The following is a 50,299-nucleotide window of genomic DNA, read 5'->3' as shown; positions in this document are numbered from 1 at the left end:
TTAAGGCTAACTGGCAAGATTTACCCGACAGCGTACCCGAAGTGAAGGGGTACACCGGCTGGGATCATATGCGCTGTGATATGGATGCGGGGCGATAACTGATGAAAGGATTATGTACCGTTCTCGCAGCGACGTCCGTTGTGCTGGCGACCGGATGCCAGGCTAAAGAACCGCCCACACAGGTTGTTTACCGGTTCGATGATCACCGTTTTCTCGAATTGAAAGGCTGGGGCTGCGAAGGTGAACTCTGGTATACGGATACTCTTCGGGGTATTCATACCAGGCCCGTCAGTCAATTTTATCGGATTTTCACCAAAAAATTTGTTCATCCTTCTGAACGATATATTGCCATACCCACCTGGGATGACCCAGGAACAATGATTTCAAAAGATTATGGTAAAACATGGTCTCCCCAGTTTTTTTCGGTAGGGCCTAATGAGCCCGATGGTACTAACCAACCATCCTATGAGGATATTATTTCTTTCACCGTCGTCAACGATCAGGGCTTTTTACTAACCAAACACCGGCTGTATATGTCATCAAAGCCATTTGAAGATCCGCGCATTCTGCCCGGCGGGCCGGGGATTGCCTATACCGTGGATGACGGAATGGGAAATAAAGTAAGCGATACGCTGGACCCCCGTTTCCCTGGCTGGGCCTGGGGAATGGTCTATATGACTAAGCAGGGGCTTAAGCACAGCACACAGCAATTTAAGGCTAACTGGCAAGATTTACCCGACAGCGTACCCGAAGTGAAGGGGTACACCGGCTGGGATCATATGCGCTGTGATATGGATGCGGGGCGATAACTGATGAAAGGATTATGTACCGTTCTCGCAGCGACGTCCGTTGTGCTGGTAACCGGATGCCTGGCAAAAGAACCGCCGACGCAGGTAGTTTATCGGTTTGATGATCATCGCTACCTTGAGTTGAAAGGCTGGGGCTGTGAAGGTGAACTCTGGTATACGGATACGAAGCGAGGCATTCACGCCGAACCCGTTAGTCAGTTTTATCGACTCTTTACCCGTAAATTTATTCACCCATCAGAGCGATATATTGCTCTGACGGGATGGGGAGTGAGTGGATTCATAGTATCTAAGGACTATGGGAAAACGTGGCACTCCGTAGCGTTCTCACCAAATCATAATGAACCCAATGGTGATGACTACGCGCCGTATGAGGATATTATTTCTTTCACCGTCGTCAACGATCAGGGCTTTTTACTAACCAAACACCGGCTGTATATGTCGTCAAAACCGTTTGAAGACCCGCGCATTCTGCCCGGCGGGCCGGGGATTGCCTATACCGTGGATGACGGAATGGGAAATAAAGTAAGCGGGAAGCTGGACCCCCGTTCCCCTGGCTGGGCGTGGGGAATGGTCTACATGACTAAGCAGGGGCTCGAGGGCAGCACGCAGCAACTTAAGGCTAACTGGCAAGATTTACCCGACAGCGTACCCGACGTGAAAGGCTATACCGGCTGGGAGCACATGCAATGCAACATGGATGCGGGAAAATAGGGAGATAAAGCGATGAAAGGCGTCATTAGGTTAAACGATCCGCTGATAAGCGGAGGAAAAGTCACTAAGGCCTCTGGGGCAGACTTTATGGGGCAGCCCGTGGCCTTAAAAGATGATCTTGCGCAGTGTCCGCTCCATAAAGGGACGTTCGCAATCACTGAATGTCACCCAACCTGGACCATGCATGGCCGTGGGGTTGTGGTAGATGGCTGTCGCGCGGCGTGTGGATGTGAAATCAAAAGTACCTTACCTGTGGCGGGAGCTTCGTAATGCGCGCGTGGTGGTTATACAAACAACAGCCAGACCCGGATTCCACTGTGCCAGTCGTCATGATTGTTTTCCTCTATGTGATAGCCGTCGCAATGGGCCTCGCGATCCGGGCTCTCACCTGGCCTGAACAGGAACACGTTACGGCTCTCTTTTTTGTGCCTTCAGTTATTCTGCCCATCTGTGTTGTATCGTTGCTAGTTTTTACAAGTTTCATATTTCATGACGCCAACATTCATTATGCTGAAACCCGAAAATTCATAGCAAAAGAGCAGGAGATTAATTTAAAGGCGTATGCGCGAAAAAATATCGCTATCGCAGCATGGTCTGCAATCACCCCCCTGGAGGAACCCGCGCTGAATATGTTGAAACTGGAAGGCGAATTTCCGCTGGCACCGAAAACGCCGGTTAATATTCAGCTGGAAGATCGCTTCGACCAGACCAGGAATGAACAGATGTTTTACCGCTTACTGGACCCGATGGCAGAAAAATTGAAGGACTATAACTACCATATTTTTGAAACCGTTGTCTGGGTTCACGGAGGGAGTGGATCCTGCATTGATGAACTGAGGCGCACTCTGGAGCGGTTGGGTATTGAAACGGCAAGCACGTGTAAAATTGAGTACAGCACAGAATGTCCTGACTACGCGATCGTTAGCCAATGGATGAACTTATCTGATTACAGAGTTGAAAACCGGTTGATTGTTATCGTTGATTTACATGAAGAAAGCGGCGAATCAAAGAGCATGGAAAATGCATGTGCATTCCTGCTGACCAGTCATTATGTCCGGGAGGAGGGCGAAAAACCGGTATATTTATATCAGCCTATGTCTGACGTGACCGATGTAGAGGACAAAATGGCGGTCTTCCTTGAGACGGGTTCGGTACTTACGCCGAAAAATCTCTGGTATACCGGGCTGTCCCGTATTGAAAAATATCCATTAATGCAGGCACTGGATAAAAAAGCGCTCACGGTGGAACGGCTGGATATCGATGCCTCTCTGGGCGCAAAGAGTGCCGGGTATCGGTGGCTGGCTCTGGCATTTGCGGCGGATGCGGTCAAATATGCCCAGGGGGAGCAACTGGCAGCTTATTCAGACAAAAACAAATTTTGTATTACTTCGCTTTCCTCCATGAAGACAGCTATCCCAAAAAAACTTACCTGGTGTAACTGGAGTAATCCCCTTTATCCTGCGGGGATGGCGGCTTTATTCTGCGTGTTATCCCTCATTGCCTATCGTATCAGTTTCCTGGCGCAAAACGATCCGCCAGCAATCTGGGAACTGATTGCGAGCATCATCATTCCCTTCGTTATTTTTATTGGCCTCGGTATTTTTGTTTTCATCTCGAAAACGAATGAAGCCTACGAGGACATGGAATACGAATGGAAGCGATAGAAACGGAACAATGTTAATCATGTAATGTGGCTGGTCGCTTAGTTGACCAGCCTTTAGTTATTTACCCTGTCACTTTTACCGCAGTGGCCGCTATTTTCGCTCTCGCGACGGCTTCGTCCACGTTTTCCCCGGTTGCTAATGCCACGCCCAGACGACGGCTTCCGTCGATCTCCGGTTTGCCGAACAGTCTGACCTGTAAGCCTGCACCAACCGCACCTTCGACGTTATCAAAGGTGACATTCTGGCTGGTCAGCTGCGGCAGGATCACCGCGGAGGCTGCCGGGCCGTATTGACGGATGCCGCCAACCGGCAGGCCGAGGAAAGCGCGCACGTGCAGCGCGAACTCGGAGAGATCCTGTGAAATCAGCGTAACCATCCCGGTATCGTGCGGGCGAGGGGAGACTTCGCTGAAGATCACCTCGTCGCCGCAAACAAACAATTCCACGCCGAACAGGCCGTAGCCGCCCAGCGCCAGCACCGTCTTGCGGGCGATCTCCTGCGCGCGTGCCAGCGCCAGCGCGCTCATCTGCTGCGGCTGCCAGGATTCTCGATAATCGCCGTCTTCCTGACGATGACCAATCGGGTCGCAGAAATAAACGCCGTCCACGGCACTGACGGTAAGCAGGGTAATTTCGAAATCAAACTTCACCACGCCTTCCACGATGACGCGCCCGGCACCGGCACGACCGCCCTGCTGGGCATAGTCCCAGGCCTGGTCCAGCGTGCTGCTGTCGCGGATAAAGCTCTGCCCTTTGCCGGAGGAGCTCATTACCGGCTTAATGATGCACGGGTAGCCAATCTCTTCGACGGCCTGGAGAAACGCAGCTTTATCCCCGGCAAAACGGTAGCTGGAGGTCGGGAGCTGTAATTCTTCTGCCGCCAGGCGACGAATGCCTTCCCGGTTCATGGTCAGTTTTGCCGCAGTGGCGCAAGGCACTACGCGCTGGCCTTCCTGCTCAAGGGCAACCAGCATCTCAGTGGCAATGGCCTCAATTTCAGGCACCACGAAATCCGGTTTTTCCTCGGCAATTAACGCCCGCAGGGCATTGCCGTCAAGCATATCGATGACGTACGAGCGATGCGCAACGTGCATGGCAGGGGCGTTCGCGTAACGGTCCACTGCAATCACCTCCACGCCCAAACGCTGGCATTCAATGGCCACTTCTTTACCCAGTTCACCCGATCCCAACAGCATGACGCGCGTCGCGGCAGGGCGCAGCGCGGTTCCTAAACGAGTCATAAAAATCCCCCTGAAAAAGATGCGGGCAGTATAAACGAAAACGTTTGCGTCTGTCTTGTATGGGGATAACCGGACAAGGGGGAAATTTGCGCTTCTTTAGCACTGACAGACATTTCCTGACACCTGCTCGCTTAGGCTGTGAAGATTACGCACTGTTACGTGAGGAAAAATATGTCAGGCTGGATGAATCAACTGCAATCCCTGTTGGGACAAAAAGGCTCGTCGTCGGGCGAGCAGGGTCTAAGCAAGCTGCTGGTGCCGGGTGCGCTTGGCGGGCTGGCCGGTTTGCTGGTTGCCAATAAATCATCGCGGAAACTGCTTACCAAATACGGTACCGGCGCGCTGCTGGCGGGTGGAGGGGCTATTGCAGGCTCCGTCTTATGGAACAAATACAAAGACAAGGTGCGCAGCGCGCATCAGGATGAACCGCAGTACGGGAAGCAGGTATCGCCGTTAGATTTACGCACCGAGCGCCTGATCCTCGCCCTGGTCTTTGCAGCCAAGAGCGACGGGCATATTGATGCCAGTGAACGTGCCGCAATTGAACAGCAGATGCGGGAAGCGGGCGTTGAGGAGCAGGGCAGGGCGCTGGTGGCGCAGGCCATCGAACAGCCGCTCGATCCGCAGCGTCTGGCGCAAGGCGTGAAAAACGAAGAAGAGGCGCTGGAGCTCTATTTTCTGAGCTGTGCCGCCATCGATATCGATCACTTTATGGAGCGCAGCTACCTGAACGCCCTGGGCGATGCGCTGAAGATCCCCCAGGACGTTCGCGAGGGAATTGAGCAGGATATTCAGCAGCAGAAGCAGACTCTCGCGGGCTAGAAGGCCATGTTTCGCTTGCATCATACGCGTGTTTTGCCAACCTTATAGGATGTAAAACGAAAAAGTAAGAATGCCATGCCTCCAAAAGCCCGACGTACTCCTTATGCGATCACCACGCATGGCGATACGCGTATCGATAACTACTACTGGCTGCGGGACGATTCACGTTCCCGGCCAGAGGTGCTCGACTATCTGCACGAGGAAAACGACTATGGCCGCCAGGTCATGGCCAGCCAGCAGGCGCTTCAGGATCAGCTCCTGAATGAAATGGTGCAGCGTATCCCCCAGCGTGATGTCTCTGCCCCGTGGTGCAAAAACGGTTATCGCTATCGCCATATTTATGAGCCGGGAAACGAATATCCCATTTACCAGCGCCAGTCTGTGCTGAGCGCCGAGTGGGACGAATGGGAGATCCTGCTGGATGCCAACAAACGTGCTGCCCACAGTGAGTTTTATACGCTGGGCGGCATGTCCATTTCCCCCGATAACGCCATTATGGCGCTGGCTGAGGATTATCTCTCCCGCCGCCAGTACGGTTTGCGTTTCCGCAATCTTGAAACGGGAAACTGGTATCCCGAAATGCTGGATAATGTCTCCCCCGATTTCGTCTGGGGTAACGATTCAGAAACGGTCTACTACGTTAAAAAGCATGCCTCAACGCTGCTGCCTTATCAGGTCTGGCGTCATACGGTGGGGACCGATTCCGCCGACGATGAATTAGTCTACGAGGAAAAAGACGAGACGTTCTATGTCAGCCTGCACAAAACGTCGTCTCGCCACTACGTGATCATTTTCCTCTCCAGCGCCACCACCTCAGAAGTGCTGCTGCTGGATGCAGAGCTGCCGGATGCGCAGCCGCTGTGCTTCCTGCCGCGCCGTAAAGATCATGAGTACAGCCTGGATCACTTCCAGCACAGCTTTTACCTGCGTTCGAACCGCGAGGGCAAAAACTTTGGCCTTTATAAAACCAAAGTGCGCGATGAACGCAAATGGGAAGTGTTAATTCCCGCGCGCGATCAGGTGATGCTGGAGGGGTTCACCCTGTTTACCGACTGGCTGGTGGTGGAAGAGCGTCAGCGCGGACTGACCAGTATCCGCCAAATCAACCGCAAAACCCGCGAAGTGGTGGGCATTGCGTTCGATGACCCGGCTTACGTAACGTGGATCGGCTTTAACCCGGAACCGGAATCGTCCCGCCTGCGGTACGGCTATTCGTCGATGACCACCCCGGATACGTTGTTTGAACTGGATATGGACACCGGGCAGCGTCAGGTGATTAAACAGGCTGAGGTCCGGGGTTTTGAGTCGGAAAATTATCGCAGTGAGCACCTGTGGGTGACCGCACGCGACGGCGTTGAAGTCCCTGTATCGCTCGTCTATCACAAGGCGCACTTCAACAAAGGTAAAAACCCCATCCTCGTCTATGGCTATGGCTCCTATGGATCAAGCATGGACGCCGATTTCAGCAGCAGCAGGCTGAGCCTGCTCGACCGCGGTTTTGTTTATGCGATTGCCCATATTCGCGGGGGCGGCGAACTGGGTCAACACTGGTATGAAGACGGAAAATTTCTCAAAAAGAAAAATACCTTTAACGACTACCTTGATGTCTGCGATGCGCTGATCGCGCAGGGTTATGGCGATCCGCAGCTCTGCTTTGGCATGGGGGGCAGCGCCGGGGGCATGCTAATGGGTGCCGTGATCAACCAGCGGCCTGAACTGTTTAAAGGCGTTATCGCCCAGGTGCCGTTTGTGGACGTGGTGACGACCATGCTGGATGAGTCCATTCCACTGACCACCGGGGAGTTTGAAGAGTGGGGGAATCCGCAGGATGAAACCTATTATCGCTACATGAAAGAGTACAGCCCGTACGATAACGTTGAGGCGAAAGCCTATCCGCATATGCTGGTGACCACCGGCCTGCACGATTCCCAGGTGCAGTACTGGGAGCCCGCGAAATGGGTGGCGAAGCTGCGTGAGCTGAAAACTGACGATAATCTGCTGCTGCTGTGTACCGATATGGACTCAGGGCACGGAGGGAAATCAGGGCGATTTAAATCCTATGAAGGGGTGGCGCTGGAGTACGCCTTTTTGATTGGCCTGGCGCAGGATACGCTGCCAGGCCGGGCGGGGACTCAGGCTTCGCCTAAATAATGCTTCAGCGTCAGGCGCAGTTCCGGGCTCATTCTGTCGAGGTTGTTGTACAGCCAGCGCAGATAGCCCGGATCTTTGTCCGCCACTTCCGATACTGGCTTCCCGCGATATTTACCGAACGTAAAGGTAGTCAGTAGCGCGGGGCGCCCGGTAATGGTCGCCATATCGTCTGGCGTCCAGCCGGAAGTATTCATGATATCAATCAGGAGCGCTGCGGTGATGTAGCAGTCATAAAGGGCACGGTGATGATGCAGCCCTTCCGGCGTCCGCACGCTGAGTTTGCGCGACTTATACAGCGCCATATTGCTGTATTTGATCCCAGGCCACAGACGGCGCGCCAGCTTCATGGTGCAAATCCATTCGCCGGGCATCTCCGGCAGCACGCGGCGGTCAAAGCTGGCGTTATGGGCGACATACCACTGGCTACCGTGGTAAAGAGGGATGATCTCTTCAATCCACGGCTTATCCGCCACCATCGATTCCGTAATGCGATGTATAGCCATCGCCTGCGCACTGATGGGACGATCCGGGCGCACCAGATGGCTCATTGGGTTGACTATCTTTCCGTCAATCACGTCGACAGAAGCGACTTCCACAATTCCACCCTGCAAATCACAGGTTTCGGTATCGATAACGCGCAGCATTGATCGCTCCTGATCCTAAAATGCCTAGCCTAATGGAATGATATCGCCTTGCCAACCCTGTTGGCCTAAAGAACCGGTTAGCAGCAGTTCTCCCTTATCGGCACGTACAATCAGCTGACCTTTTTCATCCCATAACGCGCTACCGCCGCGCGCGTTCGCCATTAATACCGCGATGGCGTACTTGTGCGCGAAGCGTTGTAACGAACCGATCGATTGTCGCCAGCGGTGCTCGCCCACGGCCAGGCTGCTGGTGAACAGCGTTGCCTCCGGGTCCAGTTCCGGGGCGTCAGCCTGGTTATCCACGATGGTTAACCTTTTATCGCCAGGAATAACACCCGCACCGTTGCCCTGCGGATAACGCCGGATGGTCGACAGGTTAGGGGTGAAAAGCGCGAGTCCTTTCTGGCGCTGGCCGTGTTGCTGGAGCGTAATACCAGCAATCACCGTGATGAAACGTGACTGGGCGGCGTGAAGGAGGGGGGCAAGCTGCAAATCGTCAGGAGGTGGGGGTAAGGATGTTCCGCCTGGACCGGTAAGCGAAAGCTCCGGAAAGACGATCAAATCGCACCCATGCCAGGCAGCTTCGGCAATAAAGTGCAGGTGATGTTTTACGTGCTCATCAACACAGTTGTGCCGCGGGGCATACTGAGCCGCGGCAATATTCCATCGTGACATCGTGACTTCCTTATACACTAAGTCGCTGGGATTTTAAGATTACACCTAAATTTATCAGGGTTTTCTTATCCTGCCACATAACGCGTAAGGAAGTGTAACGAGACGTTAAGCTTATTTAACTTTAGGTTCGTACGGCAGGCGCGAGAGATTGACGGAGGCGAGGCGATGCGCAATGAGACGTTCGCGAAACCAGTCGCGCAGATGTGCGGGTTGTTCACGCTCTACCACTTCAGCTACGACGGGCATGTTGTAACGCTCTTTGAATGCGACACCCGCGGCGGCGAGATCGACATTCACTTTGTCCATCTCGTCCTGAGGAAGGGCGGCCAGGTTAACGTTCATTTCCTTCTCCTTTTTCTGCGGCGGCAACGTTACCGCGATTGTTCAACGATGACAAGGGAGCAAAGGATGTTCCTCGACTCGTTAATTATACAGAGTTATTCTTTAGCATTCAGGCATAACGAAAAGGAATGATTGTGATGCACTTTACCCCTTCCCGCGTCGCGTGCGCGCTGGCATTTCTGCTCTCTTCAGCAACCGCGACCTCAGCTCTGGCCCATGCGCATCTTAAGCAGCAATCCCCGCAGGAAAATACCGTTGCGGTGGCACCAGAGGTCATTACCCTGAACTTCTCGGAAGGCATTGAGCCTGCCTTCAGCGGCGTGGTGGTGACGGACGCGCAGCAGCACAAGATCCAGACCGGCGCGGTGAAGCGTGACGAGAAGGATAACGCAAAGCTGATTGTTCCTCTTGAGAAACCGTTGCCGACCGGCACCTACACGGTGGACTGGCACGTGGTCTCCGTGGACGGCCACAAAACCAAGGGCAGCTATCACTTTAGTGTGAAATAGTATGCTGGCCCTGAGCTACGTCGCGTTACGCTTTATCCATTTTGCTGCGCTGATGCTGCTTTTCGGCAACGCGCTTTACAGCGTCTGGTTTGCACCGTCTTCGTTGCAGCGCCTCATGACCCGGCGTTTCCAGCGGCAGCAGAAACTCGCGGCCTTAATCAGCCTGATGGCGGCTCTGCTGATGTTTGGCCTGCAAAGTGGGTTGATGGGCAACGGCTGGGGCGATGTCATTCGTCCGGCGGTCTGGCGCAGCGTGCTGGGAACGCAATTTGGCGGCGTCTGGTTGTGGCAAATGGTGCTGGCCGCTGTGACGGCGGGCGCTGCATGGCTTACCCCGCAAAAAGGCTCACGGCTGTTACTGCTCGTGATGGGGCAGCTGGTGCTGTTGGCGGGCGTGGGACATGCCGCGATGAACGGTGGCGCACCGGGAGCATTGCATCGTCTCAACCATGCGCTTCATCTGCTCTGCGCCGCGACCTGGGTGGGTGGTTTACTGCCGCTGCTGTTTTGTATGCGTCTGGCGAAAGGCCGCTGGCAGCCAGCCGCTATCTTTACCATGATGCGCTTCTCCCGCGTGGGGCATTACGCCGTGGCAGGCGTGCTGCTGACCGGGATAATCAATACGCTCTTTATTGTTGGCATAAACGTGCCGTGGCATGCGCCTTATGTCCAGCTGTTGTTGTTCAAATGTGCGCTGGTCATGATGATGGTGGCAATTGCGCTGGCGAATCGGTATTTTCTTGTGCCACGCTTTCGCCCGGAGGCCGGGCGGGAACAACAGATTTTTATCAGGATGACACAGGCAGAGGTGGTGCTGGGCGCGCTGGTACTGGCGGCCGTCAGCCTGTTCGCGACCTGGGAACCCTTCTGACAAGGTTAAATAACATATGAAAAAGACACTGCTTTCTCTTTTACTTCTCACCTGTGCCAGCAGTGCGCTGGCCGCGCCGCAGGTCATCACCGTCAGCCGGTTTGAAGTGGGCAAGGACAACTGGGCATTTAATCGTGAAGAGGTCATGCTCACCTGCCGTCCCGGTAACGCGCTGTATGTCATCAATCCCAGTACGCTCGTGCAGTATCCGTTAAATGACGTAGCGGAGCAGCAGGTGGCCAGCGGGAAAAGTAACGGACAGCCTGTCAGCGTGATCCAGGTGGATGACCCGGCAAACCCCGGGCAGAAGAAAAGTCTGGCACCGTTTATTGAGCGCGCTGAAAAGCTCTGCTAGCCGTCAGGTTTCCAGTAAAAAAAAACCGCAGGTGCTTGTAAAAGCTCTGCGGTTTTTCACATTTAGTGATGTTCTGACGCTTTTTTTCAGACCACTTTTACTGTGGACTGGAAAACCTGACGTCGTCATCTATTCTTAAAGGGCAAGGCGATTGAGCCTGCATTAATGCCAACTTTTAGCGCACGGCTCTCTCCCAAGAGCCATTTCCCTGGACCGAATACAGGAATCGTATTCGGTCTCTTTTTATCTATTTGTTTTTAAAGGGTTTTTTCGGTATTAACACGAAATCCCTCGAAAATTACTCGAATATTCCATATCCTGTCTAAACCATAACATACTCTGCACCACGTGCGTCCAGGTATTTTTTGGTCATTGTTAAATTTTTGTGGCCGAGTAAGCGCTGAGCAAATTCCTCCCCGCGCTCCTTTTCATAGAGCCTGCTCGCCAGACTTCTGATCTCATGGAAAGGAGGTGGATTAGGTCCGAATTTTAACCCGGTAGAATCCCTTATCTCTGCAAAGGCCTGGGTGAGTCCGTCAGGAGTTAGCGGCCCCGGCTTTCTTCCCCCGCGGCGGACCGGAGAGTAAAGCATGAAGTCGGAAGGGTTGTTCACCCGGCATCGATCAATGACATCCTGCAACACAAGCCCGGCGACGTCCAGCCTCAAATCAAGGGGAAGTGCCAGTTTGTGACCTGTTTTCTCCTGCGTAACGAAAAGCCTCCCATCTTTAATGTCACTGAACCTGAACAGTGAGATATCTTCCCGCCGCTGGCCGGTGACCAGTGCCAGATCACATGCGTTTGGCGCCCATTCAGAATGAGTTAACGCTGCCTGGCGGATGACCGTGAATTGTTCGAGCAGCAAGCGTTCTCGCTTAACTTTCGGTGTCGGCGTTCGCGTCGGTTCTGTCGGGTTCCTGTCGACATGTCCTTCCACAATCGCCTCCCTGAAGATGTCCATCAGCACAGACCTGAGCCCGGAAGCCATGCTCTTTTTATCGCAGAGAATGTACGCTTCAAGGAATGAGGCGATGTCCTTTGTCGTGACAGAAGCGAGGGGAATTTTGCCGAACTCTTCCTTAATGGTGGCGATCTGGTTTCGCCTGACCTTCATCGTGTTTGGTTTCAGCTCACGCCGTTCGAGAATTACCTCGTAACGCTCCAGCCATGCGGCCACTGTGAAAGTGGGCACGTCTTTTATGCGATCCAGGAGAGAAGAGGGAAGGTAATTCTGGTCAATGTAGTTGTTGGCCTCAATGGCCTGGGCAACAGCATCCTTGCGATCAATCCGGCCAAGAGAAATCTCCTGCCCGGTCACCGGATTGCGCCAGCTGTAAAGTCTGTCTCTTTTACGATAGGTCAGGTTACGGGGCAGGTTAGCGTCGTAACGTACTGGCCTTTTCGCCATGAGTCAGTCTCTCCAGTAAGGTGCCGCCGGACGGCAGTTTGGTGTGTTTTGGTTTAGCGCGCAGATTCTTCTTGCGCGGATCCACGTAGATAGCGTCAGGCTGGACCTTATATTCTTTTCCGTGCAGTTCCGGCGCGGGATAAATTCGCCCCTCTCGCGTCCATCGACGCAGAGTAGAAAGGGAGGGTGGAGTCGTGTAGACCTCAGCAGCCCATTCCTGCAAGTTGAGAAGCTTAGCCATTAGAACTCCTTAGCCACCAGGCATTATAAGCGAGGCCGCGTTGACGTGTTGATTAATCGAAATCAATAGATATGTGACGGATGTTTTTGAATACTGGAAAAATGTAGGTAAATTGGTTCAGTCGTTTCTCGAACTAAGCACGGTATTTTTCATGCCTTTCAATAACGATCGCTAAATGGAGCAGTTTGATGGGGATGCTATCGTTTGATATAACTTGTCCGCACTGTAAAAAAGAAAATGCTGTCTTGGAAGCATTCGGTGAACATCATCGTCATGCTAACTATATTTATGATGTAGCTTTCTTTTGCCGGAGTTGCGCCCAGGCGGGGATAGCGGTTGTGATGTCACCTCGTATGGATTTGGGTCCATACAAGCAGTCTAGGCAACACTCTGAGGTGGATCTTGTAATTCCTCGCTCAGAAAGCCCTTACGAATTGATGGCTGTTTATCCAGAGCCTTCAGTGCTTCTTGCGCCTGATGCGACTCCAGTTAGAGCGGCCGATTCTTTCATTGAGTCAAAAGATAATCTTCAGAGAGGCAAGTTTGATACTGCCGTTATGTTATGCAGAAAAACCATTGATATAGCTACCAGAACTCTATTAGGTGAGGATTCAAAAAAAGAGACGTTGGTACAAAGAATTTCAATTCTACACCCTAAGGGACTAATTACTGAGCAGATGAAAGACTGGGCGCACATTGTGCGTGTAGATTCCAACGGAGCTGTGCACTCAGATGAAGAGTTCTCCAAAGCAGAGGCTGAAGAACTGATAGGTTTTACTGAAGTCTTCCTAATTTATGCTTTTCAGCTGCCAGCAATGGTATCTTCCAGAAAACAAGAGCACTAGTACTCAGGCCAGTTATTTACTGGCCTTTCAGCTCGTTTCTAATGTGTCTACATTTCAACTCAAGAATTCCCTGGCACTCCGCGCATGTCTGGCAGCCGGGAACGGCAGCGCGTCGCGGCTCAGGAATTGGTTCGTCGCACTCTTCACAACGCTCAGCTGATACGGCGTTGCGGTTCAGACGGTGAGCGGAAAGGGCAGCGTTACGCTGAAGCTCTTCAATCTCTGCTGCGGTATCGATGATGTCAGCCATGGTCAATGCTCCCGGAACTGTCGGTTAATTCGGTTGAATGTGAACGCCAGCAATAAAAAAGGCCGCTTTAGCGACATGGTGATTTGCGATTTCATGGCTGTATCCACCCTTTACCTTTGACGTGCTGAATAACGCCAAGCTTCCTGAGCGACTGGAGCCGGCGATCAAGGATGCGGAAGACGTCCATCGGGTGCTTTCCTTCTGCTTCAGCAATGACGAGGCACTCCTGCCTGACGGAAGGGCTAAATAGCTTCGAAAAAGAGGTTGGCTGAGCGCCGATAGCGCTTAATACTTCGCTATCCAGTTTCGCGTATTTGGTCATGCTGCACCGCCTTCAGGAAAGTCACCGAAGTCAGCAAGGTCAGTTTCGCGATCGAACTTAAATTCGCCTATATCGACAACCTCAACTTCGTGTTCGTAAATATCCCCTCCGCCACTTTCAAGAATCTCGATGGCTTCTTCCAGGCTTTCATCATCCACTCTGAAGGTCTGCGAACCTTCTGCTAGCTTGACCTCAGTGGTAAAAAGAAATCTTTTCACGATTCAACTCCGAAGCGGCGATTAAGCCGCCCTGTGTATACGACGAACTCCAGGAGACTAACTCCCAGAGCTTCAATTTTCTTGTGATGCTTGTTGATGATGGGAGGCACCGTTTCGTTCCAGTTAGGCTTTGGCTTCTTGCGCATGGCCTGCTGGATTTCCTCGGTGCAGCGGCGGCAGGCGGCGCGGATGGCGTTGTCATTTTCTGGCGTCATGCGGCCTCCGTCTTAACAACATCGATGGCGCAGCCGGGCAGCAATTCAACCGCGGCGGTGGCGCACTGATTTCCCCAGTGGTGCCAGCCTGGAGCCGCGCTGCGGCTGAACAGCTCAATGCGCGGCACATTACCGTAAAGCAGTTCCAGCCGATGACGCACTTCCCACGGCTTTTCGCTGTGCGCTCCGAGCGGGCTATATACCACCTGCTTAATCCCGGCGTGCTTACGTTCCAGCCCGGCGCCGCGGGTGGCAATCAACAGGTCTTCGGTGTTGGCCCGGGTGTGATTGCCGCCGTTCATGCGCGTCTCTGAGTTAAGCAGATCGAGGAAGTCGTAAAAGTCGGCAACTTCACCCTCGGCCAGGGCTTTATTGATGCGTAGCTCGGCGTTCTGATTCAGCTTCACCCAGGTGAAGCCCTTCATCGTGCGAACGGTAAAACCCCAGGCCTCAGCCAGTTCGATGGCCTCCTGGTTATGCGTACCGGTGTACCACATCGCCAGCACTGCGTTTTCGGCGGCAAGTTCCCACACTGGCAGACGCTTGATGTCGATTAACTTCATGGTGGAGTAGTGATCGGCAGCGGCGCCGTTACTGATTGTGTTGCCGTAAGACCAGGGCGGATCTGCGTAGATAAGAGAGTATTTTCCGGTCATGGAATTACACCTCGAAAGCAAGTTGTGGTGTGAACCGATCGCGTTCTGCGTCGTAATTCAGCGAACTTGCAGAGTTAAAGGCCTCTATGCGTTCTACCAGCACAGCGGCTCTGGTTTCTTTGCTGGCTGGCGCATAGGCTGATTTATCCCATGCCTTATCAATACCGATATTGCGCGCAACGTTTGTGCTGTCAGCTGATGAAAGGGGTATGTGAGTAAAAATGTCTTTATTCAGCATGCGAAGGCCATGGAGCTTGGTAATCGGATAGCCATTTGAATCGACTACGTGCCGGATAAGGTCTCGCAATTTTGCCCTACAGGCGCGTGGTCGCTTTGCATCGTATTCACCCATTGAACCTATGCAAACACGAGGAAACTCATGGCAAAGACGAATGAAACGCTCGTCGGGTTCGCTCATATGCCAGACAGGCGCACCGACGAATTTACCGTGTGGCCATTCAGCTATAAGCGCATCGTTCTCTTCGCTGGTTCCACCGATAACATCAGGGATAACTGCAAATGCGAAACGAGGGTGATTCATCCACTCCTTAACTAATTCGTAATAGTCGTACCAGTTAACAGGCTGGCCCTTATCCCAGAAGCTGAAGGCTCCGTTATCAAGTGCGAAAGATTGAGTTACCTCACTGGCAAGCTTAAGTTGCCCAGGGTTAGCGAAGCTGATAAATGCATGACGGCCTTTCCATGCCTTCAGTGCGCATGTATCAGGGGTTATTGGTCCGCCGTGAAAATGAATCATGCACCCTCCCGCTCCGGATCGTTAACATCCCAGCCATTGCGCTCAATATTGGTTTGCAGCCGCTTATCTCCTACCTCTTCAATGCAGCGGCCGGTAATCTCAGCGACTTCAGCGTTTGAGTGTCGCCACAGCAGCGCCAGCTCTTCGAGAGACCACGCTTTCATAGCACTGACTCCATTTCGTCGATGTAGATGCCCTGAGCAATCAGGCGGCTACGGCGGGCGGCACGTTCAATGCACTCCTGCCGTCTACCTTCCTGTGATTGCTCTATAGCGCGCCGGGTGAACAGGCGCGATTTACCTTGTGGTGTTACGACCTTCGGCTTGCTGGCCAGGCTAAATTTCCGGTCGCAGATGCCGTCCTCGTTGATCCATTTTTCCGACTCAACGATCTGAGCTATCTGTCCGGAGCCGCGGGTAATGCCGTTGGCAACCCGGTTAAACTCGATGAGCGTTACGCCGAACTTCTCGGCGATTTCGCTGCCGGTTACCGGGCGACCACGCGTCTGAATCATCCAGATAACCCGCTCACGGAGGCCGGAAAATTGCCCTGTGCGCCCGGGCCTGCGGTAGAAAGGTGTGCGTTTCATTCGAGCTCCAGAATGCGGCGCTTCGTGTCCGCAACAAGTTCGAGGAAGTCTTTTCTGCGCGCGCGAAGCCGGGCTATTTCTGATTCACATTCAGCAGCTGTAAGGCGATAGACGATGAGCTGCTTACCGTCCGGGAAGTCTGAGCAGTAGCTGATGAAGTCCACCCAATCCCTGCCGGAGCAATCAAGGTGCCCGACCAGTTGCCATCTGTATGCCGGATCGAAGGAGCCGCGGGTGAGGGTGGAGTAGTGAGTGGCGGCAATGACCGACTTAATCTCAACGAGCCCGTCCTGGCCAACGAGGCCGTCGGGGCTGTCGCCATACGTTTCGTGATCAAAGAACCCGCCGTTATTCACATCGACAAAGTTCATCTCTTCATACAGCATGCGGGCAATTGGCTCCTGTTCGTGCCCGCGCTCCATGTGGTCGTTTGAGAAGCCAAACTCAGACTTGCAACCCTTAATCTGCTCAAGAGCCAACTGAAGTGCGTAACGCTTGGCTGGTTCGCCAAACGCCTTTCCATCGTTAGCCATAATGAGGCCGAAGTTTGACGCGGTGGCCTTACCTAGGCGAAGAGCATCCCACTCTTCACCGTTTTGCTCGACGTCGTGCCAGATCATGATGAACACTCCTGCTCAAGCTGGCGGCGATGCTCCGGAGAAATGTCCATTCTCGCCAGCACTGCATCAAGGTTCCCATCGCGTTTGAAGGCGGCCTTAGCGTTATTCCATGCCTGCGTTTTTTCCGGCGAAAGCACCGGCTTTGTAACGCGCGCCGGGCTTAAGCGGAGGCCTTCAACCGACTCCTTTCCGAACCGGACATTTTTATCGACGTAAACAGTGACCTTCACGCCTACCCAATCCTCAAGGAAAGGTGATCCGGTGATGCTTTTCAGCATCTTGCTGTTGGTGGCATTCAATATCATCGGCTTAAGCTTTTCGCCAGGTCGCAGCTCGCGCTCTTCGAAATAAGCGGTATTAAAAACGTCTTTTGATTTTTTTGTTTTGTCGTTTTCTAACGTTGCCCGTGCGATCGTCAGCACCGTTGGCTCAACGATGTCGGCGCTGCTCAGGTATGGAGAGTCAAAAGCTTTTCGGTAGTGGGTTTTAGATTCAGACATTTCATGCATCCTTAAAACGGGCAGCCGGTACGGTGTTCCCAGTCGTATTCCGCCTGGGCGTAAGCAACTGCCGAAATGAAATCGTTGTAGGCCTCGCCAGCTTTATCGCTGCGAAGTCCTTCGTATGGGCTGGAGTCAATCGGTACGGAGAAGTGGAAGAGGCCGGACGGCTCTTTTGGCATCATGTCGATGATTTGCTGTGCCCGGTCGTCGATCCACTTCTCTTTTTCGTCGGTGAGCTGCTGCTCAACCCAGCACCGATCTTCGATTCGGTCGTAAGTGAGGAATGCGTTCATGGTTGCCTCAGTAATGAATTTTCGCGCAGGGGATCAGGTCATCTTTCAGGGCGGTGAGCACTTCGATAGCCTGTTCGCGGGTTAAACTGGTGTGGCTGGTGAGCGCGTTAACGATGTTGGTGCCGACCGTCTTGCGGTGTTTCACGTCAGCTTCGCGCTTGGCTTGCTCGTCGGCTTTGCGCTTCTCTTCGGCCAGGCGAGCATCTTCGGCCTGTTTTGCCTTCAGGCGCTCGGCTTCAACCGCCGCGGCTTTTTCGCGTTCCGCCCGGACTTCTGCTTCCTGCTTCTCGCGTGCCGCACGCTGTTCCGCTTCAATGCGCTGGCGTTCCGCTAGTTCAGCGCGGGCTTTCTCTTCTGCTTCACGGCGCGCTGCGGCTTCAATCTCCGCTTTGTGCTTCGCTTTGGCATCGCGGCGGGCTTGTTCTGCCGCTTCGTGCTTCAGCCGCTCATCACGTTCACGCTGAGCCTGTTCCGCCTGGCGGCGCTGCTCTTCGCGGTCACGGTCAAACTTGTCATTCATCAGCAGAGCCATTTCGTGGTCTGCTTCGAACTGAATAGCCCGCTGTAGATCGATGCTCTCGTTCATGACCAGCGCTTCGGCGTGTAGCGCGTTCATGGCTTCTTCAGCCTTGATGCGTTCCTGCTCGGCTTCCCATTCGGTTAGAGGGCGGCGGGTGGCATCTCGCAACTCGTCGCAGACATCAACGAATCGCTTAATTTCAGCCTCAGCCGGACGCACAGCCTCTTTCAGTCGCTTCAGGTACTCACGGCCTGGCTTTTCGATTGCCGTCTTACTGCGGGACACCTGCGCCGCCAGAGAGGCGACACGATCACGACCTTTCTTCGTGGACAGGTCCGGCACTTCGTTTACTGCCTGGCGGATTTGCTCGAGATAAGCATCAAGGCCGCCAGCTACGTAAAGCACTGGCGCCTGTTCCGGCTTTATTTCGATGACAGTTAAGTCCGTTACTTCGCTCATGGTTTCTCCTGAAATTTGGATGTGCAGATCCCGCCCGCATTGAGCCAGGCCGATCGGTTGAATAGGGTGGTTGGTATCAGTGAACCATCGGCTCGCCGCGCTCATTCAGCAGCACAACGACGGAATCACTTTTGATGATGGTTTTTTCGAAGATGTTGAAGGCGTACAGGCCTTTCTCAACGTTCGCAGAGGCGCGATAAGTTTTGCCGTGGTGTTGCAGCATTGTGCCCGGTAAAACCTCGCTACGTGGCACTGATGCGGTGCCATAGTGCATTCCAATCATACTTTCACCTCAACCTGTTTCAGGAGGCCAGCGATATGCATCTGCCAGCGGTTAAGAGTCAGCTTGTCGCGCGGTGCCGATACCGACGTCAGCTGCCACTCGTTATCGTTGAGCTTTTTGGCGGTGTACTGCTTTCCGTTGTGGGTGACTGTCATGATGCCTCCCGGGCGCGGAGCATTGCGTCAGCTATCTGGTATGCTTCGGTTGCCGTGCGGTCATCGCTACACAACCAGTCAGGGTTCGCTAATCGACCCTGCATAGCCTTGGCCGCGAAGTAGTCGCGCAACGTCATTCCCTGATTGCAATCCCTCCAAGCTGTGGCATCTGTCGCCTCCATAGGGAAGGCGTAGCCACCGTCGTTTTCCTTACTCATAAATCCTCTTGGCCTTATCGCGGCGAACGGAACGGTTAATACAAGACTTCAACGCATTTATTGCATTTATTCCGATTTTCAATTGGCGGTGGATTGCCGCCGGTTGTCATAACTAAGCCGCCTCCGTGAAGCGACTGAGGTATGGCTGTTAAAAAACCCCGTCGAGCGGGGTTTTTCCTGAGCTTATGTGGTACCGATTATTTGTGAGCGATATAGCTTTGCCGTCGCATAGAAGCTCCTTTGTTGCGTGGGTTGATGAATCGAAATGCTTTGGTCATTGGATGGCCGGCACTGATCTCCGGCTTACTGGTTAGAGCGCCCGCACTACCAGTGACGCTGTCTTGAGGCGCAGATTGGTTACTGCTTGCCATGAGCGCTGTGAATACATCGGTCGAGCATCAGCCTGCTCATTCATCCAATCCCGAAACATTCCCTGTTTTGGTCAGCGCCAACTCCCTGCCAGTGTTGCCCGTTCTCACGCCGTTCTCGCTCTCGCGCGGGGATACTCTCTCACCGACCGGATCGCACCCGGTGATACTGCACGTTTACGTGTAGGGGTCTTAACAGGTCATTGACGCTGTAAATCTGCATGTTGTTAAAAAGCAGGCGACTTGCTGTCCGCCGCTGGCTAACTTCGCTCAGCTGTCGATGTTTCGTTTCGATGGGGTAAATTTAGCGTGATGCTAAATTATGCGCAATAGCAAAATGCTAAATTATTAAGTGGTTTTATTTAGCGTATTGATTAATAAGAGATTAAAAATTTACAGAGCAGGAATTCAGGACGTAAAAAAGCCCGCACGATGGCGGGCTTGAGGGGTTTTGCGTGAGGTTATGGGATGTTTAGTATTTTGGCATCAACCACAACGCCGATAATTTTGCAGTTTCCATTAACCTCTAGCATTGGATATGCGGGGTTAAGTGGCTTAAGGAAGCGTCTGCCGGCATCGATTACAAGCTTCTTAAAGGTCGCTTCGTTATCGCCTTCCAGCTTTGCTACAACCAGCTTCCCGTTGCGCGGTTCGACTTCAGGGTCAACAAGTATCGCTGCTCCCTCTGGTATGCTCAGGCCGGCCGGGGAGGTCATAGAATCCCCTTTAACGTCCAGCCAGAATGAATCTTCTGAGCAGTCAACAGTCGTGTCATACCAGCGATCTATCGCTCTTCGGTGATAAGGTTCTACAGCTTCCATCCATTGCCCCGCGCTTACCCAGCTGATTACAGGATAACTTCCTTTTGTCTCGTTCAGTCCTCGAAATGCAACGTTCGAAGGTTCTTCACTGGCGTGTAAAACATCCATCCAGCCAAAAGGCAGATCAAGCGCAGTTTCGATTTTGCGAGCCATCTTATCGCCGATATTGCGATGAGGGTTTGGTCCCAGTAGCTGGCTAAGCGCAGCCGGACTTGTCTCGATGAGTTCGGCGAACTGCGCCTTTGTCATTCCAGACTCGTGCTGGCGCTTCTCGTACAGCGCTTCCAGGTTGGCTTTTCTGATTTCTTTATTTTCCATACCTGCATTGTTACTGCTTTTAGCAAAATGATAAATGTGCAAATTGCTAAATGATGCTTGCGTAGTATTTAGCATAACGCTAAACTCCAAATCAAACGACTCACCCGGAGACAACAATGAGCACTGAACTACACCGCTGGCGCAAGGCCGCCACTACCGACGAATGGGCGCAGCTCGCAAAGTTGGCTAACACGACGCCAGGTTACCTGGACCAGATCGCCTACGGAAATCGCCGGGCATCTCCAGAAATGGCATCTGCTATCGAGAAAGGCACGAAGAATTTTCACCGCCAGGCCCCGGTCCTCAAAGAAAGCCTGGTATTCGCATCGCCGCGTGATACTGCGGCCTAACCACGAAAGGGAAAGCAATGCATTCACTTGCGTATCAACAAGGTAACAAATTTTCGCCAACGGCGATGATTTACCAGAATCGCCGGGAACCTGATTCCTGGGCGTTAAACATCGATGGGATCCGCGCAGCTGTTCGCGCCTGGGCAGCTGACTGCCGCAGCCGTGAATTTGTCGCAGCGCTGATTGTTGAAGAGTGGCGGTCAACCGGCGGAACCGGTCTGGATATCCCGACTGACTCGCACCGCCAGATGCAGAAAGTGTTCCGCTGGATCGACGGCGACACCGAATACGCCGCCAACAACATTCGCCAGCTGGCCCCGGCAATCATGTCCGTCCTGCCGCTGGAGTACCGCCACCGCCTGGCGCCGCAGAACGACACGATGTCGCTGATCGCCTCTGCGATGAAAGAGTGTGCCGAGGCTAAACAGGCCGTGCTGCTGGACGCTCCAGAGCATCAGAAGCTGAAAGAGGTAAGCGAGGGTATAGCTTCGCTGTTCCGCCTCATGCCGGAGCAGGTAGGCCCACTCATGACGATGGTCACGTCGATGCTGGGGGTCATGTGAGAACTACAGAAATGGCGAAAGCCGGTCTGCGCGAACAGAACCGACTTTCTGGTGCAAAAACGAGAGTAGTTGCAGGAGGAATAATGGCAAAAAATCCACGCTATTACCATACCGCTGTACATAAAAACATAACCCGCGACCGCTTCATCCGCTCGGTTAACCCGATTGTGGCAGAGAAGATGCGCGCCATCCTGGAAGAACTGAAACGTAAGGAGAGTGGCCGTGGGTAACGTATCCAATTTAGCCGAAGCCAGAGAGGCCAGAAGGCTCCAGAAACCGCGCACGAATGACGGTAAGGGGTTTGCCTTGCTGCACCGTAAAATTATGGATGTGCCGTTCTATAAGGACGCTGAGGCGGCTCATTTATGGGTTCACCTGCTCCTGCGCGCTAATCACGAACAGACACTGGTATCTACTGATGTTGGCGATGTGATCTGCGAGCGCGGAGAGTTCATTACCGGCCGAAACACACTGGCAATGGAAACGGGTTTGACCGCTGATCGCGTTAAATCACTTCTCCGTAAATTCCAGAATCTGGGCATGATCACCACCAAATCGAACAACCGTTTTACTGTTCTAAAAGTGGTCAAATATGACGAATATCAGTCAAATTTTTGTCCAGCCGATGTCCAGCCAGTGTCCAGCCCAAGCGCAGTCGTACCAATGCCTGCGGAGGTGGAGTGTCCAGCCGATGTCCAGCCAGTGTCCACAGATAAAAATATATTAAATAACTTACTACCTAACGGTAGTAAGTATGTCGCAAATGACCAGAAACCCGCTGAAGAGAAAAAGTCCCGTTTGTCATGCGATGAAGTATGGCAATGCCTGAAAGACGAACTGCCTGAAGCACGGGGATGGAGATGCCTCACTGATGAGCGACGCAATCTGATCCGCACCTTCTGGGGTAAGGCTAACAAAATTGCCCGCAACCTGGACGGCAAGCCGATGGATATGGACGGTTTCAGAAGCTATCTGCGCTACATCGCTCAGAACTGCCGCTGGATGCTTGAAGACCGACCAGACCAGAAATCCGGGAAAACCTGGCGCCGCATGAAATTCGATAAGTTCCTAACCGAAAAGCTCTACATCGAAGTGCGCGAGGGGGATCGTGATGACCGCTGAATTCATGGCTGTACCACAAAACCTCGAAGCAGAGCAGAGCGTTATCGGTGGCCTGCTGCTGGATGATGACAACAGCGAGCGAGTCCAGAAGGTTCTGGCGATGCTCAAGCCTGAGTCGTTCTACAGCCGACCTCACCAGCTGATCTTTGCCGAGATGCGCCAGATGTTCCGCGACAACAAGCCAGTCGATGGTCTGACATTGTTCGACGCGCTCGAAGGCAAAGGGCTCGCGGAGCAGGTAGGTGGCTTTGCTTACCTTGCGGAGATCGCCAAGAACACTCCCAGCGCTGCAAACATCGTGGCTTACGCAGCATCAGTCCGGGAAGCCGCAATGGAGCGCTACGGTATCAACCGCCTGACCGAAGCTACTGAACTGCTGTATTCCCGCAACGGCATGAGCGCTACGCAGAAGTACGAGGCCATTCAGGGTATTTTCACCCAGCTCGCAGACCATTCAAAAACCGGCAGTCGTCGGGGGTTGCGGTCTTTCGGCGAGGTTATGGATGACTGGGTAGCGGATCTGGAGAAACGGTTTGACCCTTCAGGCGAACAGCGCGGCATGAGTACCGGTATCCCGTCACTCGACCGGCTGCTGGCGCCGAAAGGTCTGGTTAAAGGCTCTCTGTTCGTGATTGGCGCAAGGCCAAAGATGGGCAAGACAACCCTGTACGGGCAGATGGCGATCAACTGCGCGGTTCGTGAGAAAAAGCCAGCGCTGATGTTCAGCCTCGAAATGCCTGGCGACCAGATCCTTGAAAAGCTGGTTGGTCAGAAGTCGGGCATTAACCCGAGCATTTTTTACATGCCCGCTACGGATGACGCCGATGACCAGTACCAGGGCGACTACGACGGCGACTTTAAGAAGGCGATCGCCACAGCCGGGAGACTGAGTGAAATCGACATGCTGTACATCGACGACACCCCGGGCCTTTCACTGGCGCACATCGTTAGCGAAAGCCGCCGAATTAAGCGCGAGAAAGGCTGCGTAGGCATGATTCTGGTTGATTACCTGACGCTGATGACCGCCGAAAAAGCAGACCGTAATGACCTGGCCTACGGGATGATCACCAAAGGGTTGAAGAACCTCGCCAAAGAGCTTGGCTGCGTCGTCGTGCTGCTGACTCAGCTCAACCGCGAACTGGAGAAGCGAGTGAATAAACGCCCGTTGCCGAGCGATTCTCGCGACACAGGACAGATTGAGCAGGACTGCGACTACTGGGTTGGTATCCACCGGGAAGGTGCTTTCGATGACAGCGTTCCGCCTGGCGAAACCGAGTTAATCCTGCGACTCAACCGCCACGGCAGTACCGGTACGGTTTATTGCAATCAGATCAACGGTGCAATTTACGACACAGACCAGCAGGCCGCAGCCGCAGAACGCCGCGGGCGCGAGCAGCAGCCGAAAAAGAAAGGGGGGTTCTGATGACCATAACAATTCGTGGGCAGATTCTTGCAGCCCTGCGTAATAACCCGGGCCTGAATAGTGCTCGCATTGCCACCATGATCGGCATGACCACCAAAAAGATTTCCGGCCCGTTAAGTACGTTGTTTGCAGACGGCCTGATCGAGTTCGAAGGAAAGCACGGCCAGCGGCTTTATCGGCTGACAAGCTACGGCATGAAATACGCACCGGAAACCATACCGGCCATGCCGAAGGGAAATTCGAAGCTGGTGCAGCGCACAGAGGCAAACGTGATCTGCCAGGAGTGCCGCAACAGTCCGGCGATGAGAAGGGTATTGATGGTTTGGGGGAGGGTAGGGGTATGACACGCATCCGTAACTTTGGCTGGAATCGCCTCAAGCTGGCAACTCTTTCATACGACGAGATAAGCGCTCTCGAAGAGCAGGTTAAGAAGGAGCACGCCTGTAGCGATGGCATCCACATGTACGACAAAGCAGGCCGTGACAAGCTCGATGCTCTGAGCTTGGCCGTATACAACAAGAAGAAAAAAGGAGTGCAGTCATGAGCATTCTGGACATTCTTAACACTGGTTTAGCCCTGATGGGGTGGTTATTCATCATGTTCAAAACGGGACAGTGGTTTATCTCTCTTGCGCTAAAGCAGTGGGAGAAGCGCAGAAAACTATCTCGTAGACAGAAGGCAGTAAACGAATTTTACGATGCGTTTGACTTGTCCAGCATAGAACCAGGAACAACGGTGCGCCTGGCGACTAAGGGCGATCTGACAATCATGATGTATCGCACAGAAGGAGCAGCCCAATGAGCAACATCTAAGATTAATCATTGACTTTGAAAGATGCCAGTCTGAGCTGTAGCTACTGATGAGCGAAAACCTTCACCACAGAGATGGGTAAGAACTTCCATAACCTATTCCATTGATTTAGAATTGGATAAATTACAGCGCAATTTATTTACTAAATTTTGAGGGATTATGGGACTCTATATACAAAATGAAGTTATTAGTGACTTGAAGAAAACGAACAGCTACCTATTAATAAATGTTCCAGATCAGAGAAATTATGATTCCGGAAAATACAATAGTGATGTTGGCGGTGGTGAGTTTTTTTCTGGGAAATTGTTGGCTCTCTGGCGCGAGTTTTATAATTTGGTGGAAAATAGTAGTGTGTCGTTGGATGATAATACGCAATACTGTCAAGGTAATAATGCATTGGGTTTTTATTTCACAGTACAAGATTTCATGGATGATAAATTCTTGTTTGTTTCTAGACTTGTCGAGGTTTTATATGAGTATTATTTCTGGACAGGTAATTTATCACATCTGATTAGTGATAAAGAAATTGACAAACTCGTTCAATATTATATCCACTCAGCACAAAATGAAAAGAATCTCTTATGGATTAAAGAGAAGATGCCGTATGCTCTTATGAAGTGGGTGTTAACAAGTAAACGATTTATGGAGGCTAAAGATTTCCTTGCGAATTATAATGAATATAAAGAAGCTTCAATCAAATCTGAAGTCATAAGAGATGCAGAAAGTAAAGTTCGGATAGAAACTCTTACAAAGGAGTCTTTATCATCGATAAGTGAAAGGTTTAACACGATTGTTCACGCTATCAAAAAAGATGCGGAGGAAGTAAAAAAATTGGCTAATGATGTTGGCAAGTCATTAGAGGAGGTACAAGCCCTTGAGGAGAGGGTTTCTAAACTCAGAACAAAATATAATTTCGTAGGTCTAAGCTCAGGATTTAGTCAGATAAAAGATAAGAAAGAAGAAGAATTAAGAAGTTCGGAAGTGGCTTATAAAAATTTGTTTGGGTGCATGTTTATATGCCCTTTAATAATACTTTTAATTCATGTATTCCTTCCTGAGAAAGTTCCGCAAGGGTATAATGTGTTACAAGTACTTTTACCTTTTGTTACCATGGAAATGGTTATGCTCTATTTTTTCAGATTGTCTTATTTAGAAGCAAAGTCATTGCGTGCGCAACTTTTACAGATAGATTTAAAACTCAGCCTTTGTTCCTTTATTGATAATTATGTCAAATATAGGAAAGAGCATAATACGAATGTGAGAAAAGTTCTTGATAGCTTCGACTCTGTAATATTTAGTCCAATACAGGCAAATGAAAACAATATCCCCTCAATGTTCGATGGGATGGAGGCTTTGGCCAATTTAGCTGATAAGATTATCAAAAAATAGCAATCACATCGTCATGCTCTCATTTTCGAGGTATGTTTGATTTTTCATAATCAATCCGCCATAATCATGTCACCGGAGCCTGAACAACTCTGGTGACTTCTGCGCATTTAAGGGGACTTAAATGCGACCACAATCTGAACTCCTCACCTTGTCACAGATGCAGAAATGCACCTGCGATTTTCTTCATTCTGCGTTACCTCTCGGAGGTGGCGTATGAAGCAGCACTACTGCATCGTCAATGACACCGTTAAAGAGAACCTCATCGCGTACATTCGCACCCTGCCGGTAAACCCTCGCGCGCCGATGGTGGTCGAGGCCAGGGAAGAGACGCGAACCGATAAGCAAAACCGTCTTATGTGGCCGCTGCTGAAGGACCTGTCTGACCAGGTTGTCTGGCACGGCGAAAAGCTGACCCGCGAGGAATGGAAGGACCTCATCACCGTTCTGGTGAATCAGACTCAGGACCAGGAGCAGAAATCCGCGCCGGGCATCAACGGCGGCCGCGTTTATTTCGGCGTCCGCACATCCAAATCCAGCAAGCGCTACATGGTCGATGTCATCGAGGCGATTTACTGGTTCGGCACCGACCGCGGTGTGAGGTTCTCCGAAGCATCCAGTAAGCGCATCGCCTGGGCGCAAGAGTGGAGGACTTCCCATGGGTAATCCTCTCGCACGCGTCATCACAAATCACATCTTCCGCGTTCCGGCACGCCGCCAGCGTAAGCCCGCGGTTAAGCCGTCCGAAATCCCGACCTTTAAAGATTACACCGCCCGCCTGGTCGATCAGAAATGGCTGCGTCTCGCAGCGAGGAGAAATCATGCGTGAATTAAAAGCTGGCGGCATGGCGGTTGTTATTTCTTCCGGAAACACGGATGAAGTTGGAAGGGTAGTTACTTTGGTCTGTGCTATCAAAAGTGGAGAATTTTACAAATTTCCTGATGGGGAAAAATACGCGCTTGTCACCAAGACGCCTGAGTTCGTTTGGGTGGTAGAAGGCGATGTATCTGTTTACACCCACACCAAGAAAAGCTCTGGTGGGATGTCGATTTTCAGGGCAAAAAGCCTCATGCCAATCGAAGGCGGTGACTTCTCTGATGAAATCCAGTCAGAAAAGGAGAAGTCACATGCGTAAACCATCCCGCCGTAAGTGCAAAGTATGCGGCGAATACTTCGTGCCGAAATCCCATGACATCCGGATCCGCTGGTGCTGCCCGGAACACGGCGCAATCCTCGCAATGGAAGAACGCGAGAAGGAGAAGGTGAAAGCCGCCGCTAAGCGCATCAAGGAGCAGAAAGAGGCAGAGAAGGCCGGGCGCAAACGCCGCAAGGAACGCCTGGCAGAGCTACGGCCTGCCGGGTACTACAAAGCCCAGGCTCAGCAGGCATTCAATGCGTACATCCGCGCGCGCGATGCTGATTTGCCATGCATCAGCTGCGGTGAGACCAATCCGCCTGATCTGCATGGCGGCCAATGGGACTGCGGCCACTTCAAGACTGTAGGCGCTAACCCTGAATTGCGCTTTGAAGAGCGCAATGCCCATAAGCAGTGCAAGTCATGCAATGCCGGAGCGGGCAAGTACACCGCCAAGGAGGCGACCGTAGCGCAGCAATACGAAGCTGGCCTGGTCGCTCGTTACGGGCAGGATTACGTCGACTGGCTCAATGGCCCCCACGAAATGACCATCTACCGCCGGGAAGACTTCATCCGGATCCGCGATGAGTACCGCGCCAAGCTCAAAGCACTGAAACAGCGGGAGGCAGCGTGAAGACATTCACTCCAGTTGAAGCGAGAAAGTTCGTTGCCAGCACCTGGTATGAAACGACACAGCTTTCGAAAAGAGAAAGGCTGTATGCGAAAGCTCGCGAGCTGATAAGCGGCGATCGAGCGGAAATTATCTGTCAGACAGAGAACCCTGAATACAGAAAGTCAGCACGGGAGTGGTGGAATCATGACCAGATCTGATTTCGAAAAGTACCAGGCAGAAAGCGTTAAGCGCGCCAATCTGCCACCAGTAGCAAAGCACAGCCAGACCAAAACCAATCAGCCACAGAAGGAAGCCGCATGAACAGTCAGCAACTGGAATACGTACGTCAGCAGCTCATTGTGGCGACCGCAGACCTCAGCGGTGCGACGAAAGGGCAGTTGGTAGCTTTCGCTGAGAACGCGCAATTCACCGCGACGGCGCGCAGTCGGGGCCGGAAAAAGGTATTCGACAAGGATAAGCAACGCATGGTCAACCCGGACGGCCCGCCGATGAGCGGCACCCAGTCCCGCGCCAAAGGCTCATCTATCGCGCTGGTCGGCCCGGTTGAGTTCGTGACTGCATCGTGGCGCCGCGCTGTCCTGTCGCTGGAAGGCCACCAGAAAGCATGGCTGCTGTGGAACTACAGCGAGAATATCCGCTTCGAATACCAGGTGGCGATAACCCAGTGGGCGTGGGCCGAGTTCAGGGAGCAGCTCGGCGCTAAGAAAGTGGCGGGCAAGACGATGGAGCGCCTGAAGAAACTTATCTGGCTGGCGGCGCAGGATGTGAAAGCGGAAATGGCGGGGCGTGAGACGTACGAATATCAGGCGCTCGCGGAACTGGCGGGCGTGGCGAAATCCACCTGGACAGAAACCTATCTGCCTCACTGGCTGGCTATGCGTAACAGCTTTAAGCGACTCGATAGCGGTGCGCTTATCTCAGTAACGCGATCACGTTCACAACAAAAGGCGACAAATTTAGATGTAAGTCTTGCAAAACCGAACTGAAACGCATATATTTCATGTAAATCTGATATCGTCGCCATAGCTTTGATTGTCGACACAAGAATTTAAGCCCGAGGTTAACGCCTTGGGCTTTTTCGTTCTACACAACAGGAAAGAGCATTGGCGTGAAGGGCTCGTAACCCAATCCACGCAGCAGCATGGAGCGCCAACGAAATGCTCAGTGCTCTGTCCGTTGTGGTGTAACTCAATTCCCGCTTGCGGGTTGAATGGGTAGAGTAATGCATCAACCGGTTATCCGGCAGGGCAGGCATGATGCTAATGCTGAACCTGAGTATCGGTTCGAGTCCGATCGCCACACACAGAACCCACTACCTGGGACACTTCGGCCAGAGAGCCGACATTGCCTTATCCTCACATTGCCAGCCTGTCGCTGGCTTTTTTATTTTCAGGCTCCGGGAACCATCATCGACACGCCTACTTGTTAAATCGTCCCGAGGGCCTGAACCAACTACACACGGAATAAATATGTCTGAGACCTTCACTATCGTAGGCGTTGGTCTTACATCGTCATCAGTCGGTGTAACCTTTGCCACGCTGTTTCCGGAGGCGACTCCAGCAGTGATGCTCGGATCACTCGCCGGAACGGCGCTATACGTTCTGACCTCAGATCCCCATCAACTCTGGAAGCAGGCTATCTTTGCGCTGATATCGTTTATCAGTGGCGTGTTCTTCTCCGCACCCATGGCGAAAATCATGGCCGGAATCATCAACACGCCGTTAAGCCTGATGAAGCCACCGGCCAGCATTGAAGTATCGCCAGCTGTCGGTGCAATTGTCACTGCTTCCATTTCCGTGGCAGTCCTGCTGCGCATTCTCCGCAAATCCAAAAGCGGGAAGATGCCGGGGCTGGGGGAGGAAGATAAATGACATGGCAGCTTCTTCTGATGGATGCAAACGCCATAGTTTGCCTGTTAATCATGGTCAGGCTGATGTTTTTCCGTAAAGAGGGAAAGCGTCATCGCCTGAGTGTCGCGGTACTGGCCTATCTGGTCATCCTTGCCGCAGGATTCAATGCCTTCAACATTCTGCTCGGCCACTACGTTCAGGTTAACCTCGGCGATCTGCTGCTTAACTCCGTCATCTGCATGGCGGTGTGGCTGGCGCGCGGGAACCTGGCGAAGGTCGTCATTACGGAATAGCCATGACCAAAGACGATATCTTTAACACCATCCTCGGCAAAGAGGGCGGTTATGTTGATCACCCGAATGATAAGGGCGGACCAACGAACTGGGGAATTACTCAGGCAACTGCCCGCGCGCATGGTTATACCGGTGATATGCGAAACCTTACACGTGAGCAGGCTCTGGCGATCCTTGAGTCTGATTACTGGTATGGCCCGCGCTTTGATCAGGTGGCAGAAGTATCCCCTTCCATTGCCGCCGAACTTTGCGATACCGGTGTGAACATGGGGCCATCGGTGCAGGTTAAATGGTTCCAGCGCTGGCTGAACGTTTTCAATAACCAGCAGCAGTTCTATCCGGATCTGATCGCCGACGGACAGATCGGCCCGCGTAGCATCAGCGCGCTGAAGTCCTTCCTGGCGAAACGAGGCGGAGAAGGGGAAATCGTATTGCTTCGCGCACTGAACTGTAGCCAGGGCCAGCGTTATCTTGAGCTGGCAGAGCAGCGGCCGGCTAACGAGTCATTCGTTTATGGCTGGATGCGCGAGCGGGTGAGCCTATGACGACACTTAAATCTGTACTGGCGGCAATCGGAGTTGCGATCCTGATGGTGCTTGGTGCGTTTGGTGTGGGCCTTTTTCGCGGTCGTGAACAGGCTGAAGAAAAAGCAGACCGGCAGCGCACAGAAGAAAAGGCAGCAGCCATTGAGTCAGTAGCCGAACGCCGTGTAGAAGCAACGAAAGAGGCCAGCAATGTACAGCAGAATGTTAACCGCATGGCTGATGACGATGTTGATCGCGAGCTGCGTGACACGTGGAAGCGTCCCGGTGGTGGTTGATACAGCCTGTGACTGGGTAAAGCCAATCTACCTTACTGATCACGACATTGATGTTCTTGACCGCCAGACGAAGCGCGACATCCTCGCGCATAACAAAGCGTGGCAGGCGAACTGCCAGAAAACAAAAGAATCGGGTGCAAAGTGATGAAAGCCAACCAGTGCAGTGAAGGTTTCGACAACTCATCCAGGTTCCGCGAGGAATGGGATAAGCAGACACAGGGGAAATAGAGCCTCATCCCTGAGGTTCTGACACAGTCTCTCCTCTGGACTTTAACCGTAGCAAATTCTCACAGCCTCGCATCCGCGGGGCTTTTTTATGCGCATCTCACGCGCATCTAAACGAGAGCCTTTCAGTAAGCGAGCCTGAGAAAAACCGTTACAGGTGGCGACCTCTCTCGGGCGGCTTTTCTGTGAGACAGGCTCACTTTCTAAAAGGTAAATACGCTATGAATAATCCGTCAGTTATTCCGGCCTTCGACTTCCGAGAAATGGTGCAAGCCAAAAACGGAGAGGTCATTACCACATCCAGAAAAGTTGCCACGTACTTCGGAAAGCGACACGGTGATGTGCTCAGGAAAATCGAGCAGGTTAAGGCCGATTGCTCAAGAGAGTTTAGCCAACGCAATTTTGCGTCGGCTGATTATATCGATGAGCAGGGTAAGGTTCGCCCGATGTATAGTCTGACGAAAGATGGCTGGATCATGGTTGTGATGGGATTCACCGGGAAAGCTGCTGCGGCTATCAAAGAAAGCTACATTTCAGCGTTCAACTGGATGTCTGAGCAACTTAGCCGTCGTCTGGCCATGGGTGAAGAAATGCAGCACCGCTACGCCATCAAAGAAACTCGCTCAAAGTTGAAGGGAACGATCGGCAGCCGCTTGATGAACGAACGGAAGAAGGAAAAGCGCGTGCTGAGGCTCGAACATGAGCACATCATGCAGGTAACGCAGCCGGAATTACTTATTGGCTGATCGCGGCATTACAGAAGCTCTTCACTGAGGGGCTTCGATAATGATCTGTGTAACCCCGCAAGGATGGTGATCACATCTTGCTGACGGGTAAGCCGTAAGTGGCTAAGCACTTCTGAGAAGCAGGGCAACCGCTGCGACAAGGCAAAGAGGTAATCATGTCCGACATCTACCAAATCACGTTAACCACCCAAACAGGCGAAACCTTCACGGGCAAGATGTCACGACGTCAGCCTGAGCTGGTTAACGGCTTTGTGCCGCTGGCGACCGAGACGGGCCAATGGCTGTATTTCGCTCCTGCCGATGTGAAGCGCGTGGAGTTCACGCCTGTATCGGCAGAGCAGACTGAACAAACAACGGAGTAACCAATGGCTAACGATGACGAGCGCAGGCCTTATCCGCCAGTTAACTTCATCGCCTCCGACAACTGGCAGCCATACACCAGACTGATCCCAGCCAATGAAGTGCATGAGTGGATAAATCGACAAATCCTGAGCGATACCGGCGGCATCCATAACCCAGACCATGGGCACCTGTTAGAGGCTGATCTCTGCTTCATGTGGGCGTCTGACTCGTTCACGAAGAAAGGGCGCTACGTACTCGGTCAGGCTGAACAGGTAATGCTACGCGCTGGTGGCTGGCAGAAAGCCAGAATGGAACAGCAGATGCATGAATGGTTCGGGCGCATCCCGAAGTTCATCATCACGCTGGCAGCAGATTACTGCTCACAATGCAGTGACCTGGAATTCTGCGCTCTGGTAGAGCATGAGCTTTACCACATTGCCCAGGCTACCGATGATTTCGGCGCGCCTAAGTTCAACAAAGAGACCGGGCAGCCAGTGCTTACACTACGCGGCCACGACGTCGAAGAATTCACTGGTGTCGTACGTCGATACGGTGCCAGCAAAGAAGTACAGGAGCTCGTTGATGCGGCCAATGCGCCAGCAGAAGTGGCTCACCTCGAAATAGCCAGGTCATGCGGGACGTGCATGTTGAAGCTGGCATAGACTTTATTAGGATTGTCATGGAGGTAACCGATGGCAGCATTATCGACAGAGGTTAAAGCCTTCATCGTTCAATCGCTCGCCTGCTACGAGACCCCGGTTAAAGTCATTGAGCTTGTAAAGGCTGAATATGGCATCGATGTCTCACGCCAGCAGGTGTCGCAATATACGCCCGGCAACGCAATGGCGGCCAAGTTGAGCCAGAAGTGGATTGACCTGTTCAACGCCACCCGTAAACGATTCCAGAATGAGATCGCCGACATCCCGATCGCAAATAAAGCGTACCGGTTGCGCGTTCTCGACCGAATGGCGACCAATGCTGAAAAGATGAAGAACTACGGCATGACCTCTCAACTTATCGAGCAGGCCGCCAAAGAAATGGGCGATGCCTACACCAATCGCCAGAAAGTCGAGCATACAAGCCCTGATGGCAGCATGACTCCGCAACCGACAATCATCCAGCTACTACCCGTTGAGCCGAAAGCATGAGTAACGCCGTTCAACTGCCGATCCCCGCAAAGCTTGCACCATTGTTCACCGCCGTGAATAAGCGTTACCGGTGCTCGCATGGTGGGCGTGGTAGTGCCAAGACGCGCACATTCGCACTGATGACAGCCGTAAAGGCGTATCAGTCGATGATGAACGGTGAAAGCGGCGTGGTGCTCTGCGCGCGTGAGTTCATGAACTCGCTGGAAGAGTCGAGCATGCAGGAGGTTAAACAGGCGATCCTGTCAGTGCCATGGCTGGCTGCTAACTTTGACATCGGCGAGAAGTACATCCGCACCATCGACAAAAGCGTTAACTACGTATTCTGCGGTCTGCGGCATAACCTCGACAGCATCAAGTCGAAAGCGCGCATCCTGCTGTGCTGGGTTGATGAGGCTGAATCAGTAAGCGAAATAGCCTGGCAGAAACTGAGCCCTACTGTGCGTGAAGAGGGATCGGAGATATGGGTGACCTGGAACCCGGAGCGCGACGGTAGCGCTACGGATAAGCGTTTCCGCAAAGAGGCAGGCGACGACTGCATCACCGTTGAGATGAATTACACGGATAACCCGTGGTTTCCGGACGTGCTTGAAGGTGAGCGACAGAATGATCAGCGCCGCCTCGACCCGGCAACATACGCCTGGGTGTGGGAAGGCGCTTACCTTGAAAACTCCGATAAGCAGGTGCTGGCCGGGAAATACCGGATCGCTGAGTTCTCGGAAAGCCTATGGAAAGAGGCCGATCGCCTGTTCTTCGGAGCCGACTTCGGTTTCGCTAAAGACCCGAACACTCTGGTGCGCTCGTTCATCCTGCATAACCGGCTGTACATTGAGTACGAGGCATACGGGCAGCAGACAGAGCTCGACCACATGCCAGAGCTGTATGAGACAATTCCCGGATCGCGTGACTGGCCCATTAAAGCCGACTCAGCACGGCCTGAGACAATCAGCTATCTCAAACGGCAGGGCTTTAATATCTCAGCTGCCGAGAAATGGCAGGGGAGCGTTGAGGACGGCATCGCACATCTTCGCGGCTTCGACGAAATCATTATCCATCCGCGCTGCAAGAACGTGGCGCGCGAGGCTCGTATGTGGTCGTACAAAACGGACCGCATCACTGGTGAGGTATTGCCGAAACTCGCCGATGGCTATGAGCACTGCTGGGACGGAGTCCGCTACAGCCTTGACGGACATATTAAGCGCAAGGGCCAGATGGCAGGGATGATGATTCCCAAAAGGTTGCGTTAAAAATTAAAGATTCACCAAGAATTGACGTTATTTATTAATGATGTACTTACAAGGAGATAGTTATGCAGCATCATTTTAAAAACGTCATTTTCCAGCGTATCGCGAAGGGTTCAACGGTTGGCAATCAGGTAAAGCTAAGCGATGTTCTTGCTAATGGGAAGACGGAAGCAGCTCTGCTAGAGGCTCTTCAGAAGCAATTTAAGGGCGATACTATAAAGCTGAAAAGCTACCAATAATTTCAGGCCACCTCGGTGGCCTTTTTCATACCTTAACGCCACCAACGGATAACCCATGACTGACAAATTAACTCTCGCCGTCAACCATGCGTTGAACGATGCGCGTATGGCGCGCGCCCGTATGGGTCTGATGGCACCGACGATGGGGCTGGATAATAAGCGCCATTCAGCATGGTGCGAGTATGGCTTCCCTGAGCAGGTAACCTACGAAAACCTTTATGCCCTGTACCGACGCGGTGGTATTGCCCACGGCGCAGTAGAGAAACTGGTGGGCAAGTGCTGGCAGACTAACCCGGAAATCATCGAGGGTGATCAGGCAGACAAAAAGCGCAAAGAAACCGCCTGGGAGAATAAGTCCAAACAGGTATTCACCAACCGGTTCTGGCGCTCATTCTCTGAGGCGGACCGTCGCCGTCTTGTCGGTCGTTATGCAGGAATCCTTCTGCACGTCCGCGACGAAAAAGACTGGAGCCTTCCGGTTACCAAAGGGCGAGGTCTTCAGAAAATATCTGTGGCGTGGGCCGGATCGCTCACGGTGAGCGAGTGGGACACTGGCCTGAACTCGAATACGTACGGTCAGCCGAAAATGTGGCAGTACGCCGAACGCTTGCCGAATGGCTCAAGCCGCCGCGTTAATATCCATCCCGACCGCGTTTTCATCCTTGGTGATTACTCAGACGATGCTATTGGCTTCCTTGAGCCAGCTTATAACGCCTTTGTGAGCCTGGAGAAGGTAGAGGGCGGGTCTGGTGAGTCATTCCTGAAGAACGCCGCTCGCCAGTTAGCACTTAGTTTCGACAAGGAAATCGACTTTGGCAGCATTGCATCTATGTACGGCGTTAAAGTAGATGAGTTGCAGGATAAATTTAATGACGCTGCTCGCGAGATGAATCGCGGAAATGATGTGCTGCTTTCTCTCCAGGGGGCCAGCGTAACTTCCCTCGTTTCTCCGGTTTCTGATCCGTCTCCAACCTATAACGTAAACCTGCAAACAGCCGCCGCAGGAGTTGATATTCCTACGCGCATTCTGGTTGGTAACCAGCAGGCTGAGCGGTCCAGCACTGAAGACCAGAAATACTTTAATGCTCGCTGTCAGTCGCGCCGAGTAGACCTCGCTTTCGAGATAGAGGACTTCTGCGACAAGCTTATTGACTTGCAGATCGTCAATTCAGTCAGCCAGAAAGCAGTTATCTGGGATGACCTGAACGAACAGACCGGTACTGAGAAGCTCACCAACGCCAAGACTATGGGCGAGATTAACCAGACCATGCAGGGCAGCGGCGATGAACCCGCGTTCACCCGTGAAGAGATTCGCACGGCTGCGGGCTATGACAATGACGACGAAGAGCCTTTAGGAGAAGAGGATGGCGACGAAGAAGACGAAGCCACCGATTCTGCCGCGTAACTATCAGGACCCGACCGGGGCCGATGCGCTGGAACGCCGGGCAATGAAAGACTTCGCCAGGCGGATGAATAAAATTGGCAAAGCGTACAAATCAGCACTCGACAAAATACCTTCCTCCCTTGCAGTAAACGCCAGATACGAATACCAGCTAAACCCAACGCTACTCTCCATCATCCTGAACGATGCCAGTTACCTGGTTGATCAGGTGCTGCTTGAAGGTGGAGACTACGACCTGTGGTTTTACGAGTACATCGATCTGGCTTCGGAGAAAGGGACCGGGCAGTCGTTCTACAACCTCAGCCAGCAATCCCCGGTGTATGCAGCAGGGCGTGAGTCGCTGGCGTCCATCCTCGCAAGCGACCCGTACCAGCAACGAATGGCGCTGGTGCATGCGCGTGTATTTGAGGAAATGAAGGGGCTGACGGCTGACGTTAAGCGCGACATGGCGCGTGTGCTGACTGATGGCGTTGGCCGTGGTCTCAATCCGCTGGACATTGCCCGCAACCTGACGCACCAGACCGGCATCGAGAAGCGCAGGGCAAACCGTATTGCACGAACTGAAGTGACTACCGCGCTGCGCCGGGCTAAGTGGGATGAAGACCAGGAGGCGAATGACCTTTACGGCCTTAAAACGCTTCTGGTTCACATCTCGGCTCTGTCACCGACAACCCGACATACCCACGCAGTGCGCCATGCCCACCTTTACACCAACGAAGAGGTGCGTGCCTGGTACAGCAAAGATGGCAACTCCATCAACTGCAAATGCAGCCAGCAGTCAGTTCTGGTCGATGACGACGGCAAACCTCAGTTCCCGGACACCATCACGAAACTCAAACAGGAATATAAATCGATGCAGGCGCGCGGTTACGCCTGGGCGGAGAAATAACTATGCCTATGCAGGTCAATATCACCACGAAGGTGAACAGCCAGTCTATCAGGCGCGAAACATACAACGATCGCGAGCATCTGGTGCTTCCGAGTTACACGCTGCCGGCGAACGTCGTCATGAATGGCGGGCTGTACACAGAAGATGAAATCAACGCCCACTATCAGGGGCTGGAAGGCACGCTCGCGCCGCTGGGTCATCCACAGGTTAACGGTCAGTTCGTGTCGGCCTTCTCTCCTGAAGGTCTTAACGTCGGCTACGTAGGCGCGTGGAATCGTAACGTTAAGAAGTCCGGCAATCGTATCTACGTAGAAAAATGGGTGGATGTGGCTCGAGCTGAAGAGTCGGAAGGCGGGCGAGAGCTACTGGAGCGCGTTGCAGCTATCGAGCGTGGTGATGACGTACCGCCGATTCATACCAGCGTCGCAGCTTTCCTCGACCAGCTTGAGCCTAACGAGCAACAGCGAGCCACCGGTGCTGGATGGGTGGCGAAGATCCACTGCATGGACCATGACGCCATTCTGCTGCATGAGGTGGGCGCAGCGACGCCGGAGCAGGGAGTAGGCCTGATGGTCAACGCAGACCTCGCGCAGCCGCTGAGGGCCAATTCAGGCGCTTTGGTGGGCGAATCCTACCGTGAGCGGGAGCAGCGACTCGACCGGGCAGCCAAAGCTAAGTTTGCAGCCGGGCCAGATGAATACGCCTGGGTGGCTGACTTCACTGACTCTCAGGCTGTGATCATCCGTAACGGCGGAAACGCAGAGGTGTTTGGTTACAAGTCTGAAGGCGGTGCTATCACCTTCGACGATACCGGAACGGCAGTGGCTCGCCAGGAATCATGGGTGACCGTAGTTGCCAACAAATTTAAATCTCTTTTCACACCGCAGGAAAAGCCTGCACCAAACCACAAAACGGAGGGCGACATGCCTTTAACCACTGAAGAGAAACAAGAGCTGATCAGCGAAATCGGCAAAGGCCTGGCCGCTAACTTCGCCGATGCCCTGAATCCGATTAAGGATGCGATCACCGGCCTGCAGGCTAACCAGGACAAGCTCGCTGAAACCCTGACTGCCAACTCACGCGCCGAAGAGAAGGCGAAGCGTGAAGCGGTAGCCGCTAAACATGGCGATGTGATTGCCAACGCGCTGTCAGGCGATGCTCTGGACGCGATGTACAAGTCGCTGGGCGAAGCTGCTCCGCTGGGCACCAACAACGCACAGCAACACAAAGAAACCGGCGCGCCATCTGCTGCCGAATATTTCAAATAAGGAGCCGGAATAATGCCACGTTATCGTCGCGTTAACATTGACGGTCAGTCTCTGTACAAGACCGAAACCCGCACCACGGCCGCCGAGCTACTTCCAGGCACTGCGGCAACCATCAACTCCTCAGATAAGTTTGCTCAGGCCACTGCGCTGACCGGCCGCCTGTACATCATCGATGTCGGTTACCACCAAGGACTGACCATCACAGAAGCAATCCCGTCGGGTGATTTCGCCGTCGGCAACTACGTCGAAGAAGGTCGTGAGCTGGCGCTGCGCTGCCTGCCTGGTGCGTATAAAAAAGACAGCCCGATCAAGCTGGGCACTGCCGGTCAGTTTACCCTGGCAACCGATGACACTGATTCAGTGATCGGATACAGCCAGGATGAATACACCATCGCGGCCAGCACCACCGACTTCATCCGCGTGCGCATGCGCGTTGGCACTGCCGCCGCTGCTGGCGCGTAACAAAAGGACAAAAACATATGTACTTCTCAAAAGAGACGCTGGCGACTAACTCCCGCCTTGGCGGGCACTGGAGTGAGCTGTGGGCAAACCGCAACATGTGGAACCTACAGAACGATTCCATCATTGCGGCTAACCGCGCAATCATGACGCCTGACATGCTGGCCTGTAACGCCGTTGGCGGTTTCTCCCGTGACTTCTGGGCTGAGATTGACAACCAGGTGCTGCAACTTCGGGATCAGGAAGTTGGCATGGAAATCGTGAACGACCTGATCGGAGTTCAGACGGTGCTGCCGGTAGGTAAAACCGCCAAGCTGTATAACGTGGTAGGCGATATCGCTGATGACGTGTCAGTAAGCATCGATGGCCAGGCGCCGTTCTCCTTCGACCACACTGACTACGCGAGCGACGGCGACCCGATTCCGGTGTTCACGGCTGGTTACGGTGTTAACTGGCGTCATGCTGCTGGCCTGAACTCTGTGGGCATTGACCTGGTGCTGGACTCGCAGATGGCGAAGATGCGCAAGTTCAACCAGAAGCGCGTCAACTACTACCTGAACGGCGATTCAAAAATTCAGGTTCAGTCTTATCCGGCGCAGGGCATCAAGAACCACCGCAACACCAAGAAGATTAACCTCGGATCTGGTGCTGGTGGCGCGAACATCGATCTGACCAGCGCAACCACGACTCAATATTTTGAGTTCTTTGGTAAAGGAGCATTCGGTACCACCGCACGCACCAACAAAGTAGCTCAGTATGATGTGATGTGGGTTTCCCCTGAGATCTGGGCAAATATGGCTCAGCCTTACGTAGTTAATGGTGTAGTGAGCGGCACTCTCCTGCAGGCTGTTCTGCCATTCGCACCGGTGAAAGAAATCCGCATGAGCTTCGCGCTGACCGGTAACGAGTTTATCGCGTACGTTCGTCGCCGTGACGTGATCTCTCCACTGGTGGGTATGGCCGTAGGTGTTGTTCCGCTGCCGCGCCCAATGCCTAACGTTAACTACAACTTCCAGATCATGTCTGCTGAAGGTCTGCAAATTACCGCAGACGATCAGGGCCTGTCCGGCGTTGTCTACGGCGCTAACCTGGCGTAAGGAAACAGCATGGCTAAATACGAAGTTGTGCGCCCATGGTTCGGCGTGAAGGTTGGTGACGTGGTGGAGTTGAAAGAGCTTCACCCGGCGCTGAAGTCTAACGTTAGGCTGATGAAAGGCGAGGCAGGTGGTGAGCTGAAACCTGCGACACCTGATGCCGGTACCGGTGAGAAATCTCGCAAAGAGATTATTCAGGACCGCCTGACCCAGCTGGGTATTGAGTTTAAAGGCACCCTGGGCGCGGAAAAGCTCAGTGAGCTGTTGCCGGATGGCGAACTCGAAAAGCTTTTCCCTGCTGAATAACAGCCGCCGCTAAGGCGGTTTTTTTATGCCCCGCTCCGGCGGGGTATTTCACGGAGTCGATAATGGTAACTCTCGAACAGGCGAAGGAGTATCTGGAGAGCCAGGGAATTACCATTCCCGATTTTGTTCTTCAGGCTCTCGTCGACCAGGCCAACAGCATTCAGGAGTGTCTCGATGCGCATTATCCGGCATCGACAGCTCTGCTGATTCAACTCTATCTGCTGGCGCTTATGGGGCTCGGGCAGGGGGATAAATACATCTCCAGCCAGACGGCTCCAAGCGGGGCGTCGCGCTCTTTCCGGTACCAGTCGTTCACCGACCGCTGGAAAGCATCAGTGAACCTGCTGCGCGGGCTGGATAAGTACGGCTGCGCCACTGCCCTTATTCCTGCTGACCCTACCGCCACCCCGGCATTCGCTGGTATCTGGATCGGTAAGGGCGGCTGTATGTGCGGGGGCAAGTGATGACGTACAAATCAGTTAAGCACGGGCTGCCGCGTTCGTTCACCCGCGTCTGGGTGATGACCGACACCGGGCGGGAGACTACCGGCTACGTGAAATCGGATGGCGAGTGGCATATCAACTGTGAGCGCATCCGGGCGACTGGCGCGAAGGTGCTGAGGTGGAAAGATGGCTGAAAGATACGTTGTGCATGCCTTTAAGTGCGAAAGCAACTGGTCGCTGTTCATCTGGATAAACGACTCCGGCGTTAAGTTTATTGGTCGCCATGCTGAAACTTACGTGAAAGCCAAAGCTGACTTTCTGGAGCAGGCTGATGCTAAGCGACTCGCCAGTCAATCAGGCGCGATTCGGCCTCTTGATGATTTCAAAATCGTTGAGAAGGTGGAGGTATTCACTCTATGAGCAGCGTTGCCAACTGGTCTTACACCGCCACGGCGACCATCTGGCGCAAGCTGGAAGGCAATGACGAATACGGCGATCCGCTGGGCTATGCCGAGCCTGAGCAAATCCCTTGTGATTACGAGGGCGGGCTCAGCAAGAAGTTAGCCAGTCTGGGCGCTGAAATCGTCGTGAAGAACACCGTCTGGACGGAGTTCGCGCTGGCGGCCACGGGTGATTACCTGCTGATTGGCGTATCGACCGAAGCGGACCCGGTTGTCGCCGGTGCCGACGAGGTGCGGCAGGTTATCCGCTATGCCGACACGTTTGAGCGACTGGCGGATGATTACGCCATCCTGACCGGAGTGTAGCCATGGGCATAAAAGTGAAGGGCATCAGCCAGGCGAAGAAGCACCTGAACGATGTCATCAACGACGTGAAGGGGCGCAAGGTAATTCGCGCACTACAGTCGGCGATGATGCTTATCGGTACCCGGGCGGCCTATTACACCCCGATCGACAGCTCAACGCTGATTAACAGCCAGTTTCGGGAAATAGATGCTGGCGGCGTGCTGATCACCGGAAGAGTCGGTTACTCGGCCAACTATGCCGCGTACGTGCATGAAGCGTCAGGCAAACTGAAAGGTCAGCCGCGCGCGCACTTCGGTATAACCAGCAACCGATCTGCGTTCGGTCCGCAGAAACCGAAAGAGTTCGGCGGCGGTACCGGAAAGGGCAACTACTGGGATCCGCATGGTGAGCCTCAGTTCCTTACCAAAGGCGCTAATGACGAGCGTGATAATGTTGACGCGGTGATGCGCAAGGAGATGTCGCTATGACACCGATGATGCATGAGCGGGTTCGCAACATGTTCGGTGACGCCGGGCTAACTACCGGTTTCACAGTGCAGCAGCTGATGTACGACGACCCGGGAGACCTGTCGAAGGCGATCATAGTATTCAGGCCAAACGGCGGGTCAAATATCCGCACCGATCTCGGTTCTGAGTATCACGTCCTGGTCGACGTCGTCGGCGCGAAGGACAAGCGCAAAGACGCGCTCAATGCTGTGCAGCGCATCGTAGATTACGTCCAGGCCAACCCCATGGCTGACGAGTGTGTCGGCTACATCCAGAACATGGGCGCAATCCCTGCGCCGGTGCTCACAGAAGAAGGGCGAATAGTCTTCCGATTGCAATTTGCCTGCACGTTTGGCGACTAGCCATTCCCAACCAAATAACCCGCTCCGGCGGGTTTTCTTTTATACGTCAAAGAGGAGTTTCACATGGCTAATTGCCAGAACTCGAACGAGCGCCTGTTCGGCGGTGCGGTCGTGCTGGAAGTCGCCGATGGCTGCCCGGACGTCAAACCACTCGAAGGTGAGTGGATGGCGCTGGCCGCTGGTACGTCGAAGGGCTTCGACTTCAACCCTAACTCGGTTACCTCTGATGCGGATGACGGCGGCGGCTATGTCGAGACCATCATCACCAACAGTGATTTCACCCTGAGCTTTGAGGGTGAAGTGCGCAAGAAGGATAAGCTGGATCAGTACGGTGTCGGCAAATTCATCAAGTATTTCGCTGACGAGCTGAAGGCCAAGCGCCAGCCTGGGATCTGGGTGCGCATGGACTACGGCCCGGTTGAATTCGTCGGCTACATGAACATCACGGCGCTGAGCTCTGACGGCGGTACCAACGACATCGTCACGTTCTCCACCGAGTTCAAAGTCGGCGATGCAACCACCATCGAAGTGAACGAACTGACTGCTGTAGCAGTGACTGGCGTAACGGTAACTCCGGCTACCAGCACCGGCACGGCAGGCGGCACCAGTACTTTCACGGTGAACATCGCACCAACCGGCGCAACCAACAAAGACTTCACTGTAGCGACTACCGATGCGACCAAAGCAACGGCCACCGCCTCCGGCAACACCGTTACCGTGACGCGTGTCGCCACCGGCAGCGCGCAGATCATCATCAACACCGAAGACGGAAACTTTGTGGCCGTGCATACGGTTACCGTTACCTAACGGACATTCCAAAGGGCGGCGTGCTGCCCTTGATAATGACCGTTTACTGGAAGGCCTATGACCGCTTTAACCGATATTGGCGAACTCTCTATCAGCGACAGCCGCGAAGGCGGGAAAGATTACCTGCTACGCCCTTCATTTGAGGCTATGACGAGGATCGGCAGCCCGGAAGAGATTGTGCAGGCGTACGCCACCATACACGGCAATGACGTTGCACATCTCATTGAGGTGTGCGCTGGCACGCTGGGACGCTTTCCTGAATGGCTATCTCCATCATTCAATCGCTCTGCTGAGAAGCTTTTATCAACGTGCATGCTGGTACTTCAGGCGTGCTGCGATGACGACCTGACACCAATGATCGGCGAGTGGAAGGGGTGGCGGCACTGCGTCGTCTACCGACCGGGCAGATTGCCAAAGAACGACATCATCGTGCTCGCGCAGCACCTCATGCAGCACGGCATCGTCGGAAAAGCCAAGGTTCGCCAGTTGCAGCGCCATGAAACAGGCGAGCGCACTACAGAGTTTAAAGCATTCGACTACATCAGCGCAGCTCGCAGCCACTTCGGAATGAACCGCACTGAAGCCTCTCAGTTAACGATGACCGAATTTCAGATGCTGCTGGCGGCTAAATACCCGGACCAGAAAGGCTTCACTCGCGATGAATACGACAGCATCGCCGACGAATACCTGGCTAAACAGGCCGCGCGCAGGGCAAAAGCAAAGCAATAACCGGAGAATAACATGGCAGGTGAGAAGAACGCCGGTAGCATCGTTTATGAAATCAGCGCCGACGTTGAGCCGCTGTTACAAGGCGGCAAACAGGCCATTGATACTCTGGATAAACTGGATGCTGCGGCCCAGCAATCTGGAAAGGGGATGGATAACCTCGACCAGAGTACGTCTCAAACTGGATCCGCGTTTACTGAACTGGCTGGTTATGCCAATTCCATGGATAACCAACTCCGCAAGCTGAATACCAACGTGAGCGGAATTGCCCGCGCAATGGAAGAGGCCCGCAGCGGTACCGGCGGTGCGAGCAGCGAATTCAGCCGTGCAGAATCCATCATCGAGGCGCTTGGCAACCAGCTGGCGGTGCTTGACGAGGCGCAAGAGAATGGCGCGCGCAGTGCCGCAGTCCTGGCTGCACAGTTGCGTGCAGGGTCGAAAGCCACCGACGAAGAAAAGCAGAAGATCGGCGAGTTGACCGGGCGGCTCTTCGACATGAAAGGTGCTGCTGATACTTCGATGGGCAGCAACAAAGGCTGGAAGTCCAGTATGCAACAGGCCGGTTACCAGGTTCAGGACTTCATCGTGCAGGTGCAGGGTGGGCAGTCGGCTCTGGTGGCCTTCGCACAGCAGGGTTCACAACTCGCTGGCGCGTTTGGTCCGGGCGGCGCGGTAGTTGGCGCAGTGATCGCGTTGAGTTCTGTCATCGCTGGCGTGCTGATTACATCGCTTAATGGTGGAAAGAACGCCATGGACGCGCTGAAGGATGCAGCCGAAGCGATGGATAAGGTGATCACCATTTCCCAAAATGGCGTGGCCGCTCTGTCTGATAAGTACGCGAACCTGGCAAGAACAAACGCCGAGGCAGCAACCATCCTGAGAAATCAGGCAATGATTGAGTACAACGCTGCCATAGCGAAGATCCCTAAATCCATCAACGATGCTTCCAGTTCTATCGTTGGATTCACCGACAAGTTGAAGACTTCTTTCGTTGGTGGTATTGCCTCCATCGATGAATTCAACAAAAACCTTTCTACAGTCGGGGCAACAGCTGGCACATACTCGGCAGCCATGGAGCAAGCAAGGAACGCCGGGGCAAGGTTTACCGTTAACGCCAACGCGATCCAGAACACAGTAACCACGCTCGCGGATAAATTTGGCGTGTCTGAGCAGCGCGCATTCGAGCTAAGCAAGCAACTCTCTGATGTGGCAAACAACCCAACGCCTGAAGCGCTACAAAGGCTCGTTCTTGAACTTCAGAGCACAGAGAGTTCGTCAAAGTCAGGTGCTGATGCAATAAGGACGTTCCTTGGCCCGCTGACCGAACTCGTTCGAGTGGCCGGTGAGGCTCAGATCAATCTCTCCGGAATGAAAAAAGAGGTCGACAATCTTACCTCGGGGCAGAAGAACCTTATAAAGCAGTCAGAACGCAATCTGGCACTGTCTAAGCTCCAGGGGGAGGCCCGCGCGCGGTTGCAGGCGCAATACGCTGCCGAAGATGCAGGATTTGCTAAGGATGATCCACACACCAAGCAGATGCAGGACGATGCTGCTGCTACGTTCAAAAACACGCAGGCGCAAAAAACACTTCAGTCAGAGCAAAAGAAAGGCGCCTCCCAGGCTGATTCTATTGCTCAGAAACTTGCTAACCTCAAACAGCAGTCAGAGCTCGCCGCCGACTCAACCAATAATCTGAGTCGCGAACAGGCGATCCTGAATGCGCAGCAGTCTCTCGGAAAAGGAGCCACAAAAGAACAGATCGCGCTGGCGGGGCAGTACGCGGCGGCAAAATGGGATACGGCCAACGCACTCAAAGCACAAGCCGCAGCCGAGAAACTCCTGCCAGAAGCGCGCGAAAACGCCAGCTATAAGCAGGATGTTCAGGATCTGAATACCGCTCTGGCTGCTAAGAAAATCAGTCAGGAGCAGTTCAATCAGACATCTGAGAGGCTGGAGGCTACACACCAGGCTAACCTTGCCAAAATCCGCGCCCAGCAGGCGGTAACGCCGCAGCAGGAGGCTGTTGCACAGGTTGATCCAGTGCAGCAATTAGCTAATCAGCACGCACAGCAACTGGCCCTTATCCAACAGTTCGAACAGCAGGGGTTATTAGCTCACCAGAATGCATTAGCCCTTAAAAATGCTGCCGATACGCAGTATGAGCAGCAAAGAACCGCTGCACAATGGGAGCTTCTTAGCCAGCAGAGCCTGGGGTACCGCATGCTGACAAGCGCGGTGGATGCGTTTTCAGTCAATGCATCCAATGCGTTAACCGGGCTGATCACCGGAACGATGTCAGCGCAGGATGCTATGCGTTCACTCGGGAATACGATGCTGAATAGCGTGGTCAATGCTCTAGTCCAGGTTGGAGTTGAGGCTCTCAAAAACTTCATTATCGGTCAGACAATGGGCGCAGCTTCTACCGCTGCTTCTGTCGGTATGGCTACCACGACGGCGGCCGCATGGGCTCCAGCCGCAGCGCTGGCCAGCCTTGCATCCTTTGGCGCAAACTCAGCGCCAGCGATGGCTGGTATTGCATCTACCGTTGGGCTTGCTCAAGGGCTGGCTTTGGCTGGAGCCAGATACAATGGCGGACCTGTGTCAGCGGGAAGCATGTATCAGGTAGGTGAGCGAGGTAAGCCAGAGATTTACCAGGCCAGCACCGGTAAGCAGTACATGATACCGGGCGACAACGGCAAGGTAATCAGCAATAAGGATATGCAGGGTGGCGGAGGCATCAACGTTGTCTTAAATGTTCAGAACTATAACGGCTCATCAATAGATGCGCAGGCCAGTTCTGACGGCAATGGCGGCGTGACTGTGGATGTGATCGTCGCTGACCTGAATAACGGTGGGCCAATCAGTAACGCCATAACCAGCAACATGAACGTTAAACGCACGCCAAGGGGGCAGGGCTAATGCCAATTATCGACTATCCCGACTGGCTGCCACTGGCGCAGAAGGCCAGCAAAAACATGACTCTCGATACCGGGTTCCAGACCGATCAGTCAGCGGTCGGGCCCGCTATCTTTGAGAATCAAACTGATGACCTGAAAGTGACCTGGTCACTGACGTGGATCTTCACTCTTGCGCAGGAGCGCGCTTTCCAGCAGTGGCTACGCAGCCCGAACTATCTCAACCGGGGCCTGAACTGGTTCCGGATGAATATCAATCTGGGCGGTAGTGGCCTGCAACTCCAGGAACTTCACTTCACGCAGATGCCAGTGCAAACAAGTATCGACGGCGGAGTGGTGACCTGGACGGGAACCGTTATCGCCAACCATCTGTACAACGCTGACGACGAGTTTGACGACATCATTGTTGAACTGCCGCCGCCGTGGGATTCGTGGCTGGATATCGTGGTTACGGGTTATCCGGATGGGCGCGATCCGGAAAGTCTTCCGAGGGTTCCCTGATGCCATCGTTCCGTCAATATAAGCAGCAACGGCCGACGCGCGGACTGTACGACACCATTACGTTCTACCATCCATCCTTTGGCTACGTCCGCCTGGTCGATAAGCAGTTCTTCCCGAAGACGCTCGGCGGCCAGACGTACACGCCGGCGCGCTTTGAAATCGAAGAGAGTCAGCAGAGCGGTACTCCGGTTATCGACGCGACGGTGAAGCTTGGGCGGCTGTCGTCGGATATCAAAGCGTTGATGAAGCAGTGGAAGGGGTCGTCGCGGCTGACAGCCATCACTGCTACCAGGCAGATCTTCGACAGTGGCGACGTCTCTGCGCCTATTAAGTCGTGGCAGTTATACGTCAAGACGGTGGATATTGATGCCGACGCCGCATCGGTCACTCTGTCTGTCACCAACCCGCTGAACAACAACATCGGAAGGCTCTATGACCCAACGGAATACACTGGCCTTCAGTACCTCTGATTTTATCAGCAGGATGATCGGCGTGCCGTGGGCTAACCGGGCCTGTTCGTTCGAAAAGGTGGATTGCTGGGGGCTGGTGGTGCTGTATTACCGGCACGTCCTCGGCATTGAGTTGCACCAGACGCCGGACTACGAAGCCGGGGCCGACTTCTTCACCTGCTATCAGGGCGACGTTGTCTTTTGGCGCCAGGTCGATAAGCCGGTCGACGGGGGAATATTTGTCGGGTACCGCGGCGCGCAACCGGCGCACGTTGGGCTGGTGGTTAACAGGCAGGCGTTACATTCGCGCGGCGATAACGGAAGTGTACGCATGGACTCGTTGCTGGTCATTCAGCGGGCATTCACCAAAGTGGAGTTTTTCGAATATGGCGCTGGTTGAGATATCTAATTTTCCAGGAACGCCAAAGCTGCGTTGCAGGGTGCCAAACGGCACCCTTTTTTATGACTGGCTGGCGGCCAATGACGCTACCTTTCACCTCGATCTGCTGATCGTCCGCAACGGCGTAAAGCTGGGCGACGATGATGAACTGGCGTTTGAGCTGAGTGAGCTGGACCACATCCAGATATTCGACCAGCCGAAGGGCATTGTCGGCGACATCCTGAGCCCGATCTTTAAAGTGGTGGGCCAGGTGTTTTCGTTCCTGGCGCCGAAGCCGGCAATCGCGAACAACGGCGGTAATACCGTCGACTCACCGAACAATAGCCTGACCGGCCAGACAAACACGGCGCGCGTTTACAAGGCCAAGCCGGACATTTACGGGCAGATTCGTTCGTTTCCGGACCTGATTCAGGAGTCGGTGTTCGAATACGTGCATCAGACTTCTACCGACGGCGGGCTGAAGTACGTTACAGAGTGGATGTGCATCGGGATCGGCAATTACGACTACGAGTCCGTGCGCTACTCAGAATCAAGCCTGGGCTCTCTGGCCGGCGCCGAGTTCCAGTTCTTCCAGCCTGGCGAAGTAATCCCGCAGATTGTCGAGGGATACGGGTTCGATGACGTCGACGGGCAGGAGGTCCCCGGGCAGAACGAAGCCAGCGACTTCCCGATCGAAACAGCAACGGCAAACACGGTGGTCAGCGGAACGTATTCCGGCGGCCAGATAGCGATGAAAATCGTCAAGCAGGCTGAGTTTGACTATTTCATGGGGCTGGTACTGCCGCACGCGGTGACCTTCACCATCAACGTGACGTATAGCACGGCCTCCGGCAACGTTACTACCGATGCGACATTCTCCGGAGCGCTGATCTCCGCTGTTGAAACAAACGACGGCGCGGTTGTTAACCCGGTGCGCTGGTACACGTTTACGATGAACCAGCTTGAGGGTCCGCAGGACATCCCGGCGAATGCCACGATCAACACCACGAAGTTCGTCCTCAACGATAACGAGGCGCTGGTAGTTGGGCCGTTCTTTTCCCCTGTCGAGTCAACACAGCTGTGGCTGCATACACAGTCCAGTCTCGGTGGAAAGAAGGAAACGAACTGGAAGGTGGTCATCTGGAAAATCGACGACGACTACAACCAGGTCCCGGGCACGCAGCAGACATTTACGTACCGGCAGACGACGCCGCACCAGTCGACGAGTGAGGTTTTTTATCGCACTGACAAGATCACTCCGACCGGCGGGTTCGGGAAATACGCAGTCAGCTTCCAGCGCACGGATAACTCCGGTGACGCGTCACTGCTCAAGGTCGAAGAGATCCACAGCATCAACATCAGGACAAACGTCGTTCATCCTACCGACACGCTTGTGCGAGTAAAAGTCCGCGCGACAGAGAACGCTCTTGGCAGCCGCGAGCGCAAATATAACGCACTGGTGACGCGCCACACCATTACGTACGACCTGGACACGCAGACGGTGGATTACACCCTGAGGCCGTCGCGCTCGTTCGCTGATGCAGTGGCTCACACCTGGCTCATCATGGGTGAGCAACCGGTAAGCAGCATTGACCTGTACGGGCTGTACTCGATCGCCGAAAGCCTGCCTGATGAGCGACTGGGCTACTTCGACTACACGTTTGACGACGAGAACGACTCTCTCGGCGACCGCGTGCAGGCGATCTGCAATGCGGCGTCGGTGGTGGCGTACTGGGATGACGGCGTGCTGACGTTTACTCGAGACCAGAAGGTTGATTACCCGGCGGCCGTATTCAACCGGGCCAACATGAAGACGGACGAGTACAAAATGACGTACGAAGCCACGTTGCCTGGTGGTTATGACGGT

General features: G+C 53.6%; 75 protein-coding genes and 1 pseudogene (1 of these 76 cut by a window edge). 54 read left to right on the top strand and 22 right to left on the bottom strand.

The genetic code is table 11. The annotated features are described in order from the left end of the window. Window positions 1-101 precede the first annotated feature (101 nt). From SK47_RS13015 to SK47_RS13005, 4 genes are read left to right on the top strand one after another with little or no spacing between them, the layout of a single operon-like run. The gene (locus tag SK47_RS13015; protein WP_039267600.1) at window positions 102-809 is read left to right on the top strand and encodes a T6SS immunity protein Tli3 family protein; all 708 of its coding nucleotides are present in this window, start codon (window positions 102-104) and stop codon (window positions 807-809) included. 3 nt (window positions 810-812) lie between these two features. After that, window positions 813-1,520 (top strand): T6SS immunity protein Tli3 family protein, encoded by a 708-nt coding sequence (locus SK47_RS13010; protein ID WP_048244449.1) that lies wholly within the window; start codon window positions 813-815, stop codon window positions 1,518-1,520. 12 nt (window positions 1,521-1,532) lie between these two features. Beyond that, entirely contained in the window at window positions 1,533-1,790 is a 258-nt protein-coding gene (locus tag SK47_RS23290) for a PAAR domain-containing protein (RefSeq protein ID WP_023324870.1), read from the top strand. Beyond that, a complete protein-coding gene (locus SK47_RS13005) occupies window positions 1,790-3,184 on the top strand; it encodes a hypothetical protein (RefSeq protein ID WP_048244447.1) in 1,395 nt (464 codons plus the stop codon). Before SK47_RS23290 ends, SK47_RS13005 begins: the two co-directional genes overlap by 1 nt. A gap of 61 nt (window positions 3,185-3,245) precedes the next feature. On the opposite strand, the gene purT is transcribed toward SK47_RS13005, so the two are convergent. Further along, entirely contained in the window at window positions 3,246-4,424 is a 1,179-nt protein-coding gene (purT, locus tag SK47_RS13000) for a formate-dependent phosphoribosylglycinamide formyltransferase (protein ID WP_023314341.1), read from the bottom strand. 171 nt (window positions 4,425-4,595) lie between these two features. Here purT and SK47_RS12995 point away from each other — a divergent pair, with 171 nt between their 5' ends. After that, window positions 4,596-5,246, top strand: a complete 651-nt coding sequence (locus SK47_RS12995) for a tellurite resistance TerB family protein (RefSeq protein WP_032609515.1) — start codon at window positions 4,596-4,598, stop codon at window positions 5,244-5,246. Between the two features lie 75 nt (window positions 5,247-5,321). Then, window positions 5,322-7,397: an oligopeptidase B gene (ptrB, locus tag SK47_RS12990; RefSeq protein WP_045343596.1), complete on the top strand. Its 2,076-nt coding sequence runs from the start codon at window positions 5,322-5,324 to the stop codon at window positions 7,395-7,397. Here ptrB and exoX read toward each other — a convergent pair. The 3 genes from exoX to SK47_RS12975 all read right to left on the bottom strand — a co-directional run bounded on the left by exoX (window position 7,379) and on the right by SK47_RS12975 (window position 9,058). Beyond that, entirely contained in the window at window positions 7,379-8,041 is a 663-nt protein-coding gene (exoX, locus tag SK47_RS12985) for an exodeoxyribonuclease X (protein WP_015570288.1), read from the bottom strand. The genes ptrB and exoX overlap by 19 nt on opposite strands. Window positions 8,042-8,065: 24 nt before the next feature. Continuing rightward, window positions 8,066-8,716, bottom strand: coding sequence for a carbon-nitrogen hydrolase family protein (locus SK47_RS12980; protein ID WP_003859783.1), 651 nt, complete (start codon window positions 8,714-8,716; stop codon window positions 8,066-8,068). A gap of 111 nt (window positions 8,717-8,827) precedes the next feature. Next, the gene (locus SK47_RS12975; RefSeq protein ID WP_003859784.1) at window positions 8,828-9,058 is read right to left on the bottom strand and encodes a DNA polymerase III subunit theta; all 231 of its coding nucleotides are present in this window, start codon (window positions 9,056-9,058) and stop codon (window positions 8,828-8,830) included. Between the two features lie 137 nt (window positions 9,059-9,195). On the opposite strand from SK47_RS12975, the gene yobA reads away from it, so the two are divergent. The 3 genes from yobA to SK47_RS12960 are packed head-to-tail and all read left to right on the top strand — an operon-like array spanning window position 9,196 to window position 10,793. Next, entirely contained in the window at window positions 9,196-9,567 is a 372-nt protein-coding gene (gene yobA, locus SK47_RS12970; RefSeq protein ID WP_045329847.1) for a CopC domain-containing protein YobA, read from the top strand. Window position 9,568: 1 nt separating this feature from the next. After that, the gene (copD, locus tag SK47_RS12965) at window positions 9,569-10,438 is read left to right on the top strand and encodes a copper homeostasis membrane protein CopD (protein ID WP_045329843.1); all 870 of its coding nucleotides are present in this window, start codon (window positions 9,569-9,571) and stop codon (window positions 10,436-10,438) included. Between the two features lie 16 nt (window positions 10,439-10,454). Beyond that, window positions 10,455-10,793: a YebY family protein gene (locus tag SK47_RS12960; RefSeq protein ID WP_003859787.1), complete on the top strand. Its 339-nt coding sequence runs from the start codon at window positions 10,455-10,457 to the stop codon at window positions 10,791-10,793. 322 nt (window positions 10,794-11,115) lie between these two features. Here the strand turns inward: SK47_RS12960 and SK47_RS12955 are convergent, their stop codons facing one another. Together SK47_RS12955 and SK47_RS12950 are read right to left on the bottom strand one after the other, a co-directional pair. Then, a complete protein-coding gene (locus SK47_RS12955) occupies window positions 11,116-12,201 on the bottom strand; it encodes a tyrosine-type recombinase/integrase (RefSeq protein WP_048244444.1) in 1,086 nt (361 codons plus the stop codon). Next, window positions 12,170-12,442 (bottom strand): excisionase, encoded by a 273-nt coding sequence (locus SK47_RS12950; protein ID WP_023300430.1) that lies wholly within the window; start codon window positions 12,440-12,442, stop codon window positions 12,170-12,172. Before SK47_RS12950 ends, SK47_RS12955 begins: the two co-directional genes overlap by 32 nt. A 188-nt stretch (window positions 12,443-12,630) precedes the next feature. Here SK47_RS12950 and SK47_RS12945 point away from each other — a divergent pair, with 188 nt between their 5' ends. Then, a complete protein-coding gene (locus SK47_RS12945) occupies window positions 12,631-13,287 on the top strand; it encodes a DUF4145 domain-containing protein (protein ID WP_048244442.1) in 657 nt (218 codons plus the stop codon). A gap of 16 nt (window positions 13,288-13,303) precedes the next feature. On the opposite strand, the gene SK47_RS12940 is transcribed toward SK47_RS12945, so the two are convergent. From SK47_RS12940 to SK47_RS12870, 16 genes and pseudogenes are all read right to left on the bottom strand, one after another. Continuing rightward, window positions 13,304-13,537, bottom strand: a complete 234-nt coding sequence (locus tag SK47_RS12940) for a TraR/DksA family transcriptional regulator (RefSeq protein ID WP_053071085.1) — start codon at window positions 13,535-13,537, stop codon at window positions 13,304-13,306. A 91-nt stretch (window positions 13,538-13,628) separates the two neighbouring features. Continuing rightward, complete coding sequence (locus SK47_RS12935) at window positions 13,629-13,859, bottom strand: hypothetical protein (protein WP_048244440.1); 231 nt, start codon at window positions 13,857-13,859, stop codon at window positions 13,629-13,631. After that, on the bottom strand, window positions 13,856-14,077 hold the full coding sequence (locus SK47_RS12930) for a hypothetical protein (protein ID WP_048244438.1): 222 nt from the start codon (window positions 14,075-14,077) through the stop codon (window positions 13,856-13,858). Before SK47_RS12930 ends, SK47_RS12935 begins: the two co-directional genes overlap by 4 nt. Next, complete coding sequence (locus tag SK47_RS12925; RefSeq protein WP_048244436.1) at window positions 14,074-14,292, bottom strand: hypothetical protein; 219 nt, start codon at window positions 14,290-14,292, stop codon at window positions 14,074-14,076. Before SK47_RS12925 ends, SK47_RS12930 begins: the two co-directional genes overlap by 4 nt. Further along, window positions 14,289-14,948, bottom strand: coding sequence for an MT-A70 family methyltransferase (locus SK47_RS12920; RefSeq protein WP_048244434.1), 660 nt, complete (start codon window positions 14,946-14,948; stop codon window positions 14,289-14,291). Before SK47_RS12920 ends, SK47_RS12925 begins: the two co-directional genes overlap by 4 nt. 4 nt (window positions 14,949-14,952) lie before the next feature. Then, the gene (locus SK47_RS12915) at window positions 14,953-15,705 is read right to left on the bottom strand and encodes a hypothetical protein (protein ID WP_048244432.1); all 753 of its coding nucleotides are present in this window, start codon (window positions 15,703-15,705) and stop codon (window positions 14,953-14,955) included. Further along, window positions 15,702-15,869, bottom strand: coding sequence for a hypothetical protein (locus SK47_RS24140; RefSeq protein WP_164552435.1), 168 nt, complete (start codon window positions 15,867-15,869; stop codon window positions 15,702-15,704). Before SK47_RS24140 ends, SK47_RS12915 begins: the two co-directional genes overlap by 4 nt. Then, the gene (locus SK47_RS12910) at window positions 15,866-16,294 is read right to left on the bottom strand and encodes a hypothetical protein (RefSeq protein WP_048244430.1); all 429 of its coding nucleotides are present in this window, start codon (window positions 16,292-16,294) and stop codon (window positions 15,866-15,868) included. The genes SK47_RS24140 and SK47_RS12910 overlap by 4 nt, the downstream gene beginning before the upstream one ends. Further along, a complete protein-coding gene (locus tag SK47_RS12905) occupies window positions 16,291-16,914 on the bottom strand; it encodes a lambda exonuclease family protein (RefSeq protein ID WP_048244428.1) in 624 nt (207 codons plus the stop codon). Before SK47_RS12905 ends, SK47_RS12910 begins: the two co-directional genes overlap by 4 nt. After that, complete coding sequence (locus SK47_RS24135; protein WP_181007763.1) at window positions 16,911-17,213, bottom strand: hypothetical protein; 303 nt, start codon at window positions 17,211-17,213, stop codon at window positions 16,911-16,913. Before SK47_RS24135 ends, SK47_RS12905 begins: the two co-directional genes overlap by 4 nt. A gap of 2 nt (window positions 17,214-17,215) precedes the next feature. Beyond that, a pseudogene (locus SK47_RS24130) lies at window positions 17,216-17,414 on the bottom strand (hypothetical protein). An 11-nt stretch (window positions 17,415-17,425) separates the two neighbouring features. Further along, window positions 17,426-17,710 carry a host nuclease inhibitor GamL gene (gamL, locus tag SK47_RS12895; protein ID WP_048244426.1) on the bottom strand — a complete coding sequence of 95 codons (285 nt, stop codon included), beginning with the start codon at window positions 17,708-17,710 and terminating at the stop codon, window positions 17,426-17,428. A 7-nt stretch (window positions 17,711-17,717) separates the two neighbouring features. Next, complete coding sequence (locus SK47_RS12890) at window positions 17,718-18,689, bottom strand: hypothetical protein (protein ID WP_048244424.1); 972 nt, start codon at window positions 18,687-18,689, stop codon at window positions 17,718-17,720. Between the two features lie 76 nt (window positions 18,690-18,765). Next, on the bottom strand, window positions 18,766-18,972 hold the full coding sequence (locus SK47_RS12885; protein WP_001752704.1) for a cell division protein FtsZ: 207 nt from the start codon (window positions 18,970-18,972) through the stop codon (window positions 18,766-18,768). Beyond that, entirely contained in the window at window positions 18,969-19,127 is a 159-nt protein-coding gene (locus SK47_RS24125) for a hypothetical protein (protein WP_047727208.1), read from the bottom strand. The genes SK47_RS12885 and SK47_RS24125 overlap by 4 nt, the downstream gene beginning before the upstream one ends. 1,047 nt (window positions 19,128-20,174) lie before the next feature. Beyond that, window positions 20,175-20,927, bottom strand: a complete 753-nt coding sequence (locus SK47_RS12870) for a LexA family protein (protein WP_045344955.1) — start codon at window positions 20,925-20,927, stop codon at window positions 20,175-20,177. 41 nt (window positions 20,928-20,968) lie between these two features. Between SK47_RS12870 and SK47_RS12865 the strand changes: the two genes are divergently transcribed. The 44 genes from SK47_RS12865 to SK47_RS12660 all read left to right on the top strand — a co-directional run. Further along, a complete protein-coding gene (locus SK47_RS12865; protein WP_000102594.1) occupies window positions 20,969-21,202 on the top strand; it encodes a hypothetical protein in 234 nt (77 codons plus the stop codon). 17 nt (window positions 21,203-21,219) lie between these two features. Further along, window positions 21,220-21,765: a toxin YdaT domain-containing protein gene (locus tag SK47_RS12860; RefSeq protein ID WP_048244420.1), complete on the top strand. Its 546-nt coding sequence runs from the start codon at window positions 21,220-21,222 to the stop codon at window positions 21,763-21,765. A gap of 83 nt (window positions 21,766-21,848) precedes the next feature. Continuing rightward, window positions 21,849-21,995, top strand: coding sequence for a hypothetical protein (locus tag SK47_RS24120; protein WP_015571544.1), 147 nt, complete (start codon window positions 21,849-21,851; stop codon window positions 21,993-21,995). Beyond that, window positions 21,988-22,887 carry a hypothetical protein gene (locus tag SK47_RS12855; protein ID WP_048244418.1) on the top strand — a complete coding sequence of 300 codons (900 nt, stop codon included), beginning with the start codon at window positions 21,988-21,990 and terminating at the stop codon, window positions 22,885-22,887. The genes SK47_RS24120 and SK47_RS12855 overlap by 8 nt, the downstream gene beginning before the upstream one ends. Continuing rightward, window positions 22,877-24,310, top strand: coding sequence for a DnaB-like helicase C-terminal domain-containing protein (locus SK47_RS12850; RefSeq protein ID WP_048244416.1), 1,434 nt, complete (start codon window positions 22,877-22,879; stop codon window positions 24,308-24,310). The genes SK47_RS12855 and SK47_RS12850 overlap by 11 nt, the downstream gene beginning before the upstream one ends. After that, window positions 24,310-24,654: an ArsR/SmtB family transcription factor gene (locus tag SK47_RS12845; RefSeq protein WP_048244413.1), complete on the top strand. Its 345-nt coding sequence runs from the start codon at window positions 24,310-24,312 to the stop codon at window positions 24,652-24,654. Before SK47_RS12850 ends, SK47_RS12845 begins: the two co-directional genes overlap by 1 nt. Beyond that, complete coding sequence (locus tag SK47_RS12840) at window positions 24,651-24,854, top strand: hypothetical protein (RefSeq protein WP_048244411.1); 204 nt, start codon at window positions 24,651-24,653, stop codon at window positions 24,852-24,854. The genes SK47_RS12845 and SK47_RS12840 overlap by 4 nt, the downstream gene beginning before the upstream one ends. Further along, complete coding sequence (locus SK47_RS12835; protein ID WP_048244409.1) at window positions 24,851-25,111, top strand: DUF4752 family protein; 261 nt, start codon at window positions 24,851-24,853, stop codon at window positions 25,109-25,111. Before SK47_RS12840 ends, SK47_RS12835 begins: the two co-directional genes overlap by 4 nt. A 168-nt stretch (window positions 25,112-25,279) precedes the next feature. Beyond that, window positions 25,280-26,509 carry a hypothetical protein gene (locus SK47_RS12830; RefSeq protein WP_048244407.1) on the top strand — a complete coding sequence of 410 codons (1,230 nt, stop codon included), beginning with the start codon at window positions 25,280-25,282 and terminating at the stop codon, window positions 26,507-26,509. A 213-nt stretch (window positions 26,510-26,722) separates the two neighbouring features. Continuing rightward, window positions 26,723-27,172, top strand: a complete 450-nt coding sequence (locus tag SK47_RS12825) for a recombination protein NinB (RefSeq protein WP_047642420.1) — start codon at window positions 26,723-26,725, stop codon at window positions 27,170-27,172. Beyond that, window positions 27,165-27,335, top strand: a complete 171-nt coding sequence (locus SK47_RS12820) for a NinE family protein (RefSeq protein WP_048244405.1) — start codon at window positions 27,165-27,167, stop codon at window positions 27,333-27,335. Before SK47_RS12825 ends, SK47_RS12820 begins: the two co-directional genes overlap by 8 nt. Further along, window positions 27,328-27,642, top strand: coding sequence for a hypothetical protein (locus SK47_RS12815; protein ID WP_048244403.1), 315 nt, complete (start codon window positions 27,328-27,330; stop codon window positions 27,640-27,642). The genes SK47_RS12820 and SK47_RS12815 overlap by 8 nt, the downstream gene beginning before the upstream one ends. Beyond that, entirely contained in the window at window positions 27,635-28,276 is a 642-nt protein-coding gene (locus SK47_RS12810; protein ID WP_048244402.1) for a recombination protein NinG, read from the top strand. The genes SK47_RS12815 and SK47_RS12810 overlap by 8 nt, the downstream gene beginning before the upstream one ends. 296 nt (window positions 28,277-28,572) lie before the next feature. Then, window positions 28,573-29,262: a bacteriophage antitermination protein Q gene (locus tag SK47_RS12805; protein WP_048244400.1), complete on the top strand. Its 690-nt coding sequence runs from the start codon at window positions 28,573-28,575 to the stop codon at window positions 29,260-29,262. Window positions 29,263-29,745: 483 nt separating this feature from the next. After that, entirely contained in the window at window positions 29,746-30,147 is a 402-nt protein-coding gene (locus SK47_RS12800; protein WP_048244398.1) for a putative holin, read from the top strand. Beyond that, window positions 30,144-30,419, top strand: a complete 276-nt coding sequence (locus SK47_RS12795; RefSeq protein ID WP_001514184.1) for a phage holin family protein — start codon at window positions 30,144-30,146, stop codon at window positions 30,417-30,419. Before SK47_RS12800 ends, SK47_RS12795 begins: the two co-directional genes overlap by 4 nt. Before the next feature lie 2 nt (window positions 30,420-30,421). Beyond that, window positions 30,422-30,964: a glycoside hydrolase family 108 protein gene (locus SK47_RS12790; RefSeq protein WP_023296427.1), complete on the top strand. Its 543-nt coding sequence runs from the start codon at window positions 30,422-30,424 to the stop codon at window positions 30,962-30,964. Further along, on the top strand, window positions 30,961-31,239 hold the full coding sequence (locus tag SK47_RS12785; protein ID WP_048244396.1) for a hypothetical protein: 279 nt from the start codon (window positions 30,961-30,963) through the stop codon (window positions 31,237-31,239). Before SK47_RS12790 ends, SK47_RS12785 begins: the two co-directional genes overlap by 4 nt. Further along, entirely contained in the window at window positions 31,190-31,384 is a 195-nt protein-coding gene (locus tag SK47_RS24350; protein WP_044489031.1) for a hypothetical protein, read from the top strand. Before SK47_RS12785 ends, SK47_RS24350 begins: the two co-directional genes overlap by 50 nt. Before the next feature lie 301 nt (window positions 31,385-31,685). Continuing rightward, window positions 31,686-32,210 (top strand): Rha family transcriptional regulator, encoded by a 525-nt coding sequence (locus SK47_RS12775; RefSeq protein WP_048244394.1) that lies wholly within the window; start codon window positions 31,686-31,688, stop codon window positions 32,208-32,210. 155 nt (window positions 32,211-32,365) lie between these two features. Next, complete coding sequence (locus SK47_RS12770) at window positions 32,366-32,572, top strand: hypothetical protein (protein WP_048244392.1); 207 nt, start codon at window positions 32,366-32,368, stop codon at window positions 32,570-32,572. 3 nt (window positions 32,573-32,575) lie between these two features. Next, window positions 32,576-33,214 carry a putative metallopeptidase gene (locus SK47_RS12765; protein WP_048244389.1) on the top strand — a complete coding sequence of 213 codons (639 nt, stop codon included), beginning with the start codon at window positions 32,576-32,578 and terminating at the stop codon, window positions 33,212-33,214. Between the two features lie 30 nt (window positions 33,215-33,244). Continuing rightward, window positions 33,245-33,700 carry a DUF2280 domain-containing protein gene (locus tag SK47_RS12760; protein WP_023300389.1) on the top strand — a complete coding sequence of 152 codons (456 nt, stop codon included), beginning with the start codon at window positions 33,245-33,247 and terminating at the stop codon, window positions 33,698-33,700. Beyond that, the gene (locus SK47_RS12755; RefSeq protein ID WP_048244386.1) at window positions 33,697-34,944 is read left to right on the top strand and encodes a PBSX family phage terminase large subunit; all 1,248 of its coding nucleotides are present in this window, start codon (window positions 33,697-33,699) and stop codon (window positions 34,942-34,944) included. The genes SK47_RS12760 and SK47_RS12755 overlap by 4 nt, the downstream gene beginning before the upstream one ends. A 62-nt stretch (window positions 34,945-35,006) precedes the next feature. Beyond that, a complete protein-coding gene (locus SK47_RS23950) occupies window positions 35,007-35,180 on the top strand; it encodes a hypothetical protein (RefSeq protein ID WP_156172558.1) in 174 nt (57 codons plus the stop codon). Window positions 35,181-35,235: 55 nt separating this feature from the next. Next, the gene (locus SK47_RS12750; protein WP_048244384.1) at window positions 35,236-36,585 is read left to right on the top strand and encodes an anti-CBASS protein Acb1 family protein; all 1,350 of its coding nucleotides are present in this window, start codon (window positions 35,236-35,238) and stop codon (window positions 36,583-36,585) included. Next, the gene (locus SK47_RS12745; RefSeq protein WP_048244382.1) at window positions 36,545-37,471 is read left to right on the top strand and encodes a phage minor head protein; all 927 of its coding nucleotides are present in this window, start codon (window positions 36,545-36,547) and stop codon (window positions 37,469-37,471) included. The genes SK47_RS12750 and SK47_RS12745 overlap by 41 nt, the downstream gene beginning before the upstream one ends. 2 nt (window positions 37,472-37,473) lie before the next feature. Then, the gene (locus SK47_RS12740) at window positions 37,474-38,739 is read left to right on the top strand and encodes a hypothetical protein (protein ID WP_048244380.1); all 1,266 of its coding nucleotides are present in this window, start codon (window positions 37,474-37,476) and stop codon (window positions 38,737-38,739) included. A gap of 12 nt (window positions 38,740-38,751) precedes the next feature. Beyond that, window positions 38,752-39,201 carry a gp53 minor capsid family protein gene (locus SK47_RS12735; RefSeq protein ID WP_048244378.1) on the top strand — a complete coding sequence of 150 codons (450 nt, stop codon included), beginning with the start codon at window positions 38,752-38,754 and terminating at the stop codon, window positions 39,199-39,201. A 17-nt stretch (window positions 39,202-39,218) separates the two neighbouring features. Continuing rightward, window positions 39,219-40,295, top strand: a complete 1,077-nt coding sequence (locus tag SK47_RS12730; RefSeq protein WP_048244376.1) for a major capsid protein — start codon at window positions 39,219-39,221, stop codon at window positions 40,293-40,295. Between the two features lie 9 nt (window positions 40,296-40,304). Next, window positions 40,305-40,598, top strand: a complete 294-nt coding sequence (locus tag SK47_RS12725) for a hypothetical protein (protein WP_048244374.1) — start codon at window positions 40,305-40,307, stop codon at window positions 40,596-40,598. Between the two features lie 62 nt (window positions 40,599-40,660). Beyond that, the gene (locus SK47_RS12720) at window positions 40,661-41,062 is read left to right on the top strand and encodes a DUF7370 family protein (RefSeq protein ID WP_048244373.1); all 402 of its coding nucleotides are present in this window, start codon (window positions 40,661-40,663) and stop codon (window positions 41,060-41,062) included. Next, complete coding sequence (locus SK47_RS12715) at window positions 41,062-41,235, top strand: hypothetical protein (protein ID WP_048244371.1); 174 nt, start codon at window positions 41,062-41,064, stop codon at window positions 41,233-41,235. The genes SK47_RS12720 and SK47_RS12715 overlap by 1 nt, the downstream gene beginning before the upstream one ends. Further along, window positions 41,228-41,461 (top strand): hypothetical protein, encoded by a 234-nt coding sequence (locus SK47_RS12710; RefSeq protein ID WP_048244370.1) that lies wholly within the window; start codon window positions 41,228-41,230, stop codon window positions 41,459-41,461. Before SK47_RS12715 ends, SK47_RS12710 begins: the two co-directional genes overlap by 8 nt. Further along, window positions 41,458-41,808 (top strand): hypothetical protein, encoded by a 351-nt coding sequence (locus SK47_RS12705; RefSeq protein ID WP_048244368.1) that lies wholly within the window; start codon window positions 41,458-41,460, stop codon window positions 41,806-41,808. Before SK47_RS12710 ends, SK47_RS12705 begins: the two co-directional genes overlap by 4 nt. Window positions 41,809-41,810: 2 nt before the next feature. Continuing rightward, on the top strand, window positions 41,811-42,275 hold the full coding sequence (locus tag SK47_RS12700) for a hypothetical protein (protein WP_048244366.1): 465 nt from the start codon (window positions 41,811-41,813) through the stop codon (window positions 42,273-42,275). Beyond that, window positions 42,272-42,655, top strand: a complete 384-nt coding sequence (locus SK47_RS12695) for a phage tail termination protein (RefSeq protein ID WP_048244364.1) — start codon at window positions 42,272-42,274, stop codon at window positions 42,653-42,655. Before SK47_RS12700 ends, SK47_RS12695 begins: the two co-directional genes overlap by 4 nt. Before the next feature lie 63 nt (window positions 42,656-42,718). Further along, window positions 42,719-43,462 carry a phage tail tube protein gene (locus SK47_RS12690; RefSeq protein WP_006808946.1) on the top strand — a complete coding sequence of 248 codons (744 nt, stop codon included), beginning with the start codon at window positions 42,719-42,721 and terminating at the stop codon, window positions 43,460-43,462. Between the two features lie 57 nt (window positions 43,463-43,519). Then, window positions 43,520-44,191, top strand: a complete 672-nt coding sequence (locus SK47_RS12685) for a DUF6246 family protein (protein ID WP_048244362.1) — start codon at window positions 43,520-43,522, stop codon at window positions 44,189-44,191. A gap of 12 nt (window positions 44,192-44,203) precedes the next feature. Continuing rightward, complete coding sequence (locus SK47_RS12680; protein WP_048244359.1) at window positions 44,204-47,107, top strand: tail protein (tape measure); 2,904 nt, start codon at window positions 44,204-44,206, stop codon at window positions 47,105-47,107. Next, window positions 47,107-47,604, top strand: coding sequence for a hypothetical protein (locus SK47_RS12675; RefSeq protein WP_048244357.1), 498 nt, complete (start codon window positions 47,107-47,109; stop codon window positions 47,602-47,604). The genes SK47_RS12680 and SK47_RS12675 overlap by 1 nt, the downstream gene beginning before the upstream one ends. Then, entirely contained in the window at window positions 47,604-48,074 is a 471-nt protein-coding gene (locus SK47_RS12670) for a hypothetical protein (RefSeq protein ID WP_048244355.1), read from the top strand. Before SK47_RS12675 ends, SK47_RS12670 begins: the two co-directional genes overlap by 1 nt. A 13-nt stretch (window positions 48,075-48,087) precedes the next feature. Further along, window positions 48,088-48,453 (top strand): NlpC/P60 family protein, encoded by a 366-nt coding sequence (locus tag SK47_RS12665; RefSeq protein ID WP_048244353.1) that lies wholly within the window; start codon window positions 48,088-48,090, stop codon window positions 48,451-48,453. Then, on the top strand, window positions 48,440-50,299 hold the 5' portion of the coding sequence (locus SK47_RS12660; RefSeq protein ID WP_048244351.1) for a host specificity factor TipJ family phage tail protein. It continues 618 nt past the right edge of the window; only the first 1,860 of its 2,478 coding nucleotides appear in the window; the start codon lies at window positions 48,440-48,442; its stop codon lies off the right edge, out of view. The genes SK47_RS12665 and SK47_RS12660 overlap by 14 nt, the downstream gene beginning before the upstream one ends.

The organism is Enterobacter sp. BWH52 (assembly GCF_001037565.1).
Taxonomy (GTDB): domain Bacteria; phylum Pseudomonadota; class Gammaproteobacteria; order Enterobacterales; family Enterobacteriaceae; genus Enterobacter; species Enterobacter hormaechei_C.
This window is presented reverse-complemented; position numbering and strand designations above follow the sequence as displayed.

Coding starts and splice junctions, on each gene's coding strand:
- SK47_RS12695 (WP_048244364.1), top strand. CDS start 42,272: ATGACACCGATGATGCATGAGCGGGTTCGCAACATGTTCGGTGACGCC.
- SK47_RS12825 (WP_047642420.1), top strand. CDS start 26,723: ATGAAGCAGCACTACTGCATCGTCAATGACACCGTTAAAGAGAACCTC.
- SK47_RS12785 (WP_048244396.1), top strand. CDS start 30,961: ATGACGACACTTAAATCTGTACTGGCGGCAATCGGAGTTGCGATCCTG.
- SK47_RS12850 (WP_048244416.1), top strand. CDS start 22,877: ATGACCGCTGAATTCATGGCTGTACCACAAAACCTCGAAGCAGAGCAG.
- SK47_RS12935 (WP_048244440.1), bottom strand. CDS start 13,859: ATGACCAAATACGCGAAACTGGATAGCGAAGTATTAAGCGCTATCGGC.
- SK47_RS12840 (WP_048244411.1), top strand. CDS start 24,651: ATGACACGCATCCGTAACTTTGGCTGGAATCGCCTCAAGCTGGCAACT.
- ptrB (WP_045343596.1), top strand. CDS start 5,322: ATGCCTCCAAAAGCCCGACGTACTCCTTATGCGATCACCACGCATGGC.
- SK47_RS12765 (WP_048244389.1), top strand. CDS start 32,576: ATGGCTAACGATGACGAGCGCAGGCCTTATCCGCCAGTTAACTTCATC.
- SK47_RS12940 (WP_053071085.1), bottom strand. CDS start 13,537: ATGGCTGACATCATCGATACCGCAGCAGAGATTGAAGAGCTTCAGCGT.
- SK47_RS12925 (WP_048244436.1), bottom strand. CDS start 14,292: ATGACGCCAGAAAATGACAACGCCATCCGCGCCGCCTGCCGCCGCTGC.
- SK47_RS12800 (WP_048244398.1), top strand. CDS start 29,746: ATGTCTGAGACCTTCACTATCGTAGGCGTTGGTCTTACATCGTCATCA.
- SK47_RS12815 (WP_048244403.1), top strand. CDS start 27,328: ATGCGTGAATTAAAAGCTGGCGGCATGGCGGTTGTTATTTCTTCCGGA.
- SK47_RS24350 (WP_044489031.1), top strand. CDS start 31,190: ATGTTGATCGCGAGCTGCGTGACACGTGGAAGCGTCCCGGTGGTGGTT.
- SK47_RS23950 (WP_156172558.1), top strand. CDS start 35,007: ATGCAGCATCATTTTAAAAACGTCATTTTCCAGCGTATCGCGAAGGGT.
- SK47_RS12835 (WP_048244409.1), top strand. CDS start 24,851: ATGAGCATTCTGGACATTCTTAACACTGGTTTAGCCCTGATGGGGTGG.
- SK47_RS12805 (WP_048244400.1), top strand. CDS start 28,573: ATGAACAGTCAGCAACTGGAATACGTACGTCAGCAGCTCATTGTGGCG.
- SK47_RS13010 (WP_048244449.1), top strand. CDS start 813: ATGAAAGGATTATGTACCGTTCTCGCAGCGACGTCCGTTGTGCTGGTA.
- SK47_RS12770 (WP_048244392.1), top strand. CDS start 32,366: ATGTCCGACATCTACCAAATCACGTTAACCACCCAAACAGGCGAAACC.
- SK47_RS12945 (WP_048244442.1), top strand. CDS start 12,631: ATGGGGATGCTATCGTTTGATATAACTTGTCCGCACTGTAAAAAAGAA.
- SK47_RS12995 (WP_032609515.1), top strand. CDS start 4,596: ATGTCAGGCTGGATGAATCAACTGCAATCCCTGTTGGGACAAAAAGGC.
- yobA (WP_045329847.1), top strand. CDS start 9,196: ATGCACTTTACCCCTTCCCGCGTCGCGTGCGCGCTGGCATTTCTGCTC.
- SK47_RS12685 (WP_048244362.1), top strand. CDS start 43,520: ATGACCGCTTTAACCGATATTGGCGAACTCTCTATCAGCGACAGCCGC.
- SK47_RS12735 (WP_048244378.1), top strand. CDS start 38,752: ATGCCACGTTATCGTCGCGTTAACATTGACGGTCAGTCTCTGTACAAG.
- SK47_RS12845 (WP_048244413.1), top strand. CDS start 24,310: ATGACCATAACAATTCGTGGGCAGATTCTTGCAGCCCTGCGTAATAAC.
- SK47_RS12955 (WP_048244444.1), bottom strand. CDS start 12,201: ATGGCGAAAAGGCCAGTACGTTACGACGCTAACCTGCCCCGTAACCTG.
- SK47_RS12690 (WP_006808946.1), top strand. CDS start 42,719: ATGGCTAATTGCCAGAACTCGAACGAGCGCCTGTTCGGCGGTGCGGTC.
- SK47_RS12870 (WP_045344955.1), bottom strand. CDS start 20,927: ATGCTAAATACTACGCAAGCATCATTTAGCAATTTGCACATTTATCAT.
- SK47_RS12745 (WP_048244382.1), top strand. CDS start 36,545: ATGGCGACGAAGAAGACGAAGCCACCGATTCTGCCGCGTAACTATCAG.
- SK47_RS24140 (WP_164552435.1), bottom strand. CDS start 15,869: ATGAAAGCGTGGTCTCTCGAAGAGCTGGCGCTGCTGTGGCGACACTCA.
- SK47_RS12960 (WP_003859787.1), top strand. CDS start 10,455: ATGAAAAAGACACTGCTTTCTCTTTTACTTCTCACCTGTGCCAGCAGT.
- SK47_RS12865 (WP_000102594.1), top strand. CDS start 20,969: ATGAGCACTGAACTACACCGCTGGCGCAAGGCCGCCACTACCGACGAA.
- SK47_RS12920 (WP_048244434.1), bottom strand. CDS start 14,948: ATGACCGGAAAATACTCTCTTATCTACGCAGATCCGCCCTGGTCTTAC.
- SK47_RS12760 (WP_023300389.1), top strand. CDS start 33,245: ATGGCAGCATTATCGACAGAGGTTAAAGCCTTCATCGTTCAATCGCTC.
- SK47_RS12975 (WP_003859784.1), bottom strand. CDS start 9,058: ATGAACGTTAACCTGGCCGCCCTTCCTCAGGACGAGATGGACAAAGTG.
- SK47_RS12915 (WP_048244432.1), bottom strand. CDS start 15,705: ATGATTCATTTTCACGGCGGACCAATAACCCCTGATACATGCGCACTG.
- SK47_RS12860 (WP_048244420.1), top strand. CDS start 21,220: ATGCATTCACTTGCGTATCAACAAGGTAACAAATTTTCGCCAACGGCG.
- SK47_RS12910 (WP_048244430.1), bottom strand. CDS start 16,294: ATGAAACGCACACCTTTCTACCGCAGGCCCGGGCGCACAGGGCAATTT.
- SK47_RS12670 (WP_048244355.1), top strand. CDS start 47,604: ATGCCATCGTTCCGTCAATATAAGCAGCAACGGCCGACGCGCGGACTG.
- SK47_RS24125 (WP_047727208.1), bottom strand. CDS start 19,127: ATGACAGTCACCCACAACGGAAAGCAGTACACCGCCAAAAAGCTCAAC.
- SK47_RS12725 (WP_048244374.1), top strand. CDS start 40,305: ATGGCTAAATACGAAGTTGTGCGCCCATGGTTCGGCGTGAAGGTTGGT.
- SK47_RS12750 (WP_048244384.1), top strand. CDS start 35,236: ATGACTGACAAATTAACTCTCGCCGTCAACCATGCGTTGAACGATGCG.
- SK47_RS13015 (WP_039267600.1), top strand. CDS start 102: ATGAAAGGATTATGTACCGTTCTCGCAGCGACGTCCGTTGTGCTGGCG.
- purT (WP_023314341.1), bottom strand. CDS start 4,424: ATGACTCGTTTAGGAACCGCGCTGCGCCCTGCCGCGACGCGCGTCATG.
- SK47_RS23290 (WP_023324870.1), top strand. CDS start 1,533: ATGAAAGGCGTCATTAGGTTAAACGATCCGCTGATAAGCGGAGGAAAA.
- SK47_RS13005 (WP_048244447.1), top strand. CDS start 1,790: ATGCGCGCGTGGTGGTTATACAAACAACAGCCAGACCCGGATTCCACT.
- SK47_RS12980 (WP_003859783.1), bottom strand. CDS start 8,716: ATGTCACGATGGAATATTGCCGCGGCTCAGTATGCCCCGCGGCACAAC.
- SK47_RS12705 (WP_048244368.1), top strand. CDS start 41,458: ATGAGCAGCGTTGCCAACTGGTCTTACACCGCCACGGCGACCATCTGG.
- SK47_RS12795 (WP_001514184.1), top strand. CDS start 30,144: ATGACATGGCAGCTTCTTCTGATGGATGCAAACGCCATAGTTTGCCTG.
- SK47_RS12700 (WP_048244366.1), top strand. CDS start 41,811: ATGGGCATAAAAGTGAAGGGCATCAGCCAGGCGAAGAAGCACCTGAAC.
- SK47_RS12810 (WP_048244402.1), top strand. CDS start 27,635: ATGCGTAAACCATCCCGCCGTAAGTGCAAAGTATGCGGCGAATACTTC.
- SK47_RS12665 (WP_048244353.1), top strand. CDS start 48,088: ATGATCGGCGTGCCGTGGGCTAACCGGGCCTGTTCGTTCGAAAAGGTG.
- exoX (WP_015570288.1), bottom strand. CDS start 8,041: ATGCTGCGCGTTATCGATACCGAAACCTGTGATTTGCAGGGTGGAATT.
- SK47_RS12675 (WP_048244357.1), top strand. CDS start 47,107: ATGCCAATTATCGACTATCCCGACTGGCTGCCACTGGCGCAGAAGGCC.
- SK47_RS12755 (WP_048244386.1), top strand. CDS start 33,697: ATGAGTAACGCCGTTCAACTGCCGATCCCCGCAAAGCTTGCACCATTG.
- gamL (WP_048244426.1), bottom strand. CDS start 17,710: ATGAACGCATTCCTCACTTACGACCGAATCGAAGATCGGTGCTGGGTT.
- SK47_RS12740 (WP_048244380.1), top strand. CDS start 37,474: ATGCCTATGCAGGTCAATATCACCACGAAGGTGAACAGCCAGTCTATC.
- SK47_RS12905 (WP_048244428.1), bottom strand. CDS start 16,914: ATGATCTGGCACGACGTCGAGCAAAACGGTGAAGAGTGGGATGCTCTT.
- SK47_RS12830 (WP_048244407.1), top strand. CDS start 25,280: ATGGGACTCTATATACAAAATGAAGTTATTAGTGACTTGAAGAAAACG.
- SK47_RS12790 (WP_023296427.1), top strand. CDS start 30,422: ATGACCAAAGACGATATCTTTAACACCATCCTCGGCAAAGAGGGCGGT.
- SK47_RS12715 (WP_048244371.1), top strand. CDS start 41,062: ATGACGTACAAATCAGTTAAGCACGGGCTGCCGCGTTCGTTCACCCGC.
- SK47_RS24120 (WP_015571544.1), top strand. CDS start 21,849: ATGGCAAAAAATCCACGCTATTACCATACCGCTGTACATAAAAACATA.
- SK47_RS12890 (WP_048244424.1), bottom strand. CDS start 18,689: ATGAGCGAAGTAACGGACTTAACTGTCATCGAAATAAAGCCGGAACAG.
- SK47_RS12720 (WP_048244373.1), top strand. CDS start 40,661: ATGGTAACTCTCGAACAGGCGAAGGAGTATCTGGAGAGCCAGGGAATT.
- SK47_RS12680 (WP_048244359.1), top strand. CDS start 44,204: ATGGCAGGTGAGAAGAACGCCGGTAGCATCGTTTATGAAATCAGCGCC.
- SK47_RS12775 (WP_048244394.1), top strand. CDS start 31,686: ATGAATAATCCGTCAGTTATTCCGGCCTTCGACTTCCGAGAAATGGTG.
- SK47_RS12730 (WP_048244376.1), top strand. CDS start 39,219: ATGTACTTCTCAAAAGAGACGCTGGCGACTAACTCCCGCCTTGGCGGG.
- SK47_RS12885 (WP_001752704.1), bottom strand. CDS start 18,972: ATGATTGGAATGCACTATGGCACCGCATCAGTGCCACGTAGCGAGGTT.
- SK47_RS12710 (WP_048244370.1), top strand. CDS start 41,228: ATGGCTGAAAGATACGTTGTGCATGCCTTTAAGTGCGAAAGCAACTGG.
- SK47_RS12820 (WP_048244405.1), top strand. CDS start 27,165: ATGGGTAATCCTCTCGCACGCGTCATCACAAATCACATCTTCCGCGTT.
- copD (WP_045329843.1), top strand. CDS start 9,569: ATGCTGGCCCTGAGCTACGTCGCGTTACGCTTTATCCATTTTGCTGCG.
- SK47_RS12950 (WP_023300430.1), bottom strand. CDS start 12,442: ATGGCTAAGCTTCTCAACTTGCAGGAATGGGCTGCTGAGGTCTACACG.